This is a genomic window from Micrococcus sp. EYE_212, from assembly GCF_023147585.1.
GTDB lineage: Bacteria > Actinomycetota > Actinomycetes > Actinomycetales > Micrococcaceae > Micrococcus.
This window is the reverse complement of record NZ_JAHXOZ010000011.1, coordinates 57,329-106,710: the sequence shown is the minus strand read 5'-3', so window position 1 is coordinate 106,710 and position 49,382 is coordinate 57,329. Positions and strand designations below refer to the sequence as shown.

45 protein-coding genes and 1 tRNA gene (1 of these 46 cut by a window edge) are annotated in these 49,382 nt (G+C 73.7%); 21 read left to right on the top strand and 25 right to left on the bottom strand.

All coding sequences use genetic code 11. The features are described 5' to 3' along the window. The first annotated feature begins 195 nt into the window (after positions 1–195). Positions 196–1,023 (top strand): hypothetical protein, encoded by an 828-nt coding sequence (locus KZX60_RS08635; RefSeq protein WP_248117432.1) that lies wholly within the window; start codon positions 196–198, stop codon positions 1,021–1,023. A 9-nt stretch (positions 1,024–1,032) separates the two neighbouring features. On the opposite strand, the gene KZX60_RS08630 is transcribed toward KZX60_RS08635, so the two are convergent. Continuing rightward, on the bottom strand, positions 1,033–1,308 hold the full coding sequence (locus tag KZX60_RS08630) for a DUF1540 domain-containing protein (protein WP_020624892.1): 276 nt from the start codon (positions 1,306–1,308) through the stop codon (positions 1,033–1,035). 236 nt (positions 1,309–1,544) lie between these two features. Between KZX60_RS08630 and KZX60_RS08625 the strand changes: the two genes are divergently transcribed. Further along, on the top strand, positions 1,545–3,131 hold the full coding sequence (locus tag KZX60_RS08625) for an alkaline phosphatase D family protein (protein WP_348983747.1): 1,587 nt from the start codon (positions 1,545–1,547) through the stop codon (positions 3,129–3,131). A 48-nt stretch (positions 3,132–3,179) separates the two neighbouring features. Here KZX60_RS08625 and KZX60_RS08620 read toward each other — a convergent pair whose 3' ends face one another. After that, positions 3,180–3,836, bottom strand: coding sequence for a hypothetical protein (locus KZX60_RS08620; RefSeq protein ID WP_248117428.1), 657 nt, complete (start codon positions 3,834–3,836; stop codon positions 3,180–3,182). 676 nt (positions 3,837–4,512) lie between these two features. Here KZX60_RS08620 and KZX60_RS08615 point away from each other — a divergent pair. Then, positions 4,513–5,079, top strand: coding sequence for a hypothetical protein (locus tag KZX60_RS08615; protein ID WP_248117426.1), 567 nt, complete (start codon positions 4,513–4,515; stop codon positions 5,077–5,079). A gap of 187 nt (positions 5,080–5,266) precedes the next feature. Here the strand turns inward: KZX60_RS08615 and KZX60_RS08610 are convergent, their stop codons facing one another. From KZX60_RS08610 to KZX60_RS08595, 4 genes are all read right to left on the bottom strand, one after another. Then, the gene (locus tag KZX60_RS08610) at positions 5,267–6,448 is read right to left on the bottom strand and encodes an FAD/NAD(P)-binding oxidoreductase (RefSeq protein ID WP_248117424.1); all 1,182 of its coding nucleotides are present in this window, start codon (positions 6,446–6,448) and stop codon (positions 5,267–5,269) included. A 5-nt stretch (positions 6,449–6,453) separates the two neighbouring features. Then, the gene (locus tag KZX60_RS08605; RefSeq protein ID WP_248117422.1) at positions 6,454–7,413 is read right to left on the bottom strand and encodes a WcbI family polysaccharide biosynthesis putative acetyltransferase; all 960 of its coding nucleotides are present in this window, start codon (positions 7,411–7,413) and stop codon (positions 6,454–6,456) included. A 97-nt stretch (positions 7,414–7,510) separates the two neighbouring features. Continuing rightward, complete coding sequence (locus tag KZX60_RS08600) at positions 7,511–8,851, bottom strand: glycosyltransferase (protein WP_248117420.1); 1,341 nt, start codon at positions 8,849–8,851, stop codon at positions 7,511–7,513. Continuing rightward, positions 8,848–9,921 (bottom strand): hypothetical protein, encoded by a 1,074-nt coding sequence (locus KZX60_RS08595; RefSeq protein ID WP_248117418.1) that lies wholly within the window; start codon positions 9,919–9,921, stop codon positions 8,848–8,850. The genes KZX60_RS08600 and KZX60_RS08595 overlap by 4 nt, the downstream gene beginning before the upstream one ends. A gap of 178 nt (positions 9,922–10,099) precedes the next feature. Here KZX60_RS08595 and KZX60_RS12015 point away from each other — a divergent pair, with 178 nt between their 5' ends. Beyond that, positions 10,100–12,145: a glycosyltransferase gene (locus KZX60_RS12015; RefSeq protein WP_348983746.1), complete on the top strand. Its 2,046-nt coding sequence runs from the start codon at positions 10,100–10,102 to the stop codon at positions 12,143–12,145. A gap of 13 nt (positions 12,146–12,158) precedes the next feature. On the opposite strand, the gene KZX60_RS08580 is transcribed toward KZX60_RS12015, so the two are convergent. From KZX60_RS08580 to KZX60_RS08550, 7 genes are all read right to left on the bottom strand, one after another. Continuing rightward, positions 12,159–13,286, bottom strand: a complete 1,128-nt coding sequence (locus KZX60_RS08580; RefSeq protein ID WP_248117416.1) for a glycosyltransferase family 4 protein — start codon at positions 13,284–13,286, stop codon at positions 12,159–12,161. Continuing rightward, positions 13,283–14,338, bottom strand: a complete 1,056-nt coding sequence (locus tag KZX60_RS08575; RefSeq protein ID WP_248117414.1) for a glycosyltransferase — start codon at positions 14,336–14,338, stop codon at positions 13,283–13,285. The genes KZX60_RS08580 and KZX60_RS08575 overlap by 4 nt, the downstream gene beginning before the upstream one ends. Positions 14,339–14,570: 232 nt before the next feature. After that, positions 14,571–14,643 (bottom strand) — tRNA-Ala (locus KZX60_RS08570). Next, positions 14,634–15,137, bottom strand: a complete 504-nt coding sequence (locus KZX60_RS08565) for a VanZ family protein (RefSeq protein WP_248117413.1) — start codon at positions 15,135–15,137, stop codon at positions 14,634–14,636. Before KZX60_RS08565 ends, KZX60_RS08570 begins: the two co-directional genes overlap by 10 nt. Before the next feature lie 63 nt (positions 15,138–15,200). Continuing rightward, complete coding sequence (locus KZX60_RS08560) at positions 15,201–15,866, bottom strand: LUD domain-containing protein (protein ID WP_248117411.1); 666 nt, start codon at positions 15,864–15,866, stop codon at positions 15,201–15,203. Beyond that, positions 15,863–17,380, bottom strand: a complete 1,518-nt coding sequence (locus KZX60_RS08555) for a LutB/LldF family L-lactate oxidation iron-sulfur protein (RefSeq protein WP_248117409.1) — start codon at positions 17,378–17,380, stop codon at positions 15,863–15,865. Before KZX60_RS08555 ends, KZX60_RS08560 begins: the two co-directional genes overlap by 4 nt. Next, entirely contained in the window at positions 17,377–18,201 is an 825-nt protein-coding gene (locus KZX60_RS08550; protein WP_248117407.1) for a (Fe-S)-binding protein, read from the bottom strand. Before KZX60_RS08550 ends, KZX60_RS08555 begins: the two co-directional genes overlap by 4 nt. A gap of 287 nt (positions 18,202–18,488) precedes the next feature. Between KZX60_RS08550 and KZX60_RS08545 the strand changes: the two genes are divergently transcribed. Both KZX60_RS08545 and KZX60_RS08540 read left to right on the top strand, forming a co-directional pair. Then, positions 18,489–20,153: an L-lactate permease gene (locus KZX60_RS08545; RefSeq protein WP_248117405.1), complete on the top strand. Its 1,665-nt coding sequence runs from the start codon at positions 18,489–18,491 to the stop codon at positions 20,151–20,153. A 113-nt stretch (positions 20,154–20,266) separates the two neighbouring features. Continuing rightward, a complete protein-coding gene (locus tag KZX60_RS08540; protein ID WP_248117403.1) occupies positions 20,267–20,983 on the top strand; it encodes an FCD domain-containing protein in 717 nt (238 codons plus the stop codon). Positions 20,984–21,017: 34 nt separating this feature from the next. Here the strand turns inward: KZX60_RS08540 and KZX60_RS08535 are convergent, their stop codons facing one another. Both KZX60_RS08535 and KZX60_RS08530 read right to left on the bottom strand, forming a co-directional pair. Continuing rightward, positions 21,018–21,470 carry a DUF456 domain-containing protein gene (locus KZX60_RS08535; RefSeq protein ID WP_248117445.1) on the bottom strand — a complete coding sequence of 151 codons (453 nt, stop codon included), beginning with the start codon at positions 21,468–21,470 and terminating at the stop codon, positions 21,018–21,020. Between the two features lie 106 nt (positions 21,471–21,576). Further along, positions 21,577–22,050 (bottom strand): Lrp/AsnC family transcriptional regulator, encoded by a 474-nt coding sequence (locus KZX60_RS08530; protein WP_248117401.1) that lies wholly within the window; start codon positions 22,048–22,050, stop codon positions 21,577–21,579. Between the two features lie 115 nt (positions 22,051–22,165). Here KZX60_RS08530 and ald point away from each other — a divergent pair, with 115 nt between their 5' ends. Further along, positions 22,166–23,308 carry an alanine dehydrogenase gene (ald, locus tag KZX60_RS08525; protein ID WP_248117399.1) on the top strand — a complete coding sequence of 381 codons (1,143 nt, stop codon included), beginning with the start codon at positions 22,166–22,168 and terminating at the stop codon, positions 23,306–23,308. 82 nt (positions 23,309–23,390) lie between these two features. On the opposite strand, the gene pdxT is transcribed toward ald, so the two are convergent. The 4 genes from pdxT to KZX60_RS08505 all read right to left on the bottom strand — a co-directional run bounded on the left by pdxT (position 23,391) and on the right by KZX60_RS08505 (position 27,371). After that, a complete protein-coding gene (pdxT, locus tag KZX60_RS08520) occupies positions 23,391–24,056 on the bottom strand; it encodes a pyridoxal 5'-phosphate synthase glutaminase subunit PdxT (protein ID WP_248117397.1) in 666 nt (221 codons plus the stop codon). A gap of 39 nt (positions 24,057–24,095) precedes the next feature. Continuing rightward, positions 24,096–25,208, bottom strand: a complete 1,113-nt coding sequence (locus tag KZX60_RS08515; RefSeq protein ID WP_248117395.1) for a hypothetical protein — start codon at positions 25,206–25,208, stop codon at positions 24,096–24,098. 239 nt (positions 25,209–25,447) lie between these two features. Continuing rightward, a complete protein-coding gene (gene pdxS / locus KZX60_RS08510; protein WP_282442730.1) occupies positions 25,448–26,392 on the bottom strand; it encodes a pyridoxal 5'-phosphate synthase lyase subunit PdxS in 945 nt (314 codons plus the stop codon). 133 nt (positions 26,393–26,525) lie between these two features. Beyond that, the gene (locus KZX60_RS08505) at positions 26,526–27,371 is read right to left on the bottom strand and encodes a CoA ester lyase (protein ID WP_248117393.1); all 846 of its coding nucleotides are present in this window, start codon (positions 27,369–27,371) and stop codon (positions 26,526–26,528) included. Between the two features lie 93 nt (positions 27,372–27,464). Between KZX60_RS08505 and KZX60_RS08500 the strand changes: the two genes are divergently transcribed. From KZX60_RS08500 to KZX60_RS08455, 10 genes are all read left to right on the top strand, one after another. Next, positions 27,465–28,568, top strand: a complete 1,104-nt coding sequence (locus KZX60_RS08500; protein WP_248117391.1) for a hypothetical protein — start codon at positions 27,465–27,467, stop codon at positions 28,566–28,568. Positions 28,569–28,635: 67 nt separating this feature from the next. Then, positions 28,636–29,856: a PLP-dependent aminotransferase family protein gene (locus tag KZX60_RS08495; RefSeq protein WP_248117389.1), complete on the top strand. Its 1,221-nt coding sequence runs from the start codon at positions 28,636–28,638 to the stop codon at positions 29,854–29,856. A gap of 53 nt (positions 29,857–29,909) precedes the next feature. Further along, complete coding sequence (locus tag KZX60_RS08490) at positions 29,910–31,529, top strand: fumarylacetoacetate hydrolase family protein (protein ID WP_248117387.1); 1,620 nt, start codon at positions 29,910–29,912, stop codon at positions 31,527–31,529. After that, on the top strand, positions 31,504–32,214 hold the full coding sequence (locus KZX60_RS08485; protein WP_248117385.1) for a GntR family transcriptional regulator: 711 nt from the start codon (positions 31,504–31,506) through the stop codon (positions 32,212–32,214). The genes KZX60_RS08490 and KZX60_RS08485 overlap by 26 nt, the downstream gene beginning before the upstream one ends. Beyond that, complete coding sequence (gene hpaE / locus KZX60_RS08480; RefSeq protein WP_248117383.1) at positions 32,211–33,752, top strand: 5-carboxymethyl-2-hydroxymuconate semialdehyde dehydrogenase; 1,542 nt, start codon at positions 32,211–32,213, stop codon at positions 33,750–33,752. Before KZX60_RS08485 ends, hpaE begins: the two co-directional genes overlap by 4 nt. Positions 33,753–34,050: 298 nt before the next feature. Beyond that, the gene (hpaD, locus tag KZX60_RS08475; protein WP_248117381.1) at positions 34,051–35,217 is read left to right on the top strand and encodes a 3,4-dihydroxyphenylacetate 2,3-dioxygenase; all 1,167 of its coding nucleotides are present in this window, start codon (positions 34,051–34,053) and stop codon (positions 35,215–35,217) included. A gap of 245 nt (positions 35,218–35,462) precedes the next feature. Next, positions 35,463–35,849, top strand: coding sequence for a cupin domain-containing protein (locus KZX60_RS08470; RefSeq protein WP_248117379.1), 387 nt, complete (start codon positions 35,463–35,465; stop codon positions 35,847–35,849). Between the two features lie 91 nt (positions 35,850–35,940). Next, positions 35,941–36,726 carry a 2-oxo-hept-4-ene-1,7-dioate hydratase gene (gene hpaH / locus KZX60_RS08465; protein ID WP_248117377.1) on the top strand — a complete coding sequence of 262 codons (786 nt, stop codon included), beginning with the start codon at positions 35,941–35,943 and terminating at the stop codon, positions 36,724–36,726. A gap of 13 nt (positions 36,727–36,739) precedes the next feature. Further along, a complete protein-coding gene (locus KZX60_RS08460; RefSeq protein WP_282442729.1) occupies positions 36,740–37,591 on the top strand; it encodes an HpcH/HpaI aldolase/citrate lyase family protein in 852 nt (283 codons plus the stop codon). Positions 37,592–37,641: 50 nt separating this feature from the next. After that, entirely contained in the window at positions 37,642–39,153 is a 1,512-nt protein-coding gene (locus KZX60_RS08455) for a protein adenylyltransferase SelO family protein (RefSeq protein ID WP_248117375.1), read from the top strand. A 6-nt stretch (positions 39,154–39,159) separates the two neighbouring features. Here KZX60_RS08455 and KZX60_RS08450 read toward each other — a convergent pair whose 3' ends face one another. The 4 genes from KZX60_RS08450 to KZX60_RS08435 form a co-directional block, all read right to left on the bottom strand. Continuing rightward, on the bottom strand, positions 39,160–40,464 hold the full coding sequence (locus KZX60_RS08450) for an FAD-dependent oxidoreductase (RefSeq protein ID WP_248117373.1): 1,305 nt from the start codon (positions 40,462–40,464) through the stop codon (positions 39,160–39,162). Beyond that, entirely contained in the window at positions 40,461–40,790 is a 330-nt protein-coding gene (locus tag KZX60_RS08445) for a bifunctional 3-phenylpropionate/cinnamic acid dioxygenase ferredoxin subunit (RefSeq protein ID WP_248117440.1), read from the bottom strand. Before KZX60_RS08445 ends, KZX60_RS08450 begins: the two co-directional genes overlap by 4 nt. A gap of 502 nt (positions 40,791–41,292) precedes the next feature. Beyond that, positions 41,293–42,423: a histidinol-phosphate transaminase gene (locus KZX60_RS08440; protein ID WP_248117371.1), complete on the bottom strand. Its 1,131-nt coding sequence runs from the start codon at positions 42,421–42,423 to the stop codon at positions 41,293–41,295. Positions 42,424–42,453: 30 nt separating this feature from the next. After that, the gene (locus KZX60_RS08435; RefSeq protein WP_248117369.1) at positions 42,454–43,224 is read right to left on the bottom strand and encodes an IclR family transcriptional regulator; all 771 of its coding nucleotides are present in this window, start codon (positions 43,222–43,224) and stop codon (positions 42,454–42,456) included. Positions 43,225–43,435: 211 nt separating this feature from the next. Between KZX60_RS08435 and KZX60_RS08430 the strand changes: the two genes are divergently transcribed. Then, complete coding sequence (locus tag KZX60_RS08430; RefSeq protein ID WP_248117367.1) at positions 43,436–45,349, top strand: FAD-dependent monooxygenase; 1,914 nt, start codon at positions 43,436–43,438, stop codon at positions 45,347–45,349. Between the two features lie 10 nt (positions 45,350–45,359). Here the strand turns inward: KZX60_RS08430 and KZX60_RS08425 are convergent, their stop codons facing one another. After that, on the bottom strand, positions 45,360–47,033 hold the full coding sequence (locus KZX60_RS08425; protein WP_248117365.1) for a hypothetical protein: 1,674 nt from the start codon (positions 47,031–47,033) through the stop codon (positions 45,360–45,362). After that, on the bottom strand, positions 47,030–47,482 hold the full coding sequence (locus KZX60_RS08420; protein WP_248117363.1) for a hypothetical protein: 453 nt from the start codon (positions 47,480–47,482) through the stop codon (positions 47,030–47,032). The genes KZX60_RS08425 and KZX60_RS08420 overlap by 4 nt, the downstream gene beginning before the upstream one ends. Positions 47,483–47,704: 222 nt before the next feature. Between KZX60_RS08420 and paaA the strand changes: the two genes are divergently transcribed. The 3 genes in view from paaA to paaC are tightly spaced (at most 3 nt apart) and all read left to right on the top strand, a layout consistent with a single transcriptional unit that may run on beyond the window. Further along, positions 47,705–48,712 carry a 1,2-phenylacetyl-CoA epoxidase subunit PaaA gene (paaA, locus tag KZX60_RS08415; protein ID WP_248117360.1) on the top strand — a complete coding sequence of 336 codons (1,008 nt, stop codon included), beginning with the start codon at positions 47,705–47,707 and terminating at the stop codon, positions 48,710–48,712. A gap of 3 nt (positions 48,713–48,715) precedes the next feature. Further along, positions 48,716–49,018 (top strand): 1,2-phenylacetyl-CoA epoxidase subunit PaaB, encoded by a 303-nt coding sequence (gene paaB / locus KZX60_RS08410; RefSeq protein ID WP_248117358.1) that lies wholly within the window; start codon positions 48,716–48,718, stop codon positions 49,016–49,018. Then, positions 49,015–49,382, top strand: the start of a protein-coding gene (paaC, locus tag KZX60_RS08405) for a 1,2-phenylacetyl-CoA epoxidase subunit PaaC (protein ID WP_248117357.1). 466 nt of this gene lie beyond the right edge of the window; only the first 368 of its 834 coding nucleotides appear in the window; it begins with the start codon at positions 49,015–49,017; its stop codon lies off the right edge, out of view. Before paaB ends, paaC begins: the two co-directional genes overlap by 4 nt.

Here is a 49,382-nt window from a genome sequence, read left to right as displayed (position 1 = left end):
GTCATCGTGATGACTCCATTCGAGGGTGCTGTGAGAGGTTCACTCGAAGGATCACACGGTGGCCGCGTCCACGTCTGAGACGACGTGCCCGACCACCGGGCGCTACACCACTATGCGGGACTCAACTACACTTGCCTTGCGTATCTCACTGAGGTATGCCTTACTGGTTCTCGGACCCCCGCCGGAAGGACCCCCATGGCCCACGCCTCCACGCACCCCGCCCATCCGCTGCCGCCCGTGGCGTCCCGTCGTCTGCTGCTGGCCCAGCGGCTGCTCCGCGGCGAGGGCTCCGTCGAGGTCACGGCCTTCCGCGCCGGCGAGACTCTCACGACGGCCGTGCACGGCGTGAGCGCGGACGGCCGCCTCGTGGTCGCCCACGTCCCCAACCTCCTCGGCTCGCTCGGCGCGTTCCACACGCCCACGCCGTTGGACGTGCGCGTGGACGTCCTGCGCGACGCCCTGGACCTCACACTCCCCACCCGCCTGGCGTCCGTGCATCTGCTCGGCACCCTGCGCTGGTGCCGGGACTCGGCCGAGGTCGCGGAGCTGGGGCTGCGTGGCCGCGTCGCGGACCTCGTGGCCGACGTCGGCCCGCGGGTGCGCGTGGGCGTCGTCGAGACCCAGCGGATCCTGCTGCACGACGTGGACGGCGTCGCCGTGTTCTGCCGCCACACCCTGCCGCTCACGTCGCGCGGGCTCGTCGACCAGGCCGAGCTCGCAGACCTGGCGGACGACGTGCTGGGCACCGCCCCCGAGGTGCTCGCAGACCTGGCCGACGCCGTCGCCCTGGGCCTGCTGCCGGGCGAGAGCACCCCGTTGCAGGTCGGCACCGAATCCTCATCCGAGTCCCCCGCCCACGCCCTCGACGCGGACGAAGCCGGGGTGACCCTGCTGCGCGTCCGCGACGGCGAGACCACCGCGGTACACGTGGCCCTGCCCGGTGCAGGCCGGCTCGACCACAGCCCCCGGCACGCCTGGCGGCGACTGCTGGACGCGATCCCGGCGCGGGTCGCCCACCCCTGAGGGGCGGCGTCAGTCGATCGTGTAGGTGGCGCAGGTGGCCACGTCCGTGACCTCGATGCCCTCGGCGGTGCAGGCGAGGTCGGCGTTGTACGTGCACTCGAGGCGGTGGCACGCACCGACGGTCGAGGCGCCCTCGGTCACCGGGCGGCGGACGTCCAGCTGGACGAAGGTGCCGCAGCCGGGCGTGCGGTCGGAGCCGGCGACGGTGATGGCCAGGGCGTTGCAGGACGTCTCGGCATTGAAGGCGCAGGCACTGGCGGCGCAGGTGCGGACGGCGGTGGTCATGGCGTGATCCTCCCGGTTCGGGCCCGCCCCGGGCCGGGGCGGCGCTATTGGAATCGAGATTACTCCGGCCCACAAATAGCACAAGAGGGGCAAGCCTTAGTCGATAGACGATTAGCGTAAATGAATTTTGCGCAATGTCGTGTGTCGTATGGACCGATGTCGCGCCCGCCGGCCACCCCACCTCGCCGTCACCGCCCGGTCACGTCCACGTCACCCACCCCTGCCACCCTGCACGGGTGACCTCGCACACCGATCCCGCGCACCCGATCGCCCACCCCGTCTCCCGCCGCACCGTCCTCGGCGGGGCGGGCCTCGTCGTCGCCTCCGCGGCACTGCTGTCCACGCCGGCCGGCACTGCCCACGCCGCCACCGGCCCGACCCCCTTCACGCTCGGCGTCGCCTCGGGTGACCCGTGGCCCGACGGGGCCGTGATCTGGACGCGCCTGGCGGTGGACCCGCTGGCGCTCGACGGCTTCGGCGGCATGCCGGACCGGTCGTTCCCGGTGGAGTACCAGGTGGCCAGGGACGAGCGGTTCACGCGCGTCGTGCGCTCGGGCACCGTCGCCACGGACCGCTCCCGCGGGTACGCGGTGCACGTGACCCTGACGGGGCTGCAGCCGGGCCGCGAGTACTTCTACCGGTTCCGCGCGCTGGGGCACCTCTCCCGCACGGGCCGCACCGTCACCGCCCCGGCCTTCGGCTCCTCCCCGGAGCACCTGAGCCTGACCGTGGCCTCCTGCGCGAACTGGGAGCACGGCTACTTCACGGCCTACGCACACATGGCCGCCGAGCGCCCGGACCTGATGGTGCACCTGGGCGACTACTACTACGAGATCATGCCGTACGGGTACCCCGTCTCCTCCGGCGTCCCCCGCGCGCACAAGAACGGGGAGTCGCGCACGCTGGCCCAGTACCGGGCCCGCATGGCGCAGTACAAGACGGACCCGCACCTGCAGGACGCGCACGCGGCGGCGCCGTGGCTGGTGATCTGGGACGACCACGAGCTGGAGAACAACTGGGCGGACGAGAAGCCCGAGCTCTGGGACCCGAACTTCCTGGCCCGCCGCGCCGCCGCCTTCCGCGCCTATTACGAGAACATGCCGCTGCGCGCGTCCTCGGTGCCCCAGGGCATCGACCTGCAGCTCTACCGGCGCATCCAGTGGGGCGACCTCGCCACCTTCCACCTCCTGGACACCCGGCAGTACCGCTCGGACCAGGCCAACCTGGACCTCATCAAGGTGGTGGGGGCCGAGGCGAAGGACCCCCGCCGCTCCATCACGGGTGCGGAGCAGGAGGCGTGGCTGCGGGAGGGGTTCGAGACCTCGACGGCGCGCTGGGACCTCATCACGCAGCAGGTGCCGTTCGTGCAGTACGACCGCAGCGCCGGCCCGCTCGTCTGGGGCGACATGGACTCCTGGGACGGCTACGTGGCGTCCCGCGAGCGCGTGGTGGACGCCTGGGTCGAGGCCGGCGTGCGCAACCCGGTGGTGCTGACCGGCGACATCCACGAGGCGTTCGCCTCCGATGTGAAGCGGGACTTCAACGACCTCTCCTCGGCGCCGGTGGGCGTGGAGCTGATCACCACCTCGATCACCTCCGGCGGCGACGGCTCCGACGCGGCGGCCAAGGCCCTGGAGTGGAACCCGCACATCACGTTCAACAACGACCTGCGCGGGTACCTCCGCCTGGACGTCACGCGGGACCTGCTGGAGGCGCGCTTCCAGGTGCTCGACTACGTGAGTGAGCTCGGCTCCTCGGTGCGCACCCGTGCGGTGTTCGGGGTGGCCGACGGCGAGCATCGCCTGCACACGATCCAGGCGTGAGGCGGGCGGGGCCGGGGCGGGCGGGGACGCGGCACCGCCCGCCCCGGCTCAGCGACCGGTGAAGCGGGTCATCCAGGCGAAGGGCCCACGGGCGCGGTGCGCGTAGAGGGCGAGGGCGACCAGCAGGGCCCCGAGGGTTCCGACGATCAGGTCCGTCATGGTGTCCGTGTTGCCCTTCTGGGTGTGCGCGCCGAGCACCTGGTCCGCAGTGAACTCGGCCACCTCCCAAAGCAGGGCCACGAGCGAGTGCAGCGCCACCACCGTGAGGGCCTCGAGCCCGGGCGGCATGGCCAGGCCGCGGCGGGCGGCCGCGAGACCCAGGACGAGGACGCAGCCCAGCGCGATGGGCACGCCGGAGTAGAAGTGCACCACAGTGTCCCACCAGGGCCAGGCCGCGTACCGGCCGAGGGCGGCGCCCATCCACGGGGCGGCGATCAGCAGAGCCGCGTACATCGCATGCAGGGACGGGGGCAGGCGGACCCGCGCGGCGCGTTCGACGGCGATCGGCACGGGGACCACCATGGCGATCTGCACGCTGAGCACGGCCGCCTCGCGGTCCCCCTGCGCGGCGAGGACGGCGGCGCCGACGAGGAGGACGAGCGCGGCGAGGATCAGGGGCGAGCGCCGCACGAGGGCCCGCTGACGGGAGCCGGGGGCGGGCCGGGGCACGGTGACGCCGGGGGCGGGAGGGACGTCGCGGCTCATGGTGCTGAGGGTAGCCGGGGCGTGGAGGCGGAGGGTGGTGGAGCGGTGGTCAGCGGAACATTCGCAGGACGTCGCCCCGGCCGAAGGTGGTGCGCCGGTAGACGGCGTTGTAGGCGGCCCGCTTCGGGTCCCACAGCCAGCCCATGCCGGGACGGCCCTAGCCAGGAATGAGGGCACGCTTCACGGTGCGCTTGGCGCGCCCGGTGGTGCGAGCCTTGAGCGACTTCATCAGGGACGGCTTGCGGAATCCGATCTTCATGGGGTGAGGCTGATGGGCGGGGTGGATTGACGAGGCGAGGTGATGTCCCGGCGTGACGGAGGCGCTGAACGAGTCCGGCAGGATGAATGCATGTCCTCCTTCACCTGGCTCGCCGTCGATCGGCAGCAACACCGTCAGATGGTGGAGCTGGTGGGCCAGTTCCGGGACGCCTCCACCGCGGACAAGTCCCCCCTACGCTTGCTACTTTGACGGGGTCCGACGCTATGACGGGTCGCTGCGCAGCCCGACCGCTCAGTGCCCGGTGTCCATTCCCACCTCCATCCTGAAGGGATCACTCTGATGAGGTCACCTCGTTCCTCCCTTCCCATCGGTGCAGGCATAGTCGCGGCCGGCCTCCTGCTTGCGGGCTGCAGTGCCCCGGAGGCGGTGGAGGGAGCGCAAGTGCCGTCTCCTGCAATGACTGCCTCGGTTCAGGCCGGGAGGGAGTCAACGGCCCACTCCGCCACACCGGAGACGTCGGCGGAGGAGACTCAAACCCTTCACGCGCGGTACGTCAGCTACAGCACTGCCGAGGACGTTCAGCAGGCGTCGGACTACTCGGTTGTGGGCCGGGTGATCGCATCTCGGGTTGAAGTCTGGGACCTCATGAAGGAGCCTGGCGCGGTGCCGAACCCCAAGGACCCGGAGCCAATGGCCCTTCCCTCAACCGTGTACACCGTGCAGGTCGAAACGGTCGTCAAGGGTGATGTGCAGCCGGGTGAGACCCTGGAGTTCAGCATCTTAGGCGGGGTCAAGGATGGCCAGAAGTTCGAGCTGAGCGGCGCTCCGGTGCTGACCGCGGGGGCCGGAGACCTGTATCTCTTCAACCTTGTAGACGCGGGGTGGTACCCGACGCCGGTCAACCTACAAGAGGGCGTGCTTGCGGTCGAGCAAAATGACGTCCTGCCAGTCACGGGCACAGAGTTGTCGCAGACGGAGCTCGCCGTGCTCGAGGAGTCCGTGTCCGAGGCCCGAGCAGACTGAACCCCGTCGGATCGGCCCACGTGAGGTGCCTCCCCGAGCGGGCGTCCGAGTGAGGGTGCACCAGTCCCATTCAGCGCCCGCTGCGTCCTGACCTCGGAACGAAACCCAGGGCGCTTCAGTCATACGCCCATCCCACCCCGGGCCCGGGATCCTGTCCACACGCCTGGAGCCGGATGCCCCTACAACCTCACACCTTCCCCTTGAGGAGGCGGTTCCAGTAGATCCGCGGCTGGCCGAACCGGTCGAACACGGCCGTGCTCCGGCGGGGCTTCGTCACGTCCACGCCGGGGATGGAGCGGTCCTCGGAGCCGTCCCGGACGTGCTCGTCCAGCACCAGCTCGTCGCGGCTGACCATCACGGGGATCACCGTGTAGCCGTCGTAGCGCTGCAGCTCGCCGCCGTCGTCCGCCGCCTGGATGTTCTGCGCCAGGGCCTTGACCTGCTTGCGCAGGGCGCCGCCGGAAGGCCGCGTCTGCACCGACGCGGCGTCGCCGAGGGCCCACACGTGCGGGTGCCCCCGGTGACGCAGGGTCTCCGGGTCCACGTCCGCGAGCCCGGCGGGGCCGCCGTCGCCCAGGCCCGCCTCCGCGATGAACTCGGGGGCATGCACCACGGGGGTCACGTAGGCGGCGTCCACCCCGTCGATCCGCTCGCCGGTGCTCAGCGTCACCGTGCGAGCCGCGTGGTCCACGGCGGTCACCTCGGCGCCGGCGTGCACGTGGACGCCATAGCGCACCACGGCGTCGGCGAGGGCGTCGTCGATGGTGGGGCGGTCCAGGATGCGGTCGTAAGGCGTCACCAGATGGACGTCGACCTCGCCGAGGATCCCCGCCCGCTCCCACGCCGCGCATGCCAGGAACAGCGCCTTGAGCACGGTGCCGCCGCACGAGGACGGCTCGGCCGGCACGTTCGCCACCACGCGGTCCCCCGCGGCGACGCCCGCCAGGAGCCGACGCGCGGGCTCCACGTACTCGGGCACGTGCGCGCTCGCGGCCCAGCCGGCCCCGTAGGCCGCGCGGAGCCCGTCGATCGCGCTCCACCACGGGGTGAGACCCGGGCACAGCACCAGGTGACGGAAGCCGACGGTGAGTCCGGTCGACGTGGTCGCGGTGCGCGCCGCGGCGTCCACGGCGGCCACGTGGTCCGGGATCCAGTCCACACCGTCCGGGACCACGGCGCGCATCGACCGCTCGAACCCGGCCATGTCCGCCTGGCCGCCCGCGGCGTAGTTGAGCATGGGGCGGTAGCGGTGCACCTGCTGACCGTCGGCGACGGCGATCCGCCCCGCCCCGTCCTTGAGGAGCTTGGCTGCGAGCGAGATGCCCGCGTTGCCGCCGCCGACGATGAGGACGTCGTATGTCGTCGTCATGGCGATCAGCCCGCCAGTCCGAGCAGGCGCAGCTGGTCCGCGTACTTGCGCATCCCGACCTCGACGGCCAGCGGGTTCTGCGCATACCACTCGAGATGCATCTGGCGCATCTGCTCGTCCGGGATGAGCTCCCCGCCCACGCTCCAGTCCTCCGTGGGCTCGGCTTCGAGCTCGAGGGCCTCCACCACCGAGGTGTGCAGCGGCGCGCGGACGCCGCCGAGCAGCACGCGCGTCTCCGGCACGGGCTGGACCTGCACCTCGAAGGGGAACTGCTCCGCCGTGCGCTCGGCGACGCGCGTGAGCACCACATTGGTGGGGTGGTTCACCGTGTAGAAGCCGGTGCCGCGCTCCGCCGCCACGATGTCCGCCATGCCGACGGTGCGCTTGGCCTCCTCGCGGGCACGCAGCGCCTGGACGGACGCCGCCGCGGCCGCGCGCAGGGCCTCGGGGGCCACCTCGCGGCGCTGGCCGGTGGCGGCCTCGGCGAGCACGCGGAGGTCGTGGTAGGGGACGACGGGCGGGTCCTCGCCTGGCCGCTCGGCGGCGCCGGGTGCGAACTTCCAGTTGCGCAGGGTCACCTGCCACGGGAAGCGCGAGGTGTCGTAGACCACCGGGATCCGGACCACCGGGGCATCCTCGGGCAGCTGCGCGATCAGCTGCTCCGTGCCGATCGGCATGCCGCGGTAGTCGTGGGGGATGGGCTGCGTGACGAGGGCGCGGGTGCGGGTCAGCAGGCGCTCGAGGTGCTCCACCTCGTCCGGCTGGATCTCGAAGGCCGGCGGGACGCGCACCGTGTTCAGCCCGGAGTCACCGAGCATGGCCGTGCCCGGCTCGCCGCCGAGCAGCCGCCGGTACGACTCCGCCTGGCAGTTGCCCCACACGAGCAGCAGGTCCCCCTCCGGCAGGTCCTCGAGCCCGTAGAAGTGCCCGTAGTGCCGCAGCCGGCCCTCGTCCCAGTTCGCCACGTGCGTGCCTCCGTCGTCAGATCATGGTGCTCGGAGCGGTCCTGCGGGCTCCGTCCCGCCTCGAGGCTATCGAGACGGCGCGTCCGCCGCCAGCGGTTCAGCCCCAGCCGCCCCACCAGGCCTCGAGGTCCGGCTCGGCCTCCACCGCGCGCCAGCCCAGATCCGCCGCGCGGACCCGCAGCGTCCGCGCCGGCGGGACGGCCCCCTCGCGGTGCTCGCGCCACCGCGCGCGGGAAGAGGTCAGCGTTGCGAGGACGTCGCCCGCCTCGTCGGTCACCTCCACGCGCTCCACGCCGTCCCGCTCCAGCCTCAGCAGCAAGTCCGAGGCGTCCTTCGGCACAGGGCGCGCGCCGGGCTCGGCCGGGCGCACCGGCGCCGCGACGTCGACGCCCCAGTCCGGGGCGGATCTCAGGGCCACGCGGGGGTCACTCGGCCCCGCCGCATCCGGCTCCCCCGCAGGCGCCTCGAGCGCCACGCGCTCGTCGGTCAGGCAGGCCGCGGCGTCGTCGCCCAGCGCCCCGCGCACGAGGAGCCGGGCGCTCGGGAACGCCTGCAGGAGGGCGTCCGCGCCCAGCACGGTGGCGGCGTCGCCGGCGGCCCCCAGCGTCACGGCCGCCCGTGCGGGGCGGTCCTCCCCGCCGAGCCCGAGGCTCAGCCCCCGTGCGGTGGGCGCGGCGATCCTCGGCGCGAGGACGAGGGCCTCGCGGTTCTTCACGCGCCTGGCCTCGGCCGGGTCCTCGCGGCCGCCGAAATCCTCCCCGGCCTGCCACGCGACGGCGCGCGGCTCGTACGCGAACGCTCCCCCGGCCCGCCACAGCCGGTGCGCGAGCTCCCAGTCCTCACCCCCGTAGCCGACGAAGGAGGGGTCGAAGCCGCCCGCGTCCTCGTAGACCTCGCGCGCCACCGTGAGCACCGCCGAGATGATGAACCGGTAGGACGTGGAGTCCGCACGCCGCAGGTCCTCGGAGTCGGCGTAGGCCTGCGCGAGCCACGCGGGCTCCTCCAGGCGCGCCCACTCCGGGACGGACTCCCCCGGCCGCCAGCCACCCGCCTCCAGCAGCCGCGGGTCCAGATGACGACGCCGTCCCACCACCACGGCCAGGCCGCTCGCCGCGGGCGCGGCGCACGCGGCGGTGAGGTAGCCGGGCTCGGGGAGCATGTCGCCGTCGAGGAAGGCCAGCACGGAGCCCTCGGCGGCCTGGACCCCCAGCGCGCGGGCCGCCGAGGCGCGGAAGCCGCGGTCCTCGTGGCGCACCACGGCGGAGGCGAAGGGCAGCTCCGCGGGGAGCGCGGGCGGCTCGGGCGAGCCGTCGTCGGCGATCACCACCTGCAGCCGGGAGGCCGGGTGGTCCTGCGCGGCGAGGGCCGCGAGGAGCCGGTCCAGGTCCGCCTGCGCCCGGTAGTAGGGCACCACCACGGAGACCTCGGGCGCGGTCATGCCCACCCGTGGACCGTGGCCCACACGTCCGCGAGCCGCCGCGCGCACGTCTCGGGGCCGGGCTCGAGGCTCGTGCCGGGCGCCAGCCAGGTGCGGCGGTGGTCCTCCACGGCCTCCGCGATGGCCTCGGCCAGCGCGTAGTCCAGGGGACCGGTGTCCACGCCGGTGACCCGCAGCGTGCCGGGCCGCAGGCGCGCCATCTCCTGGACGTACCGGCCGCTCGGCACGATCGGCCGGCGCCCCACGCCCATCCACGAGCCGAGCGAGCCGGACGCCGAGACGTTGCGGTGCGCGGCCAGCGGGATGCCCGCGGCCAGCAGCGCGACGTCGGAGAGCTCGTCCGGCACGAAGCCCGTGGCGCGGAACTCCAGCCCGCGGTCCCGCGCGCTCTCGCGCAGCTCCCGCACGAGGCGGTCGTGGCCCGCGGAGACCGGGCCGAGCGCGGTCACGCGGCGCGGCGCCCCGCTGCCCGGGCCCCACTGGCGGTGCAGCTCGGCGAGGGCGTCCAGCGCCACGGCGTGGCCCTTGCCCGGGTAGAGGAAGCCGAACACCACCACGTCGTCCTCGAGCCCGGCCAGGTGCTCCGGCAGCTCCGGCCGCGTGTCGGAGAGCATGGCGCGGCGGTCCTCCACGGGCAGCGGCACCACGTGCACGGCCACGTCCACGATGTCGTCCAGCAGCGCCCGCTCGTGCTCCGAGGAGACCACGACGCCGGCCACGTGCCGCGCGATCCGCGCGTAGGCCTCGGCGCGCCGCCGGAAGCGCTCCTCGCCCTCGGCGGCCTGGGGGATGTCGTGCAGGGTGAGCGTCACCGCCGGGGGCAGCACCTCGAGCAGGCAGTCGGCCGCCGCGGCGGGCGAGGGCCCGAACAGCGCGTCCGTCACGTCCAGGTGGACCGCCCGGCCGTCGTCGACGGCGTCCCGGAGGACCCCGGCGAGCCCCAGGAAGTCGGAGGAGTCCGTGGCGTGCAGGGGCTCGACGTCCGCGCCGAGCCCCTGGAGGGTGCGCCGCGTGGCGGCTCCGTGGCGCGTCACGCCGTGCTCGTCGGGACCCACGGTCGCGTACAGCACGCGCCCCCTCGCCTCCGGCTCCATCGTCACTGTTCCTCACGTGGTGGAATGGTGGTCTGCGCGGTGGCGTCGACTCAGGGAGTCGTGCCGGCCCACCGCCCAGGCCAGCCTACGACGTGAGCGGACCCGCGGGGGGACGCAGACACGCCGCTTCCACCGCCGTCCGAAAGCCACCGCCGTGACCCTCACCGTGCAGCACGTGCCCGCCGGGCACCCCTACAGCCGCGCCGTGCGTCCGCTGGACGCCTCCGCGGCCCCGGACGTGGAGTTCTGGCCGGACCCTCCCGTCCCCGGCGCGCCGGAGCACCAGTGGTGGCCGCCCCAGGCGCTCGACGCGCGCTGGCTCGCCGAGCACCGCCCGGACGTGCTGCACGTGCACTTCGGCTTCGAGCACCGCACCCCGGACGAGCTCGCGGCGGCCATGGACGCCCAGCACGCGCACGGCGGGGCCGTGGTGGTCACCGTGCACGACCTCGAGAACCCGCACCTGACGGACCAGACCCTGCACCGGCGGCGCCTGGCCGTGCTCCTGGAGGCCGCCGACGCCGTGTTCACCCTGACCCCCGGCGCGGCCGACGCGGTGGCCCGCGACTACGGGGTGCGGGCCCACGTGGTGCCGCATCCGCACATCGTCCCGCTCGACGCCCTCGCCGAGCTCGCCCCGGCGGACCCCGCCCCCGCCCCGGACGACGCCGGCCCCGCCGCCGGCGAGGACGACGAGGAGGAGCGCGCCGCCGTCGCCCCCGCCCGCCTCCTGGTGCACGCGAAGGACCTGCGCGCCCAGGTGGACCCCGTGGGGTTCCTGCCCACGCTCGCCGCCGCCGTCGGGATGCTGGACGAGCGCGGCCTGGAGACCCACGTGATCGTGGAGGTGCAGGACTCGGTGCGCAGCGAGGCGGACCTGGAGCGCCTGCGGGAGGGCTGCGAGCACCACGGCTTCGAGCTGTGGCAGCACGCCCGCCTGGCCGATCCCGAGCTGCACGCCCTGCTGCGCCGCGTCGCCGTGTCCGTGCTGCCCTACCGCACGGGCACGCACTCGGGCTGGGTGGAGATGTGCCGGGACCTCGGGGTGCCGGTGGCCGTGGCGGACGTCGGGCACATCGCGGACCAGGCGCGCGCGTGGGTCTCCCCGGACACGCTCGCCGCGTTCGACCGGCAGGACGCGGACTCCCTCGCCGACGCCCTCGAGCGGCTCCTCCGCGGCCGGCACCGGCTGCGCCCGGTGCCGGTGGCCGCGCGCGCGCGCCAGCGCCGCCGCGTGGCCGCCACCCACGTGGCCGCCTACCGCGAGGCGTGGGCGCGCCGGCACGGCACCCTGAAGACGGTCTCCGTGCTGGTGATCACCGGCCACCGGGACGCTCACCTGGCCCGCCTCCTCGCGGGCCTGGAGCGCTCGGCGCGCCGCCCTGAGCAGGTGGTGGTCGTGTTCATGGACCAGCCCGACGGGGACGTGCCCGCCACGGGCCTGGACGTCACGGTCGGCCACGTGGCCGGCCGGGGCGGACTGCCGCTCGCGGAGGCCCGCAACGCCGCCGCCGCGCTGGCCACGGGCGAGGTGCTCGTGTTCCTCGACGTGGACTGCATCCCCGCCGCGGACACCGTGGGCACGCTCACCTCGGAGGTGGCCGCGCATCCGGGCTCCGTGGTGATGGGCACGCCGCGCTACCTCGGTGCCGGCTGGACCGCCACGCTGCCGTCCGCGGGCACCCTCGGGGACGCGGGCGGCGAGCCCGGCACCGCGTCCCCGCCCCTCACCGACGGCGCCCTGCGCCGCCTCTCCGTGCCCCACCACGGGCGCGCCCACCTGACGGCCGGCCCCTCGGAGGAGTGGCACCTGGTGTGGACGCTCGTGCTGGCGATCGCGCGGTCCGACCTCGAACGGATCGGCGGCTTCGACGCGGGCTTCTCCGGCTACGGCGCCGAGGACACCGACATCGCCTTCCGCGCCCGCGACGCCGGGCTGCGGCTGCGCTTCAGCCCCGCCGAGGTGTTCCACCAGCACCACGGCGTCTTCTCCCCTCCGGTGAACCACCTCGAGGACATCCTGGTGAACGCGAAGCGGTTCCGTGCCGTGCACGGCCGGTGGGCCATGGAGGGGTGGCTGCGCGCCTTCGCGGAGGCCGGCCTGATCGCGTGGGATCCCGCGGGCGAGCGGCTCGAGCTGCTGCGCCGCCCGGGCCCCGAGGAGCTCGCCGCCGCCCGCCGGGAGGACGCCGCGTACTGAGCCCTCGGCCCGCTCAGGCCAGCGCCGCCTCCACCGCGTCCTCCCAGCGGCGGCGGTACTCCGCCGGATCCACGAGGAGGGCGGCGGCCAGGCGGTCCGCGGCGGACGGGTCCGCGAGGGCCCGCTCCACGGCCCCGGACCAGTCCGCGTCCGGGTCCTCCCACGCGCACCACGGCACGCCCGCGGCGCGCTCGGCGGCCCGGGCGAAGAACAGCTGCTCGGCGAAGGGCCGCGGCTCGGGCGCGAGCACCACGGGGCGGCCGGAGCGGGCCGCGTCCACGCTCGCGTTGTGGCCCGCGGACACCACCACGACGTCGGCCTCGGCCGCCCGCACGGGGACGTCGGGCGCCCAGCCGTGCAGGCGCACGTTCCCCGGCAGGCCGGCCGCGCGCGCGACGTCGGCGGGCTCGCCCGCCCCCGCCTCGCCGTCGGCGGCGGGCCGGGCGGCTGTGGCCTCGACTCCGGCGACGGGCCCGTAGACGTCCCACGTCGCGTGCGGGACCGCGGCGGCGGCCCGGGCGAGGGCGGCCGTGCTCACCCCTCCCCCGCCCGTGCCGGTGATGACACCGACGCGCGGACGGGCCGCGCCCGTCGTCGCCGCCGCGGCGCCGAGGCGGCCCGTGACGTCCGGGACGCCCAGGTGGGTGGTGCGCGCACCGTGGACGGCCTGCCACGCGGGGTCCTCGAGCGTGACCCCGTAGTGGGCGATCAGCCGGTCGGCCTCGGCGTAGACGAGCTCGTGGGCGGGGTCGGTGCGGTCGCCGTGCATGCGCCGGTGGATCACCGGGTAGCCCGCCAGGCGCAGGAACAGGGCGGCCTCCACGGAGACGTCCACGACGCACACGTCCGGCTCCGCCTCCTGCGCGGCGGCGAGCAGGGCGGCGAAGCGCGCGCGGATCACCGGGCCGGCGGGCGTGTGGTGCAGAAGCGAGCGCGCGGGCTGGACGTGCCCGTCCACGAGGTCCGTGGGCAGCGGGACGAGACGGGTCCCAGCGGGGAGCATGTCCCCCGCGGCGGGATGCGCCGTCACCACCGTGACGCTGAACGCCCCTGTTCCCGCGAGGTTGGCCGCGTGCCGGACGTGCCCGGATCCGTGCTGGTGGGCGTAGTAGAGGACGCGCCGCCTGCCCCCGCCGGTCACGAGCGCGGCGCCTCGTGGTCCTCGACGACCTGCTCGAGCAGGTCGAGGTAGCCCTCCACCATGGTGTCCGAGCTGAAGCGGCGGGCCCAGGCCTTCACGCGGCCGCGGTCCTTGCGGCGGGCGTGGCGGATGGAGTCGGTGAGCGTCTCGGCGGAGTGGTGCACGGCGAGGTCGCCGGCCTGCGGGGCCACGATCTCGCCCATCGAGCCGGAGAGCAGCGCCGCCACGGGGACCCCGAGCGCCATGGACTCCACCGTGGCCAGGCCGAACGGCTCGGCCCACAGCGGCGTGGAGAGGTACACCTCGCCGGTGGCCAGCATGTCCGGCAGCGTGGAGTGGTCCAGGTGGCCGTGGTAGACGGTGTCCTCGCCCAGGCGGGGCAGGATCACGTCGTCGTAGTACGCCTGGTCGGAGATCGGCCCGGCGAAGTGCAGCTCCATGCCGGCGCCGCGGGCGGCGTCGATGGCGATGTGCAGGCCCTTCTCCCCCGTGATGCGCGCGGCCCACACGGCGCGGCCCGGCACGGGTGCGGCGTCGCTGACCCACTTCTGCAGCTCGATCCCGTTGGGCACCACGTCCACGCGGGGCAGGCGGTGCTGCCAGGCGATCGCGTTGGACGCGGAGACGGACGCCCAGCGGTGATGCTTCGGGGCGGTCCACCCGGGCTCGTCGAGGACGCGGAGCACGCGGTTCAGCGTGGCCGGGGTGTGGAGCACGGTGAGCATCGGTGCGGAGCGCATGCGCTGCAGCGGCACCGGGGTGAGGGAGTTGTTGAGCACGACGTCGGCGTCCGAGGCCAGCACGGCGTCGCAGGCCGCCTCCATCGCGCGCTCGCGCATGGCGACGGCCTCGTCGCCGTCGCCCATGGCGCCCTCCTTCGCCAGGACCGGGATGAACTCACCCGGCACCTGGGTGCCCTCCCGGCCGTACACGCGGACGTCATGGCCGCGGCGGACGAGGTGCTCCACGGTGAGGGCCGTGTGCATCTCGAGGCCGCCGGCGTACGGCGAACGGATGGGATGGAGCATGTGGGTGAGCACCGCGATGCGCATGGGCGGCCCCCTCTCGGCCCGGTGAGGGGCGACGACGCGCCCGGGAAGGGCGGCTGGCGAACAGACGTACGGGCCGACTGTACTGGCGCGCGGGGCGCGCGGAAAGTACACGAGGGCGGGGTCTGTCAAGGGGTCCGGGAGAGTGATCCGGATCCCCTTCCCGCCGGGCTCGGCCGCGGAACGAGAAAGTCCCGGTCCGCCATCCGTGAGGATCGCGGGCCGGGACGGTCCGTGGAGCTAAGGGGAATTGAACCCCTGACCTTTTCATTGCGAACGAAACGCTCTACCAACTGAGCTATAGCCCCAGGTCATGCCCTCTGCTCGAGGACACCGTAGAAGCATACTCCTGCCGTGCACGATCCTCCAATCGGGTCGCACGGCATCCGCGCCGGCGCCCGCCTCCCGGCACGGCCCGCCGGCGCATCGCCCGCCCGACGGCGGCGCCCAGCGCCACCCCCGTGAGGTCCGCCGCCACGTCCCACGGATCCGCGCTGCGGTGCGGCACGAGGGTCAGCTGGAGGACCTCGGACACGGGCGCGTGGGCGGCGAGCGGCACGAGCCAGCCGGCCGGGAGCCGGGCGGCGGCGATCAGGGCGGCTGGTGCCGCGAAGATCGCCGCGTGGATCGCCTTGTCCAGGCCCGGCATCTCGAACCCGGCGCTCGGCACGGCCTGGCCCGGAAGGTAGAGGACCACGAGCTGGAGGAGGAGGGCGAGCGCCAGCGCGAGGGGCAGCGGGGTCCGACGGCGGCGGTGCGGCTCGGTCGCGGCGGGCTCGGCGTGGGCGGGGACGGGCGGCATCCGCCCACTGTAGGGCGCGGGCCACACCCGTCCCCGCCGTGCCGCCCGCGGCCGGGAGCGCGGTCAGGCCGCGCCGGTGTCCAGGAGGATCACGTCCAGACGTCGCGGGCCGTGGACGCCCTCGACGCGGACGAGCTCGATGTCCGAGGTGGCAGAGGGGCCCGAGATCATCGTGATCACGGCCGTCGGCGGGACGCGCTCGAGCGCCTCCGGGATGAGCTCCACCACCGACTCGACGGGCACGACGCACACATGGTGGTCGGGCACCAGGCTGAGCGCCCGGCGACCCTCGCCGGGGCGGCCGGTGAGGAAGATCGTGCCGGTCTCGGAGCAGGTCACCGTGGAGCCGGTGACGACGGCGTCGAGCCCGTCGAGCGCGCGGACGGTGAGCGGCTCGCCGGCGGCGCCGTCCACGAGGCGCTCGCGCCCCGCGGCGTGGTCGTCGGCGGGCAGCCACGCGGGGTCCAGCCCCGCGGGGGCCACGTAGCGCGCTCCCGCGCCGAGCAGGGCGCCGATCCGGGCACCCACCGTGGTGAGGTCCTCGCGGTGCACGCTCGCCTTGTAGTCCAGCAGGCGGTCCTCCAGCTGATGGAGGACGTCGGTCCGGCTCGCCTCGGAGTGGCGCCGGTAGGTCCGCTCCACGGGGTCCGGCGTCGGCCCGTCCTGCAGGGCCTCGCGGATGCGGCCGAGGATGGCGCTCTTCGCGTCGATGGGCTGGGGGGCGGTCATCGGTTCTCCTCGTCGTGCTCGTGTCCGTGCCTGCGCCACCACGTGCGGAAGGACTCCCGCGGTGGCGCGGGGACGTCGCGCTCGTCCGTCCAGTGGCCCGCGATGCCCGGCAGCCAGCCGAGCTTGCGGTCCGGCCCGGCGGCCAGGCGGCCGGCGGGCAGGCCACGCTCGGCCAGGCCCATGAGGGTCCCCGAGGACATGACCGTCTTCGCGCCGGCCATGAGCACGTCCATCTGCGAGGGGACGGGGACCCGGCTCTCCTCCCTCTTCCGGGCATGCGTGGCCATCACGTCCTCGTCGCGCAGATGGACGAGGATCTCCGGGATGTTGATCGCGACGGGGCAGACGTCATAGCAGGCGCCGCACAGCGAGGACGCGTAGGGCAGGGAGCCGTTCTCGCCCTCCTCGACGCCGGTGAGCTGCGGGGAGAGGATCGCGCCGATCGGGCCCGGGTACACCGAGCCGTAGGCGTGGCCGCCGGTCTGCTCGTACACGGGGCACACGTTCATGCACGCCGAGCAGCGGATGCAGTGCAGGGCGGAGCGTCCCTCGGGATCGGAGAGGACGGCCGAGCGCCCGTTGTCCAGCAGGACCAGGTGGAACTCCTGGGGCCCGTCACCCTCGGTGACGCCCGTCCACATCGAGGTGTAGGGGTTCATGCGCTCTCCGGTCGAGGAGCGCGGAAGCAGCTGCAGGAAGACCTCGAGGTCCTGGAACGTGGGGACGATCTTCTCGATGCCCATCACCGTGATGAGGGTGTCCGGGAGGGTCAGGCACATGCGGCCGTTGCCCTCGGACTCCACCACGGTGAGCGTGCCGCTCTCGGCCACGCCGAAGTTCGCGCCGGAGATCGCCACCGAGGTGGTGAGGAACTTCTCCCGCAGGTGGGCGCGTGCGGTGTTCGCCAGCTCGGACGGATCGTCCGTGAGGCCGGGATCCGCGGTGGGGATCTCCCGGAGGAAGATGTCCCGGACCTCGCCGCGGTTGCGGTGGATCGCCGGGACGAGGATGTGCGAGGGGCGGTCGTGCCCCAGCTGGACGATCAGCTCCGCCAGGTCGGTCTCCGTGGCAGCGACCCCCGCCTTCGCGAGGGCGGCCTCCAGGCCGATCTCCTGCGTGGCCATGGACTTCACCTTGATGACCTCGTCCACGCCCTTCGCCGTGACCAGGTCCGTGATGATGCGATTCGCCTCCTCCGCGTCCCGCGCCCAGTGCACCACGCCGCCGCGCTCCGTCACGTTCCGTTCGAACTGCTCGAGGAGCTCGGGCAGCTCGGCCATGACCCACTGCTTGAGGGCGGAGCCCGCCTGACGCAGCTCCGGCCAGTCCGGCAGCTCGTCCACGACGCGGCCGCGCTTCCCGCGGATCGTGTGGGTGGCGTGGCGGATGTTGGTGCGCATCTGGGCGTTGCCCAGCTCCTCGCGCGCGGAGGCGGGGAAGGGCGTCTCCAGCACGATGTCCCCCTGGCCGTGGACGCGGCGGACGGCGGGCATGCCGAGGCGGGTGCGGGTCATCGGACGGCCTCCTTCGGGATGGACAGCTCGACGGGGCCGGAGACGTCCAGCGGATGCTCCCGGGTGGCCGCGAGGATCTCGGCGAAGTGCAGGGTGGTGACGGGTCCGCCGTCGGGAGCCGTGGTGCCCCGCCGAGACATGGCGCCGCCGAGGTGGAGCAGGCAGGACGCGTCGCCGCCCGTGCAGACGGACGCGCCGGACCGCTCGACGTTCGCGATCTTCTCCTCGGCCATCGCCCCGGACACGTCCGGGTTCTTGAGCGAGAAGGTGCCGCCGAACCCGCAGCACTCCTCGGCGTCCGGCAACTCGCGGAAGTCGATGTCCGCCACCGAGCGCACGAGGTCCTTCTGCCGGTCGCCGAGCCGGAGCAGGCGCATGCCGTGGCAGGACGGGTGGTAGGTCACCGCGTGCGGGAACCACGAGTCGAGCTGGGCGGCCGCGTCGGTGACGCCGAGGACGTCGGTGAGCAGCTGGGAGAGCTCGTAGGTGCGCCCGGCCACCTCGGCGGCGTCGCGGGCGAGGCCCTCGTCCCCCACGCGACGCGCGACCATCGGCTGCTGGTGCCCCAGGGAGGCGACGCACGAGCCGGAGGGCGCGACGGCGACGTCGTACTCCGCGCGCTGGAAGGCGCGCACGTGGTTGCGGACCACGGGGACCGCATCGTCCAGGTAGCCGCTGTTGATGTGCATCTGGCCGCAGCAGCCCTGGCCCGGCGGGAAGACGACCTCGTGGCCGAGTCGTTCGAGGACGCGCACCGTGGCGAGTGCGACGCGCGGGTGCATGGCGTCCACGATGCACGTGGCGAACAGGGCGATCCTCATGAGCGGTCCCTCCGGGTCGGTCGATGTGTTCAGACCATATCAGGGCAGTGACGCGTCGCACAGGCCCACCCGATCCACGCCGACCCGGCCGGCCCCGGCGGGCAGGGTGCGTCCGCCGCAGGACGGGCACGGTCGCCACTGGACTCCCCCCTTGCGCCTGTGATGCACGCCATATAGCGTCTGCGGTCAGACCACAGTGGTCAGACCACAGTGGTCAGTCCACACGGATGCGAGACCTCGCGACCCCGCCCCACCCCGGCCCAGCGCCCCACCCCCAAGGAGAACGCGTGCCCACGTTCACCGCGACGACCGACGCGGTCGCCGGCAGCCTCGGCCTGTCAGCCCTGCTCGGCACCCTTCCGCTGATCACCTTCTTCGCGCTCCTGCTCGCGCTCAAGGCCAAGGCATGGCAGGCCGCCCTGGCCTCCCTGGCGGTGGCCCTGCTGGTGGCTGTGCTGGGATTCGGCATGCCCGCCGGACTGGCGCTCCTCTCCGCGACCCAGGGAGCGGTCTTCGGCCTCCTCCCGATCGTGTGGATCGTGGTGATGGCGCTGTGGTTCTACCAGGTCACGGTGCTCTCGGGCCGCTTCGAGGACATGCGCGCCATCTTCGACTCGGTCGGCGGAGGCGACGTCCGCATCCAGGCCGTCCTGATCGCGTTCTGCTTCGGCGGCATGCTGGAGGCGCTGGCCGGATTCGGCGCCCCGGTGGCCATCACGGCGACCATGCTGCTCGCCCTCGGCCTCCCGCCCCTCAAGGCCGCGACGGTCGTGCTGATCGCCAACACCGCCCCCGTGGCGTTCGGCGCGGTCGGCATCCCGATCACGACGGCCGGCCAGCTCACCGGCATCCCCGCGGCGCACATCGGTGCCGTCGTCGGCCACCAGGCCCCCTTCGTCGCCGTGCTCGTCCCGTTCCTGCTGGTCTTCCTGATCGACGGGGTCCGGGGCGTGCGGGAGACCTGGCCGGCACTGCTCGTGATCGGCGGCGCCTTCTCCGTCGGCATCTGGTGGTCCTCGACGCACTTCTCCTACGAGCTGACCGACGTCGTGGCCTCCCTGCTCGCGATGGCCGCCGCCGTCGTCCTGCTCCGGTTCTGGCGCCCCCAGGGCGCGGCCGCGGCCGGCCAGCGCCTCGGCGTGCGCACTCCGGCACGAACGGAGGCGCTCACCCCGGGCCGCGTGTGGATGGCGGTGCTGCCCTACCTGCTGGTGGTGGCCGTCTTCGGCGTGGCGAAGCTCTGGACGCTGGGGGTGGACGTGCCGAAGCTGCTGGCCTCCAGCAACGTGAAGATCCCGTGGCCCGGCCTGCACGGGAACCTCGTCGACGGGGCCGGCGCGGCCATCTCGTCGACGGTGTACTCGCTGCCGTGGCTGTCCTCTCCCGGAACCCTGCTGCTGATCACCGGCCTGCTGGTCGCCGCCGTCTACGCGGTCCGCGACGGAGGCGGCCGCTACCGCCTCTCCTTCACCGACGCCCTCGCCGAGATCGGCCGGTGCTTCTGGCGCATGCGGTGGTCCGGGCTGACGATCGTCCTGGTGCTCTCCCTCGCCTACGTCATGAACTTCTCCGGCCAGACCCTGGCCATGGGCACGGCCATCGCCGCCGTGGGCGGGGCCTTCGCGTTCTTCTCCCCGGTCCTGGGCTGGCTGGGCACCGCCGTGACCGGCTCGGACACCTCGGCCAACGCGCTCTTCGCCACCCTCCAGCAGACCGCCGCCGAGAACACCGGGCTGGACCCCACGCTCATGGTCGCCGCGAACACCTCGGGCGGCGTCGTCGGCAAGATGATCTCCCCGCAGTCCCTCGCCATCGCCGCCACCGCGGTCGGCATGGAGGGACAGGAGTCCAAGATCTTCCGCACGGTGGTGCCGTGGTCCGTGGGCCTGCTCCTGCTGGTCTGCCTGATCGTGTTCCTTCAGGCGACGGTGCTGCACGGCATGCTCCCGTGACCTCCTGCCGGACCGGCGCCGCCTGAGCGCGCCCGCAGGATCCACTATCCTGCGGGCACGGGTGCGCGGGGCCGCGCTCACCCCCGCCCCGTCCGCCCTGTCCAGGAGTCACCGTGCCCGCCCAGCCCTCGTACACCGTCATCCTCGACTGGCTGGAGGACGAGCTCCGCGGAGGCGGGCTCTCCGTCGGGGACAAGCTCCCGGGAGAGCGCGCCCTGGCCGAGCGCTTCGGGATCTCGCGGACCTCGGTCCGTGAGGCGACGCGCATGCTGGACGCCATGGGCCTGCTGCGGGCCTCGGCCGGCTCCGGCCCGAACGCCGGGACCATCCTGGTCTCCCAGCCCTCCGCGGCCCTCGCCTGGGCACTGCGCATGCACATCGCCACGCGGGCCCTGCCCATGGCGGACGTGGTCACCACGCGCGTCCTCCTCGAGACGGACGCCGCGCGGGCCGCGGCCCGCGCGGCCCAGGGGGCGGACGACGCCGCCCGCGCCGCCGCGCTCGACGACGCGGAGGCCCTCGTGGACCGGATGGACGACGAGGCCCTGCCCGCGGAGCAGTTCCACCGCCTGGACGCCGAGTTCCACGTCCTCCTCGCGTCGCTGGCCCGCAACGTGGTGGTGGAGACCGTCATGTCGTCGCTGCGCGAGGCGACCATCGGGTACGTCCAGGAGACCGTCGCCCTGCTCGACGACTGGCGGGACGTCCGGGCCGGACTCCAGCGGGACCACCGCGCGGTCCTGGCGCACGTCCGCGCTCGGGACGGGGACGCTGCCGCCGACGCCCTGCGCTCGCACATCCTGGGCTTCTACTCCCTCGCCGTTCGGTAGCCGGGCACCGGCGGGGCGTCGTGTGGGGGGGCGGTCAGGTGAGGGCGTGGACGATGATCCCGAAGCCCACCGAGGTGAGCGCGAACATCGCGCAGGTGAACTCCACGAGGATGCCGAGGCCCATCGCCTTGAGGGCGCTGACGGAGCTGGCCAGGGCGGCGCGGCCGTCCTTGAGGCGCGCCCACTGCGAGGCGAACAGGCCCACCGCGAAGCCGATGAACAGGCCGACCACGGGGACGACGAAGAAGCCGATGATCGCCCCGACGACGCCGGCCATGATCGGCCCGCGCGTCACCTTCTCCCGGCGCAGCGAGCGGCCCGTGAGCACGGCGGACGCGCTCAGGCCCGTGATCGCGAGGCCGGCCGCGATGATGCCGAACGTCCAGGAGGCACCGGACCCGAGGATCCAGGCCCATGCGAGGGACGTGACGAGGATGAGGATCGAGCCGGGCAGGATCGGGTAGACCGTGCCGACGACCCCGACCATGATCAGGAGGACGGCGAGGAGGGACACGACGATCGCAAGGGTGGTCACGGGTCCAGTATGGCGGGCCGGGTCCGCGTGCGGGGCGGTGTGAGCGGGCCGGGTCCGCTCAGCCCCGCTGCCAGGGCCACTCGCCGCGCTCGTGCCGGAACACGAGGGAGGTGCGGGTGGAGGCCACGGCCGGATCCGCCGAGAGGTTCTTGAGCACGAACCGGGAGACCTCCTCCGAGTCCGCGACCGCCACGTGGAGGAGGAAGTCCTCCTCGCCGCCGAGGAAGAACACCTGGAGCACGCCGGGCAGCGCGCGCATCTGCTCGAAGAGCTCCTCCATGCGGTGGCGCGCCCCCGGGCGGATGCGCACGGAGATCAGCGCCACCAGGCCGTTCCCCAGGGCGGCCGGGTCCACCTCCACGGTGAAGCCGCGCACGGCGCCGGACGCGCGCAGCGCCTTGAGCCGGGCCAGGCACGTGGACGGCGCCACCCCGAGCTCCTCCGCGAGCGAGGCGTTGGTGCGGCGCGCGTCCTGCCGCAGCAGCTCGAGGAGCCGCCGGTCCACCCGGTCGAGGGACTGCAGATGCTTCATGGTTCGGGCCTCACTGTGAGCTGTGCGACGACGATTCTGTCCAATTCTGCCGTCTTCGCGCACGATCCTTCGGCACCTGGTCCGCAATGCCGTCGGGACGGCTAGATTCGCCGCCATGCTGATCGGAGTGCCCACAGAGGTCAAGAACAACGAGTTCCGCGTCGCCCTCACGCACAGCGGCGTCCTGGAGCTGGTCCGCCGCGGCCACGAGGTCCTGGTGCAGACGGGGGCCGGCGTCGGCTCCGGCATCCCGGACGAGGCCTACGCCGAGGCGGGCGCCCAGCTCGTCGGGAGCGCGGACGAGGTCTGGGAGCGCGCGGAGCTCGTGCTGAAGGTCAAGGAGCCCGTGGCCGAGGAGCACCACCGCCTGCGCCGCAGCCAGGTCCTCTTCACCTACCTGCACCTCGCCGCCGATGCCGAGGGCACCCGCGCCATCCTGGACTCCGGCACCACCGCCATCGCCTACGAGACCGTGACCCGCGGCCGTGCCCTGCCGCTGCTGGCCCCGATGTCCCAGGTGGCCGGGCGCCTCGCACCCACGGCCGGCGCGTACCACCTCACCCAGGCGCAGGGGGGCTCCGGCGTGCTGCTCGGCGGCGTGCCCGGCACCCGCCGCAGCCGCGTGGCCGTGATCGGCGCGGGCGTCGCGGGCGAGAACGCGGCCGTCGTCGCCGCCGGCATGGGCGCGGACGTGACTGTGCTGGACATCAGCCTGGAGCGCCTCGCGCAGCTGGATTCCACCCACAACGGGCGCTTCCGCACGCTGGCCTCGAGTCACCTGTCCATCGCCGAGACCGTGGCGGACGCGGACCTCGTGATCGGCTCCGTGCTCATCCCCGGCGCCGCGGCCCCCAAACTGGTCACCGCAGAGATGGTGGAGGCCATGCGCCCGGGCTCCGTGCTCGTGGACATCGCAATCGACCAGGGCGGCTGCTTCGAGGGGTCGCACGCCACCACGCACCAGCACCCCACGTATCGCGTGGGCGAGCAGGTCTACTACTGCGTGGCCAACATGCCCGGGGCCGTGCCGCAGACCTCCACGGCCGCGCTCACCAACGCGACCCTGCCGTACATCCTGAAGATCGCCGATGCCGGCTGGCGCGCCGCGCTCTCCTCGGACGAGGGCTTCGCCACGGGGCTCAACGCCCATGAGGGCTCCCTCACCCTGCGCTCCGTGGCCGAAGCGCTCGCCGAGCCGCTCGGGCTGGACGCGGAGACGGACGTGCGCGTCACCGCGGACGTGCTCGCCGAGGCCTGATCCGACCGACGACGCGGGGCCCGGACGGTCTGATCCGTCCGGGCCCCGCGTCGTCCGGGCTCACTGCCCGAGAGCGTCCGGCTCAGAGCCCAGCGAGGAACTCCCGGTGGAAGGACCAGTCGCCGGTGACCTCGGGGTGGAAGCTCGTGGCGAGCAGGCGCCCCTGGCGCACGGCCACGGGCAGGCGCGCGTCGTCGTCGAGCCCCAGCCCCGCAGGGTCCACGGACAGGCGCGAGGCCGGCACGCTCGCCAGGACCTCGACGTCGGCGCCGGCGGCCAGGACCGCGGGCGCGCGGATGAACACGGCATGCACCGGGTCCGCCGAGACGGCGGGGATGGCGAGGTCCTCCTCGAACGAGTCCACCTGCGCGCCGAACGCGTTGCGCCGCACCGTGACGTCCAGGACGCCGAGACTGCCCTGGCCCGGGGCCGGGTTCTGGATCCCGTCCGCCAGCATGATGAGGCCGGCGCACGTGCCGTAGGCCGGCAGGCCAGCGCGGAGGACCGCGGCGAGCGTGGCCTTGAGCGCCATGATCCGCGCGAGCCGGTCCATCACGGACGACTCCCCTCCGGGCAGGACGATCCCGTCGAGCCCCTCGAGGTCGGCGGGGCGCCGCACCAGCCGGGTCTGCGCGCCGAGCGCCTCGAGGACGTGCACGTGCTCGCGGACGTCGCCCTGGAGCGCGAACACCCCGACGAGCCTCCCGTTGCTGGAACCCTGGTCGCCGTCCGGCCGCGTCGTCGTCATTCCCCTGATGCTAGCCCGCCCCCTCCCCCGAACGAGGTGTCACGAATCGTTGGTATCCGGGCCGCATTCCAACGATTCGTGACAATTCGTCTGCGCGGAGAGGACAGCGCCGCGGCGGAGGAGAGCGGCGCGCAGGTCGGCCGCCATCCGCTCGAACCCCGACGGCGTCCACACGTCCCCCGCTACCCGCAGACAGGTCCAGTCCGACGCCTCGAGACGGCGCACGCGGCTGATGTCCTCCCGGAACTGGGCGACGTCCGTGCGGTGGTGGTCGCCCTCGTACTCGAGGCACACGCGCGACTCCTCCCACACCAGGTCCGGCATGATCCACGACCCGCCCCGGAGCGTGACCCGCACGTTCATCCGCGGCTCCGGGAAGCCGGCCCCCACCAGCCGCAGCCGCAGCCGGCTCTCCGCGGGCGATCCGCTGCCGTCCCGCAGCAGCGGCAGCGCTGCCCGCATCAGGCGCACCCCGCGCACGTTCCGCCGCTTCCCGACGACGGCGGCCAGTTCCGCTCGCGTGCATCGCGGGTGCTCGCCGGGCTCCTCCCTGGCGGCCGCCCCGTGCGCGGACTGGAGCAGCGACTCCCCCGCCACCACGAGGTCCTCGAGGGCACGCTCCTCCACGAGGGGCGGGACGGACCGCGGGTCACCCCACGGGACGAGCTGTGTGGCCAGGTCAGTCCAGGTCCATGCCGCCGACGTCACGGGGACGCCCGCGAGACGGGTGACGGGGGCGGCCGGGGGAAGCGTGTGGGGACGGACGCCGCGAGGACGGGGGCGGCCGCCGGCATCGATGCGCTTGGACAGATGGAGCGGGGAGAGCGGGTCCAGCGCCGACGGCAGCCAGATCCCCCAGACCCACGCGGCGGTGGCGTGGGTGACCACAGCGTCCCCGGGCGTGAGGTCCGTCAGCGCTCGCAGGTGCCCGATCCGGTCGACGGGACCCGGTCCGATCGCCCGCAGACCCCACGCCGGGGCCGCGAGGTCGGACGCGCGCAGGCGCTGGGCCGTCGCACCGGCGGCCCGCAGAGCGCGGACGGTGGACACCGGTGCCGCGCCGGAGGTGAGCAGGCGCCGGGGCACGGGGGCGTCCTCGTGGTCGGGTGGTGGGGAGACGGCGGGCGGGAGCCGTCGAGGGGGACGGGTCATGCCCCCAGCGTGGCGACCGTCGCGCGCGAGGGGCGGGCCGTCGTCGTCGTCGGTGGACGAGGCGCGCCCGCTTGGCACGTGTGCAGGAGCAGCCCACCCCCACATACCCACCCCCACATACCCACACGCACCCACACACGCACCCGCACACGCAGACGAGGTGTCACGAAGTGTTGGTATCCGCGGCGGATACCAACACTTCGTGACACCTCGTTCGGAGGGAGGGGGGTGGGGTCAGCTCACCAGCCGCGCTCGGCCAGGCGGTGCGGGGCGGGCAGGTCCGCCACGTTGATGCCGACCATGGCCTCGCCCAGGCCGCGGGAGGCCTCGGCGATCGCGGCCGGGTCGTCGAACTGCGCGGTGGCCTTGACGATGGCCTCGGCGCGCTGGGCGGGGTTGCCGGACTTGAAGATGCCGGAGCCCACGAACACGCCGTCGGCGCCCATCTGCATCATCAGGGCCGCGTCCGCCGGGGTGGCCACGCCGCCCGCGGTGAACATGACGACCGGCAGGGTGCCGGTGGAGGCGACCTCGGCCACGAGCTCGTAGGGAGCCTGCAGCTCCTTGGCGGCCACGTACAGCTCGTCCTTGGCCAGGCCCTGCAGCGCCGCGATCTCCTTGCGGATGGTGCGGATGTGCTTCACGGCCTCGGAGACGTCGCCGGTGCCGGCCTCGCCCTTGGAGCGGATCATGGCCGCACCCTCGGTGATGCGGCGCAGCGCCTCGCCGAGGTTGGTGGCACCGCACACGAACGGCACGTCGAAGCCCCACTTGTCGATGTGGTTGACGTAGTCGGCCGGGGAGAGCACCTCGGACTCGTCGATGAAGTCCACCTTGAGGGACTGCAGGACCTGCGCCTCCACGAAGTGGCCGATGCGCGCCTTGGCCATCACGGGGATGGACACGGCCTCGATGATCCCGTCGATCAGGTCCGGGTCCGACATGCGGGCCACGCCGCCCTGGGAGCGGATGTCCGCGGGCACGCGCTCGAGGGCCATCACGGCGACGGCGCCGGCGTCCTCGGCGATGCGCGCCTGCTCGGGGGTGACCACGTCCATGATCACGCCGCCCTTGAGCATGTCCGCCAGGCCGCGCTTGACGCGGGTGGTGCCGGTGCCGCGCGCGCCGTCGTCGGCCGCGGAGGTGGTGGAGGCGGAGAAGCTTGCTGCGGGTGCGTCGCTCATGGGAGTCCTTCGAGGAGGCGGGATGCGGGAGATCCCGCCGCGGCCGGGCCGGGCGGGAAGCGGGGTCAACTCTAGTGGCCCGCGCACGACGGCGGCCACGGCGCCGGCCGCGGCACGTCACGCCGCGTGCCGCTCACGCGTTCCAGAGGCCGTACGAGTCCGCGAGGTCGGCGATCTTCTCCGCGCGCTTCAGGCGCGGCAGGTAGGAGCCGTCGCCCACGGCGGCGCCCGCCCTGTGCTTGTCCAGCAGGTCCTTGGCCCACGAGAGCTCGTCCTCGGACGGAGACAGGGCCCGGTTCACCCAGTCCACCTGGCCGCGGCTGAGCACGAGGCGCCCGGTCATCCCCATCGAGGCGGTCACGGCGCTGGACTCGCGCACGGAGTCCTCGGCGTCGGCGTTCCCCGGCGGGCCGTCGATCGCGCCGGGCAGCCGTCCCACGCGCGAGGCGATCACCATGCGGGAGCGCGCGTAGGCCATGGCCAGCGGGTCCTCGCCCACGCCCACGTCCTTGCGGAAGTCGTTGACGCCGAACGCGAGGCGGAACGTCCCCGGGGCCTTGGCCACCGCCGTGGCGTTCTCGATGCCCAGGGCGGACTCCAGCAGCGCGATCACGGGCGTGCCCGCGCGCAGGCGCATGGCCGTGAACGTGACCTGTTCGGGCTCCTCGGTCTCGGCGAGCACCACGCCGCGCACCCCGCTCAGGCGCGCGAGCGCCTCGAGGTCCCGGGCCCAGTGCTCGGTGGAGGCGGCGGAGATGCGCACCCACGCCGTCATGCCGCCGGAGAGGGCGTCCACCACGTTGGCGCGCGCCGCCTCCTTCTCCTCCTCGGGCACGGCGGCCTCGAGGTCGAGGATCACGGAGTCCGCCTCGGAGGCCAGGGCCGGCGCGAAGTCGTCGGAGCGGGCCGCGTTCACCAGCAGCCAGGAGCGGCTCAGCTTGGCGGGCAGGGCGGCGGCGCGGCGGTTTCTCACGGGCATGCCTCCAGCCTAGCCTCCCGGCAGGACGCGATTCCGGGGAGCGCTCTACCATGAGAGGGCTCACCCGACCCCGCCCCGACACCAGGAGCCCGCATGCGCCATCCCCTCGCCCTGCGGGCCGTCCTGCTGACCGGCCTGGGCATGCTGGCCGCCGTCGCCACCGGGTGCATGGCCGCGCCGTCCGAGCCCGCGGCCTCCTCCGAACCGGCCTCCTCCACCGGGGTGCCCGCCCCGGACGTGGCGGGCTACGCCCCGCTGACCGTCCACCTCGTGGTCCCGGCGGACGCCGCGCCCGAGGGAGTCTCGGGCCGCGCCTTCGGCTGCGGGGACCTGCTGGTCCCGGTGGAGACCTCCCCCGCCGACGCCCCGGACCGCGCCGCCTACGCCCTGGACTTCCTCCTCAGCGACGGACGGGGCTCCCACGGCGACCCGCCGCTCTACAACGAGCTCGTGGAGACGGGCAGCACCCTCGTCTCGACGGGGCATCGCCGCGAGGGCGACACCGAGGTGTTCACGTTCTCCGGCACGCTGAGCACGGAGGGCGAGTGCTCCGCCGCGCGCGTGCGGGCGCAGCTGCAGGAGACGGCCCGCGCCCAGACGGACGCCGCCCACGTGCGCCTCGAGGTGGACGGCCGGGACCTCGACGAGCTCCTCGGCCTCGCCCCGCTCGCCCTCGGCCCGGAGCCCTCGGCCTCCCCCGACGACGACGCGGCGGCCTCCGCCGGCGCCTCGCCGTCACCGACGGAGACGGCGGCGCAGGACGGCTCCGCCGAGCAGGCCTCCTCGTCCGTTCCCCCGGCGACTGCCTCCGCGACGCCGACCGTGGAGGCCTCCCGGACCCCGGAGACCGCGGAGACGGCGCCCTCGGCCGCCGAGACGTCGACGCCGGCCGCGGAGGGGGCTGCCGGGACGGAGGGTGCGGCGGGGACGGAGGAGACGCCGGGAGGCACCGGCGCCGGCGGCCCGGGCTCCACGTCTGAGGGCTCCACCGCGGAGAACTCCTGGGCTCCCTCCTCCAGGTCCTCGTGGGCGTCCACCGCGTCCTCCTCCGCCTCCGTGGCGGATCGGGCCGAGGGCACGTCGCCCGCGGGCGCCGCGGGGGAGGAAGCCGCGTCGACCACCGTCGGCACCCCCGGGGCGGGAGCGGCGGAGGGCGCCGCGACGTCGGGAGCGGCGGAGACCCCCACCACCCCCTGACCGCCCCGGTGAACCGCGTGCCCCTCCCCTGTCCGGCGGGGGGCGGCCCTTGCTAGGGTGCGGACTCGTGCATCCTCGTCGTGAACTCCTCGCCCAGCGCGCCCTCGGCGTGACCCAGTCCGCCGTGCGCGACGTCTTCGACATCGCGATGGACCCGAACCTCGTCTCGCTCGCGGGCGGCAACCCGTGGCTCGCGGACCTCCCGCTCGAGGAGCTCTCCCGGATCGCCGCGGACCTCGTGGCGCAGCACGGCACCGAGTCGCTGCAGTACGGCCCGGGCCAGGGCCTCGAGGAGATGCGCCAGGCGGCGGCCGCCGTCATGGCCGCGGACGGCATCCCGGACGCCGACCCCGAGCTCGTCGTCATCACGCCCGGCTCCCAGGCCGCCATCGACACCGCGTGCCGCACGTTCGCGAACCCGGGCGACGTCGTCGTGGTGGAGGACCCCACCTTCGTGGGCGCGCTGACCACGTTCAACACCTGGGAGCTGGATCCGGTGGCCACCCCCACGGACGAGCAGGGCCTCGTCCCGTCCGAGCTGGATGCCACGCTGACCGCGCTGGCCGCCGAGGGCCGACGCGTGGCCTTCCTCTACACGATCCCCTCGTTCGCCAACCCCTCCGGCGCCCTCCTCCCCGAGGAGCGCCGCGAGGAGGTGGCCGCGGTGTGCGAGAGGCACGGCGTGCTGATCGTGGAGGACAACCCGTACGGGCAGATCGCGTTCGACGGCGACCCGCTCACCCCGATCGCCGCGAGGCACCGGGACAACGTGGTGTACCTGGGCACGATGTCCAAGATCTTCTCCCCGGGCGTGCGCATCGGCTGGGCGCTCGTGCCCTCCGCCCTCAAGCGCGAGTTCTACCTCGGGGCGGAGTCCGCGTTCATCCACGCCTCCACGTACTCGCAGATGCTCTCCACCGCGTTCGTCACGCAGCTGGACTGGCAGGGGCACGTGCGCGCGGTGACGGGCCTCTACAAGGAGCGCGCTGAGGCCCTGGCGTCCGCGGTGCGCGAGCACTGGGACCCGGCCGTGGACGTCATCACCCCACGCGGCGGCTTCTTCCTGTGGGCCACGCTCCCCCAGGGCGTGGACACGCTCGAGCTCATGCACCGCGGCATCGAGGCCGGCGCCGTGTTCGTCCCCGGCGCCGCGTTCACGCCGGTGGACGGGATCCACTCGACCCTGCGCCTGGCCTACCCCTTCGTGGAGTCCGAGAAGCTCGTGGAGGGCGCGCGCCGCCTGGCCCCCGTGGTGAACGAGGCGGTGGCGGCGAACCGCTCCCGCTGAGCCGCGCGCGGAGCCCCTTCCCCGGCCCCGGGTGATCGTATACGATCGCTGGCATGACGCAGAGCACACCCGAGATCTCCGGCCCGCAGCCCTCCGGCACCCCGACCGTCACCGAGCATGACTTCGCGGACCGCGGCTCCCGCCCCGGCAAGGTGGTGGCCCTCCACCTGAACTACCCCTCGCGGATCGCCCAGCGCGGCCGCTCGCCGAAGTTCCCCGGCTACTTCCTCAAGGCCGGCACCTCGATCGCCCGTTCCGGCGACGTCGTCGAGCGCCCCGTCGGCACCGAGCTCCTCGCCTACGAGGGCGAGATCGCACTCGTGATCGGCACCGCGGCCCGCCGCGTCACCCCCGAGCAGGGCTGGCGGCACGTCGCCGGCGTCACCGCCGCGAACGACTGGGGCCTCTACGACCTCCGCCACGCGGACAAGGGCTCCAACGTGAAGAACAAGTCGGGCGACGGCTACACGCCGCTCGGCCCGGCCGTCATCTCCGCGGACGGCCTGGACCCCGAGGCCCTGCGCGTGCGCACCTGGGTCAACGGCGAGCTCGTGCAGGACGACACCACGGAGGGGCTCGTCTTCCCGTTCGGCCAGCTCGTGGCCGACCTCTCCCAGCTCATGACGCTCGAGCCCGGCGACGTCATCCTGACCGGCACCCCCGCCGGCTCCTCCGTGGCCCAGCCGGGCGACGTCGTCGAGGTGGAGGTGGACGCCCCCACCGCCGCGGGCGCCCCGACCACGGGCCGCCTCGTGACCCGCGTGGTCGAGTCCGAGCACGCCATGGCGCCGTTCGGCCACGGCCCGCAGGTGGACGACGCGCAGCGCGAGGAGGCGTGGGGCTCCCGCGAGGCCGCCGGCCTGCCGCCGGCCGCCCAGGACGAGGCCGACGACGCCGCGGGCTCCGGCGCAGTGGACGAGCACGGCCGCTACGTGCCCTCCGCCCCGGTGGCGGACCGCACCCTGCTCACCGACGAGCTGCGCGCCAAGATCAACGAGACGGCGGTGGCCACCCTCACCGCGCAGCTGCAGAAGCGCGGCATCCAGAACGCCACGATCGACGGCCCCCGCCCCGTGCACGCCGGCCAACGCGTGCTGGGCTACGCCAAGACCCTGCGCTACGTGCCCAAGCGCGAGGACCTCGCCACGAAGTTCGGCGCCGGGTTCAACGCCCAGAAGCGCGCGATCGACTCGGTGGAGCAGGACGACGTCGTGGTCATGGAGTCCCGCGGCGAGCACGGCACCGGCACGCTCGGAGACGTCCTCGCCCTGCGCGCCCAGGTCAACGGCGCGAACGCCGTGATCACCGACGGCGGCATGCGCGACTCCGCCGCCGTCGCCGAGGTGGGGCTGCAGGTCTACGCGAATGCCTCGCACCCGGCCACCCTCGCGCGGCGCCACATCCCCTGGGAGGTCGGCGGCACCATCGCGTGCGGCGGCACCACCGTGCAGCCCGGGGACATCATCGTGGGCGACGACGACGGCGTCGTGGTCATCCCCCCGGACCTGCTGGTCGAGGTCGTCGAGGACGCCTACGAGCAGGAGCGGCAGGACGCGTGGGTGTTCGACCAGGTCAAGGCCGGCCACCCCGTGGACGGGCTCTTCCCGCCGAACGCGCAGTGGAAGGCGAAGTACCAGGAGTTCCGCGATGCCCAGCGCCGCGTCGAAGGCTGACCTGGCCTACCAGGCGATCCTGCGCGGGATCCAGGAGCAGCGGTACGGGCCGGGCGACCGGCTGGTGCTCGCCCAGATCGCGGACTGGCTCGGCATGTCCGTGGTGCCGGTCCGCGAGGCGATCCGCCGGCTGCAGTCTGAGTCCCTCGTGGAGTACGAGCGCAACGTGGGCGCCACCGTCGTCGGGATCGACCCGGTGGAGTACCGCGACACGATGGAGACCCTCGCGCTTGTCGAGGGGTTCTCCACCGCGCAGTGCGCCCCGCATGTGACGGCGGCCGAGATCGCCCGGGCGCGCGCCGTGAACGAGCGCATGCGCGCGCTGGCGGACGGCCGGCAGGCGTGGGACCCGGTGGCGTTCACCGCCCTGAACCGGGACTTCCACGCCGTGCTGTTCGAGCACCACCAGAACGCGCACGTGCAGGACCTCGTCCACCGCGGCTGGAACCGCCTGTCCGCGCTGCGCTCGTCCACGTTCGCGTACGTGCCCGGGCGGGCCGCGGCGTCCGTGGCGGAGCACGAGGACCTGCTGCGCCTCATCGAGTCCGGCGCGGACTTCGCCGCCGTCGAGCACGCCGCCCGCACCCACCGGCTCAACACCCTCCACGCCTACCTGGACCACCAGGCAGACCACCCCGAGACCGCCCCCATCCGACTGCCATCCCCGCCCGAGAGGACATCATGAGCGAGACCGCCATCTCCCACCGCAAGCCCAAGGGCCTGCCGGACGTCATCCGCCACTACATCGACGGCGAGTACGTCGACTCCATCGACGGCGACACCTTCGACGTCCTGGACCCCGTCACCAACGAGTCCTACATCCAGGCCGCCTCCGGCAAGTCGGCGGACATCGACCGCGCCGTGGCCGCCGCGAAGGCCGCCTTCGAGCGCGGCGAGTGGTCCCAGGCCCTCCCCCGCGCCCGCTCCCGCGTGCTGCACAGGATCGCCGACATCATGGAGACCCGCGGCGACCAGCTCGCCGAGATGGAGTGCTTCGACACCGGCCTGCCGATCAAGCAGGCCAAGGGCCAGGCCGCCCGCGCCGCGGAGAACTTCCGCTTCTTCGCGGACCTGATCGTGGCCCAGCACGACGACGCCTTCAAGGTGCCCGGCCGCCAGGCCAACTACGTGAACCGCAAGCCGATCGGCGTCGCGGGCCTCATCACGCCGTGGAACACCCCGTTCATGCTCGAGTCCTGGAAGCTCGCCCCGGCCCTGGCCACCGGCAACTCCGTGGTGCTCAAGCCGGCCGAGTTCACCCCGCTCTCGGCCTCCCTGTGGGGCGGCATCTTCGAGGAGGCCGGCCTGCCCCAGGGCGTCTTCAACATGGTGCACGGCTTCGGCGAGGAGGGGTTCGCGGGCGACCCGCTCGTGAAGCACCCGGACGTCCCGCTGATCTCCTTCACCGGCGAGTCCCGCACCGGCCAGATCATCTTCGGCAACGCGGCCCCGTACCTGAAGGGCCTGTCCATGGAGCTCGGCGGCAAGTCCCCGGCCGTCGTCTTCGCGGACGCGGACCTGGACACCGCCATCGATGCGACGATCTTCGGCGTGTTCTCCCTCAACGGCGAGCGCTGCACCGCCGGCTCCCGCATCCTCGTGCAGCGCGACGTCTACGACGAGTTCGTGGAGCGCTACGCGAAGCAGGCTGCCAACGTGAAGGTCGGCCTGCCCTCCGACCCCACCACCGAGGTCGGCGCGCTCGTGCACCCCGAGCACTACGAGAAGGTCATGTCCTACGTGGAGATCGGCAAGGGCGAGGCCCGCCTCGTGGCCGGCGGCGGCCGCCCGGAGGAGTTCCCGGAGGGCAACTTCGTGCAGCCCACCGTGTTCGCGGACGTAGCCCCGGACGCCCGGATCTTCCAGGAGGAGATCTTCGGCCCGGTCGTGGCGATCACCCCGTTCGACACGGACGAGGAGGCCCTCGAGCTGGCCAACAACACCAAGTACGGCCTGGCCGCCTACATCTGGACCAACGACCTCAAGCGCGCCCACAACTTCGCGCAGGACGTCGAGGCCGGCATGGTGTGGCTGAACTCGAACAACGTGCGCGACCTGCGCACGCCGTTCGGCGGCGTGAAGGCCTCGGGCCTCGGCCACGAGGGCGGCTACCGCTCGATCGACTTCTACACCGATCAGCAGGCCGTGCACATCAACCTCGGCGAGGTGCACAACCCCGTGTTCGGCAAGCAGGAGCAGGCCGCCTCGAAGATGGACGGCTGACGCGCCGGGCCTCCTCCGCCGTCGTTCGCGAAGCGGGGCCCCACCTCCGCTTCCCCTCGCGGAACGGGAGGCTGAGGCCCTCTGCCCACCGACGGCGCCCGCACCCTCCTCGTGAAGGCATGGGCGCCGTCGTCGTGCCGGGGGCGCATCCGTTGCGGCACGGACGCAGGGGTGGGCGGGAATGCCCGTCCCGCCCTTCCCCCCGGGCCGCGTGATCGTATACGATCGAGTCAGTGACCGTGTCCCAGGCCACAGCGGGGCGTCACCGCCGACACCCCACCTCAGCGAAGGAGCATCGATGACCAACCTCGAGAGCCGCCAGAAGACCTCGTCCGGCTTCTACGTGACCAAGGAAGCCCCCATCACCCCGGAGAACCCCCTCCCCACCCCGACGTCCGAGGCGCCGGACATCCTGCGCTGCGCGTCCATGGAGCTCGTGGTCACGGACCTGGAGCGCTCCCGCAGCTTCTACGTGGACGTGCTGGGCCTCGTGGTGACCGAGGAGGACGACGAGGTCATCTACCTCCGCTCCATGGAGGAGTTCATCCACCACAACCTGGTGCTGCGCAAGGGCGAGATCGCCGCCGTCGCCGCGTTCTCCTACCGCGTGCGCAACCCCGAAGACCTGGACAAGGCCGTGGCCTTCTACGAGGAGCTCGGCTGCCGCGTGGAGCGCAACAAGGACGGCTTCGTGAAGGGCGTCGGCGACTCCGTGCGCGTCGAGGACCCGCTGGGCTTCCCCTACGAGTTCTTCTACGAGACCGAGCACGTGGAGCGCCTGGCCTGGCGCTACGACCTCTACACCCCCGGCGCGCTGGTGCGCCTGGACCACTTCAACCAGGTGACCCCGGACGTGCCCCGCGCCGCGAAGTTCATGCAGGACCTCGGCTTCCGCGTCACCGAGGACATCCAGGACGAGCAGGGCACCGTGTACGCCGCGTGGATGCGCCGCAAGCCCACCGTGCACGACACCGCCATGACCGGCGGCGACGGGCCCCGCATGCACCACGTCTGCTTCGCCACGCACGAGAAGCACAACATCCTCTCGATCTGCGACAAGCTCGGCGCGCTGCGCATGTCCGACCACATCGAGCGCGGCCCCGGCCGCCACGGCGTCTCGAATGCGTTCTACCTGTACCTGCGCGATCCGGACGGCCACCGCGTCGAGGTCTACACCCAGGACTACTACACCGGCGACCCGGACAACCCGGTCGTCACGTGGGACGTGCACGACAACCAGCGCCGCGACTGGTGGGGCACCCCGGTCGTGCCGTCGTGGTACACGGACGCCTCCCTCGTGCTCGACCTCGACGGCAACCCGCAGCCCGTCGTCGCCCGCACGGACGAGTCCGAGATGGCCGTGACCATCGGCGCCGACGGCTTCTCCTACACCCGCGAGACCGAGGGCGAGGAGTCCATGCCCGAGTGGAAGCAGGGCGAGTACAAGCTGGGCAACCAGCTCTGATCCGCTGTGCCGGACCGCCGGTGCGCGACACCACCGCTGTGCCGGACCGCCGGCGCATCAGCTGGGCGCAGTACTGCCAGGTAACCCCCCGGGTTACCTGGCAGTACTGCGCCCAGCTCATCCAGTGCCTGTGCCGCGGGAGGCCTGTGTCGCGGGAGGCCTGTGCCGCGGGGAACCTGGGGGGCCTGGGGGCGGGGGGCGGGGACCGCAGACATGGCGGACGACACCCGGACTAGCCTGGCGGCATGGACGAGACGAACGCGCCGACCCCTGAGGCGCCCCGCGTGCTGGCCGACGTCGCCGCGCTGATGGACGGGCTGGCCGCGGCGGAGCCCGGCGCGGCCTGGCGTCTCGAGGACGACCCGCGCGACCTGGACGTGAACCTCGTGCGGCTGCCCGCAGGCGGGCGCAACGAGCCGTTCGAGGGCCCCGGGCTGGATATCCTGGTGCACGTCGTCGCCGGCTCGGGCGTGCTCCACACCGACGGCGGCGACGTTCCCATCCGCGCCGGCCAGCTGCTGTGGCTGCCGAAGAGCTCCCGCCGCGGCTTCACCGCTGGAGACGAGGGCCTCGCCTGGCTGACGGCGCACCGGCGGAAGCAGGGGCTCGCGATCGGACACCGGCCGGGCTGAGGCCCGCACCGCCGTCGTGAGCGGGCCCACACCCGGGCGGATCGCAACGTATACGATTGGCGCAGCCCGCCGTCGCACCCCGAGGAGCACCATGCTGGACCATGAGACGCACGTGAAGATCGCCGACGAGCTCTTCGAGGCCGGCCGCACCGGCACCCCCGTGCCCCTGCTGACCGCCCGCCACGCGGGCATGGAGATCGAGGACTCCTACGCTGTGCAGCGCATCTGGGCGGAGCGCCGCGTGGAGGCGGGGCACCGCGTCGTCGGGCACAAGATCGGCCTGACCTCCAAGGCCATGCAGGCCGCCACCGGGATCACCGAGCCGGACTACGGCGTGATCTTCGACGACCAGGTGTTCGAGTCCGGCCACGAGTACGAGACCGCGCGCATCACCAACCCCCGCATCGAGATGGAGCTCGCCTTCGTGCTCAAGGAGGAGCTGCGCGGCCCGAACGTGACCCTCTTCGACGTGCTGCGCGCCACCGAATACGTGGTGCCCGCGCTCGAGGTCCTCGACGCCCACGTGGAGCTGCAGGGCCGGACCATCGTGGACACCATCGCGGACAACGCCGCGCTCGGCTCCATGGTGCTCGGCGGCCGCCCCGTGGCCCCCGACGCCGTGGACCTGCGCTGGGTGGCCGGGACGCTCTCCCGCAACCAGACCATCGAGGAGACCGGCGTGGCCGCGGGCGTGCTGAACCACCCGGGCAACGGCGTGCACTGGCTGGCCAACCGCCTGGCCGAGCACGGCGACGCGCTCGCCGCCGGGGAGATCGTGCTCGCCGGCTCCTTCACCCGCCCGATGCACGTCAGCGCCGGGGACACCGTCACCGCCGACTACGGGCCGCTCGGCACCGTCACCTGCCGGTTCGCCTGAGAGGACCCCCGCCATGCCCGTGCGCCACCACCCCCAGCCCCTCGTGAGGGACCTGTTCACCGCGGAGGCCCGCGCCGCTCGCGGCGGCCGCCCCGCCGCCGGCATGTTCCTCAGCTCCGGGGACTGCACGGCCGCGGAGATCTGTGCCGGCGCGGGCATGGACTACCTCCTGATCGACGGCGAGCACGCCCCGCTCTCGCTCGAGACCGTCCTCGCGCAGCTGCGCACGATCGCCGGGTACAGGGTGCCCGTCATGACGCGCGTGCCCGCCCTCGACGTGGTGCTGGTGAAGCAGTTCCTGGACCTCGGCGCCCAGACCCTGCTCGTGCCGATGGTGGACGACGCCGAGCAGGCTGCCGAGGCCGTGCGCGCTGTGCGGTATCCGCCGCAGGGGGTGCGCGGCGTCGGGTCGGCGCTGGCGCGGTCGGGGCGCTGGAACCGGATCGAGGGGTACCTGCCGCAGGCGGCGGACCACGTCAGCCTGTTCGTGCAGATCGAGACGGCGGCCGGCGTCGAGAATGCCCGGGCCATCGCGGAGGTCGACGGCGTGGACGGTGTGTTCGTGGGCCCCTCCGACCTGTCCGCGTCGATGGGGCTGCTCGGTCAGCAGGCCCACCCGGACGTGGTGGCGGCTGTGGAGTCGGTGATCACCGAGGTGAAGGCCGCCGGGAAGATCGTCGGCGTCAACGCGTTCGTCACGGTCCAGGCGCAGGCCTACGCGGCCGCCGGGGCGGACTTCGTCAACGTGGGGGCCGACGTCGCCCTGCTGGCCCGTGCCGCCGAGGCCCTCGCCGAGACCTGGTGCCCCGCCCCGGAGGCCGGCGATCCAGGCGAGGGCGAGGGCACGCCCCGCGCGTCGTACTGACAGGCGCTCTGACCGGGCCGGACCCCCGGTCACCGTGCCACCCTGGATCCATGCCCACCCCCGGTTCGAAGACCCCGCGCCTCACCCACCGCTTCGCCGACACGTTCCCCGAGCTCGCCCTGCCGTGGGAGGCCCAGGAGACGCCCGCGCCCCAGCTGGCCCTGCTCAACAACGAGCTCGCCGAGCTGCTGGGCATGGACGCGGAGTGGCTCGCCACCGACGACGGCGTCCGGTTCCTCACCGGCGAGCAGCCCGGCCCGGACGCCCGCCCGGTCGCGCAGGCGTACGCGGGGCACCAGTTCGGCGGCTACTCGCCGCGGCTCGGCGACGGCCGCGCCCTGCTGCTCGGTGAGATCGCCCCGATCCTTCCGGGCGCCGACTCCCCCGCCGCAGCCCGCGCCCTGCGCGACCTCCATCTGAAGGGTTCCGGCCGCACCCCCTTCGCGCGCGGCAACGCGGACGGCCAGGCCGTCCTCGGCCCCATGCTGCGCGAGTACGTCGTGGCCGAGGCGATGCACGCCCTCGGCGTGCCGACCACGCGCGCGCTCGCCGTCGTCGCCACGGGCGCCCAGGTGCTGCGCGAGGACCTGCTGCCCGGCGCCGTGCTCGCGCGCGTCGCCGCCTCCCACCTGCGGGTGGGCACGTTCCAGTATGCGGCGGCGCTCCCGGACGCGGAGGCCTCGAAGGACCTGCTGCGCCGGCTCGTGGACGAGGCCGTCGCCCGCCACCACCCGCACGCCGCCGACGCCGAGAACCCGGCGCTCGCGCTCTACGAGGCGGCGGTCGGCGCGCAGGCCGAGCTCGTGGCGCGCTGGATGCTCGTGGGGTTCGTGCACGGCGTGATGAACACGGACAACGTGACGCTCTCGGGCGAGACGATCGACTACGGCCCGTGCGCCTTCATCGACGCGTTCGACCCCGGCGCCACGTTCTCCTCGATCGACGTGCAGCACCGCTACGCCTTCGGCAACCAGGGCCCCATCGCGGCGTGGAACCTCGCCCGGCTCGGCGAGACGCTGCTCCCCCTGCTCGACGACGACCCGAACCGGGCCGTCGAGCTCGCCCAGGAGGCCCTCGCGGGGTTCCAGCCCCGCCACCTCGCCGCGTGGCGCGCCGGCCTGCGGGAGAAGCTGGGGCTGAGCACGGACGTGCCGGACGAGACCGTCACCGAGCTGACCGACCGGCTCTTCGTGCAGCTGACCGAGGCGAGCACGGACTGGACCTCGTTCTGGGTCCGCCTGGCGGACATGGCCGAGGCCGATGCGGAGGCCGATCGCCTCATCCCGGGCGCCCGCACCCCCGACGAGGTGGCCGCGTGGCTGCGCGACTGGCGGGCCCTGAGCCCGGACGCCGCGGCAATGCGCCGCGTGAACCCGGTCTACATCCCGCGCAACCACCTGCTGGACGCCGCGCTCACGGCGGCCGAGGACGGGGACCTCGCGCCCGTGCGCGAGCTGCTCGAGGCGGTCACGGACCCGTTCGCCCCACGCCCCGGCTTCGAACGGTACGCGCAGCCGGCCGCGGTGGGCGGCGCCCCGTTCGTCACCTACTGCGGGACCTGAGCGCCGTCACCCGCGCGCGAGAGACCTCACGGGCACCGCCGGATCCGCCAGGGCCTCCGGGTCCACCAGGATTGCGCGGTCGATGATCCGCCGCGCCGCCTTCACGGCCATCGGATCGTCCACGGACGCGGCCCCGCGCATCGTGCCGTCCGCGGCGAGCGCGAAGCTCGCCACCGTCCGGCCCCGCACCTCGCGGTGGACGTGCCGGCCGCCGTCGGGAAGCGCCATGTCCCCCACGGCCTCGACGTGCGCGCCGTGCCGGTCCGACCAGAACCACGGCGCGCCGGGCGCGGCCGGCTCCTCGCCCATCAGGGCCGCCGCGGCCGCGACGCCCGCCTGCATGGCCGGCTCCCAGTGCCGCGACGCCGGCCAGGCCGAGTCCCGCAGCCGCGCGACGTCGCCGACGGCGAGGATCCCCGGCACGGACGTCCGGCCCGCGGCGTCCACCAGCACGCCGTCCGCGGTCTCGATCCCGGCCTTCTCGGCGAGTGCGGTCTCCGGGACGGTGCCCGTGGCCAGCACGACGACGTCGGCGTCCACGGTGCGGCCGTCCTCGAGATGGACGCGGTGGGCGGTGGGGAGTCCGCCGCCGGGATCGTCCACCGCCTCGTCCGCGTGCTCGATCCGCGCGACGCGCCCGACCTCCAGCTCGACCCCGTTCTCGGCGTGCATGCGGTGCAGGCGCGCGGTGATCGCCGGTCCGACGGCGGTCAGTGAGGGCGTCCCGGTGCTCGTCACGAGCGTGACGTCGGCGAAGGCGGCGCGGGCCGACGACGCGGCCTCGGCGCCCGTGAAGCCTCCGCCGATCACCGCCACGCGCGCCCCGAAGTGCAGCCGGGCCACGAGTGCGTCCGCGTCGGCGCGGGTGCGCAGGGTGATCAGCCGCGCATCGTCGGCGCCGGGCACCGCCAGCGGGCGCACCCGACCGCCCGTCGCGAGGACCACGACGTCCGCCTCCCGGGACTCCCCCGTGTTCAGCCGCACGCGGTGCCGCGCGTCCGCGCCGCCGGGCTCGAGCGCCTCAGCCCGCGCGGTCACGACCTCCACCCCGTGCTCGGCGAACCACGACGGCGGGGCGAGGAGCAGCCGGGGCCCGTCCGTCTCCCCGGTCAGGTAGTCCTTGGACAGCGGCGGTCGGTCGTAGGGCAGGCCCTCGGGGTCCGCGATCGTCAGCGCGCCCGCGAAACCGCGACGGCGCAGCTCGCGCACCAGGGAGAACCCGGCCAGCCCGCCGCCGAGCACGAGCACGGAGGCGGAAGCCCCGCCGGGAGCCCCGCCGTCGTCCGCCACAGGCACGAGGCCCGCGCTCATTCGCCCGGCGTCAGGTAGAGCTGGCCGTCCCGCGCCTCCACCGCATGCGTGCCGACCGGCCTCGTGGCCGGCAGGCACAGCGCCTCGCCGGACCTGAGGCAGAACTCGGCGGAGTGCAGCGGGCACTCGACCTTCGTCCCCTCGAGCCACCCCTCGGCCAGGGATGCGTCCTCGTGGGTGCAGGTGTCGTCGATCGCGTAGAACGCGCCGTCCTCGGCGTGGAACACCGCGACGTCGTCGCGCGTGCCCGCCGTCTGCGCCGGGATCACGCGGGACTCGCCCTCCGGGATGTCCGCCGCCGCGCCGATGTGGATGGGCTCCGCCATGTGCTGCCTCCGTGCTCCGCCGGCCCACGCCGGCTCCTTCAGGGTCTGCACGCCACGGTATCGCGCGGGCGTCAGAGGACCTCGACGGCGCGCACCGTCCCGTCCGCGCAGCGCCTCGAGCGGGGCGGGGGCGGCGGCCATGTCCTCGTCCGAGCGGACGGGGACGTTCAGGAGCACCCAGAGCAGCGCCGTCGTGACCAGGATGATCGAGGTGACCTTGCGCAGGCGGCCCTTCGCCGAGGCCCACATGGAGGTGAGCACGGTGCGGGCACGCGCATCGCGATCAGCAGCACGTAGACCGGCAGGCTCGGCCGGTCACGTCGCGCTCGCGCAGCGCGCGGGTCACGGGGAGAAGGAGGGCCATGGGGTCCTCGCCTGGGGTGCCGTGCCCCGGACCGGCGGTCCGGGACGCTCGGTGCCGTCACCGGAATGACGTCTGACGGGCGTGAGCAACGGGGGGCCTTACTCCCCTCGGCGGCGACGCGCACCTCCCCCGATCGACTCAGGACCGGAACGCGCGCGCCACCTCGAGGAACCGGTCGTTCGCCTCGACCTCGCCGATGGTCACGCGGACGCCCTCGCCCGCGAACGCGCGGACGGAGAGCGCCTTGGCCTGGGCTGCCTCGGCGAACGCGGCGGTCTGATCACCCAGCGGCAGCCACACGAAGTTGGCCTGGGTCTCGGGCACGTCCCAGCCGGCCTCCTGCAGCACGGCGACGACGCGCTCGCGCTCGTCCACCACGGTCTGCACGTGGCCGAGGACCTCGTCCAGGTGCTCGAGCGAGGCGACGGCGGCCTGCTCGGCGAGCGTGGAGACGGCGAAGGGCACGGCCACCGTGCGCAGCGCGGAGGTGATCTCCGGGTGGGACACGGAGTAGCCGACACGGAGGTTGGCCAGGCCGTGGGCCTTGGAGAAGGTGCGCAGCACCACCACGTTGCGGTGCTTCCGGTACATCTCCAGGCCCTTGACGGCGTCCTCGTCCCGGATGAACTCCACGTAGGCCTCGTCGATCACCACGAGGATGTGGGAGGGCACCTTCGCCAGGAAGTCCTCCACCTCGGCCGTGGTGAGCACCGGGCCGGTGGGGTTGTTCGGGGTGCACAGCAGGATCACGCGCGTGCGGTCCGTGATGGCGTCCAGCATGGCCGGCAGGTCGTGTCGGTGGTCCGCGGTGAGCGGCACCATGACGTCCTTCGCGCCGGCGCTGCGGGCCACGATCGGGTAGGCCTCGAAGGAGCGCCACGCGAAGATCACCTCGTCCGGCTCGGTGCCCTCCCCCTCGCCCGCGAAGGCGGTGATGATCTGGGACAGCGCGCCCAGCGAGCCGGCGCCGGTGACGATGTCCTCGGCCGGGACGTCCAGGCGGGGGGCCAGCTTCTCACGCAGCTCCGTGGCGAGCGGGTCCGGGTAGCGGCACAGCAGGCTCGGGGCGCCCTCGACGCCGGTCACGATCTCGTGCACGCGCTCCACGACGCCCGGCACCGGGGCGAACGGGTTCTCGTTCGAGGAGAGCTTGTACGGAGTGAGGCCGGGGACGGCCACGGGCGGCTTGCCGGCCGCGTACGGCGGCAGCTTGCCGACCTTGGCGTGGGCACGGACGACGGCGGGGCTGGGCTGAGCGGAGTCGGTCATGTGGCACAGGATACGGCGGTGACGAGGCACTCAGCCGTCGCCGAGGGCGGCCGCCACCCGCTGAGCGGCGGCGGACAGGCGGGCCCCGATCGCCTCGAGGTCCTCCGCCCGGGTCGCGAAGACGACGGCGAGCGCCGCCGGGAACTGGCCCCGCACCGCGAGCGGCACGGCCACCGAGGACACGCCGGTGATCACCTCGTCGCGGCTTGAGGCCCAGCCGCGCGCGCGGGCGCCGGCGACCTCCGGACGTTCGGCGCCGTCGTCGTGCGGGCCCACCCCCTGCCCGCCCTCGGCGCGGCGGGCGCGCTGCGCGGCCCACTCCGCCTCCGGCATGGCGGCCGCGAGGGCGATGCCCGGCGCGCCGACCCCCAGCGGGTGGCGCGTGCCCGGCCGCTGGGTCACGAGGTTGCCGCGCGGGGGCTCCACCGTGGCGAGGGTGAGGCAGTCCGCGCCGTCCCAGACCACGAGGAAGGCGGTCATGTGGAGGTCGGCCGAGACGGAGGTGAGCTCGGGCAGGGCCGCGGCGCGCAGGTCCGGCTCCACCCGGCCCGCAAGCACCGCGAGGCCCGGGGCGACGAGGACGCGGCCGGCGTCGTCCCGGCGCAGGAGGCCGTGCTCCTCGAAGGTGCGGAGCATGCGGTAGGCCACCGAGCGGTGGACGCCGAGGCCCTCGGCGAGCTCGGCGATGGTGGGCGGCGTGGGCGCCTCGGCCACGGCCTCGAGCATCGTGAGCGCACGGGAGAGGGTCTGCGACGGCGCCTCGGCGCGCACGGGGCGGGAGCGGGACGTCTCGGGGGGCATCGTGCGCTCCTTCGCTCAACGGGGCCGGGCGGAACGGGGTGGATGGACCGCGCGGGGGCACACCGGACGGCGTGTGGGCGCCCCCACGCGGGGTTGTGAAGCCGGTCACGCCCGCGTACAGTCTGCCACAGGCGTGTTCCCTCTGGGAACGACGCGTTCTCTGAGCGAACAGGCGCCGGGTGCCATCCTCGGCCGCAGCGAAAGGTCTCCCATGCTGTTCCACCACCACGGCTACGTCTCCACCGATCCCCGCGTCCAGCCCGCCGCCGGCACGGGCCTCACCCGCCCCGCCGAGCTGCCGGACGAGATGGACGTGCTGATCGTCGGCACGGGCCCCGCCGGCATGATCGCCGCGGCCCAGCTCGCGATGTTCCCGGACGTCCACGCCCGCATCATCGAGCGCCGCCCGCACCGCCTCGAGATCGGCCAGGCCGACGGCATCCAGGCCCGCTCCGTGGAGACCTTCCAGGCGTTCGGATTCGCGAACCAGATCATCGACGAGGCCTTCGACCTCACCTCGATGGCCTTCTGGAACCCGGACCCCGAGGACCCGGCGGACATCGTCCGCACCCAGCTCGCCGAGGACGACCCGGAGGGCGTCTCCGAGTTCCCGCACCTGATCGTGAACCAGGCGCGCATCCTGGACTGGTTCGCCGAGTTCATGATGAACGCCCCGGCCCGCATGGCCCCCGACTACGGCTGGGCCTTCGAGTCCCTCGACGACTCCGGCACCGGCGCGCACCCCGTCTCCGTGACCCTGCGCCGCACGGTGGACGCCGAGGGCAACGCCCTGGAGAACCCGGAGGACGGCGAGCTGCGCACCGTGCGCGCGACGTACGTGGTGGGCGCGGACGGCGCCGGCTCGCGCGTGCGCAAGGCGATCGGCCACTCCCTCTCCGGCGACGCCGCCAACCACGCGTGGGGCGTCATGGACGTCCTCGCGGACACCGACTTCCCGGACATCCGCACGAAGTGCTCGATCCACTCGCAGGCCGGCTCGATCCTCCACATCCCCCGCGAGGGCGGGCACCTGTTCCGCATGTACGTGGACCTGGGCGTGGTGCCGGAGGGCGACGGCCACACCATCCGCAAGACCCCGCTCGAGGAGGTCATCAAGCGCGCCCAGGCGATCCTCCACCCCTACCGCCTGGATGTGAAGGAGACCGCCTGGCACTCGGTGTACGAGGTCGGCCACCGTCTGACCTCGGGCTTCGACAACCGCGAGCGCGTGGGCCAGCCCACCGTGTTCCTGCTCGGCGACGCCTGCCACACCCACTCCGCGAAGGCCGGCCAGGGCATGAACGTGTCCATGCAGGACGGCTGGAACCTGGGCTGGAAGCTCGGCCACGTCCTCTCCGGCCGCGCACCCCAGGAGCTGCTCGCCACCTACGCGGACGAGCGCAAGGACATCGCCAAGAACCTGATCGACTTCGACAAGGAGTGGTCCACGCTCATGGCGAAGCCCGTCTCCGAGCTGGGTGATCCGAACTACGTGGCGGAGTTCTACACGAAGACCGCTGAGTTCCCCGCGGGCTTCATGACCCAGTACCAGCCGTCCATGCTGACCTCGGGGACCGCGCACCAGGACCTGGCATCCGGCTTCCCTGTGGGCAAGCGCTTCAAGTCCGCCCTCGTGGAGCGCTCGTGCGACACCAACGTGAAGCACCTGGGCCACCTGCACCGCGCGGACGGCCGCTGGCGCGTCTACGTGTTCGCGGACTCCGCGTCCCCCCGCTCAGCGGACTCGCAGGCGGCCGCCTGGGCCCGGGCGATCGCGGAGGACCCGCAGTCCTTCCGCAACCGCTTCACCCCGGCCGGCGCGCCCGAGGACACCGTGTTCGACGTCAAGGTCGTGTACCAGCAGCAGCAGTCCGAGTTCGACTGGACCGACGCGCCCGCCGTGTTCGTGCCGACCACGGGCCCGCTCGGCCTGCGCGACCTGAACAACGTGTTCGCCACGTGCCGGCCCAAGCACGGCGAGGACGTCTTCGAGGCGCGCGGCATCAGCCGCGACGGCGCCGTCGTGGTCGTCCGCCCGGACCACTACGTGTCCGGCGTCTTCCCGCTGGACGCCCCCGCGATGGTGAACGAGTTCTTCGCGGGCGTGCTGTCCGACCGGGCCTGACCCGACCGGCTCAGCGGCTGCGCGGCGTGCGGGCGATCTCCTCGGGCGCCTGGCTGATCACCCCCACCCGACGCCGCGCGTCGGCGCCCTCGACGCCCCGCCGCAGGCGCACCGTCCGGCTGGAGAGCACGGCGCCCGTGGCCAGCCCGGCGAGCGCGGCGTGCACGCCGGCCACCTCGGCGCGAGCGGCGGGGTCGGCGGCCTCGAAGTCCTCGATCATGCGGGTGTAGTCCCCGAGCGCGTGGGCACGGTCCAGGTCAGTCGCGACGGCCTCCGCATCCTGCCCCAGTCGCGAGGCGAGCCCGGGCAGGTCGTGGGGGTCCAGCCGGTCCGGCCCCAGCCGCTCGAGCCCGTCCTCCCATCCCGCCTCGGACGAGGTCCCCGGGGCGAGCAGCGCGGGTGCCTCGTCCGGCCCCTCGGGGTGGAAGGTGACGGTGGCCCGCTGCAGGCCGAGGGGGTTCGGGCCGCCGTCGGCCGCGGTGTAGAGGTCACGGTCCGTGGCGAACTCGAGGATCGGCACACCGGCCGGCGCGGACTGGTTCCCGTTCGGCGCACCCACGGTCATGACGCCGCGCACCGAGTAGGCCTGGGAGAATCCGGGATCGTCCGCCAGGTTGACCGCGTGCACGCCGCCCTGGCTGTACCCGGCCAGCAGGAGGTCGGCGCCCGTCGGCACGCCCGCCGCCGCGAGGGCCTGCGCGATGCCGGCCGCCGTCCGGCGGGAGTCGTTCCCCAGCGCGTCGAGGTTGCCCCCACCGTCCGCCCAGTTGTCCGAGCGATGCTGCGGCAGCAGCCCCTCCTGGGTGCCCGGCAGGCCCACGAGCCACACGTCCGCGCCGTCCGCGCCGCGGATCCGGGTGACGGTCACCGCGCCCTCGCCGTCGCTGTGCCGCGGGATGAGGTGCGCGACCTCGGACAGGTGGCCGGTGAGACGCCGGGGCGCCTCGAGGTGGTCCACAGGCTCCCCGGCGACCTCGAGGGGATCGGCGTTCGTGGGGTCCAGGAGCGGGTAGACCTCGGCGATGAGCCGCCACGCGGCCGCGGGCGTGAGGCGCAGGCTGGGGTCGATGTCCCCCAGGCGGTCCGCCGCCCACTCGAGCTCACCGCCCAGCTCCCCCACGGCGCACTGCCCCGCCACCCAGTCCCGCACGGGCCCGCCGAATCCACCGATGGCCGCGATGCCCTCGTCCACCGTCGTCCCCACGGGGAGGCCGAGCAGCTGGGCCAGGAGCGCCTCCCCCACGACCTCCGTGCCCGCACGCACGAGGAACTCCGCCTCCTCGACGGACAGGCCGTCCGCCGCCCGCGCCTCGAGCGCGGCTCCCAGCACGGCCGCCCGCGGGTCCTCCGCGTCCATGACGCCGGCCGCCCCCTGCTCGGCCCGGCGGTACGCCTCCGCAGCCTGCCGCAGGTCCTCCCGGTTGCGGGCGAGCGCGTCCGTCAGGCCCTGGAGACGGCGGGCGCCCTCGCGCAGCGCCTCCCGCAGGCGGGCCGCCGCGCCCGGGCCGGAGGCGGCCCGGTCCACGAGGGACGCCGCGTGCTCGGCGTGGAACACCAGGACGCGGGTGACGTCCGCGGCCTCGCGGAACCGCTCGGCGGCCGCGTCGATGCCGTCCAGGTCCGCGTAGACGGATCCCGGACCACCCTGGGTGCTGAAGCGGACCACGTCTCCCACGCCGCTCACACCCCCGCCACGCTCAGCAGTGCGGCCCGGGCGGACTCCTCCACCCGGCGGATGCGCTGCTCGGCGGCGAGCCGGGCGTCCTCAGCCTCCCGCTCGGCCGCGGCGAGCAGGGCCAGCCACTCCTCGGCGGAGGAGACGAGCGCCCCCGCCTCGGCCAGCAGCGCCTCGGCCCGGGCCAGGTGCTCCCGCGCCGCGCTCGACCGCCACTCCACCTCGAGGGTCGCGCGGATGATCCCCTGCGCCGCCAGGAGCTCCCGGAGCAGCCCCCGGAGGGGATCCCACGCCGCGCGCAGCACCGTAGCGGCCCCCAGCGCGTCCTCGAGATCGTCCTGCGCGCCGCTGAAGCGGCCGGCGAGGGACGCGACGACGTCGTCCAGGCCCACGGCGCGCAGCAGCGGGACCGGGGAGGGAGGGAGGAGGGGCGCGGAGATCAGCTCGGCGACGGGCATGGCCCCACGGTAGGGAGGGCGCCCGGCCACGTTCCCCGGGCGAGGGGCCGGCCGGGGACGGGGGCCCGTGCGTCGTGACCTGTGCAGGAGGAGCCGGCGGGCGGGGGTGTTGACCCACCTCACACCCTCCCCTATCCTGAACGAACGGTCAGTAATTCGATCCGCCGCGCGCGGACCCCGGGCACGGACCATCAGCCCGCACTCTCACGTGAGGTGAACCCCATGACGCAGACCAGCTCGACCACCCCCCTGGCCTCCGTCCCGTCCCCCGAGGATGCGGCCGGCCAGGAGAACTTCGATCGCCTGATCGCGGAGGACTCGCGCATCGAGCCCCGCGACTGGATGCCCGAGGCGTACCGCAGGTCCCTGACCCGCCAGGTCTCCCAGCACGCGCACTCCGAGATCATCGGCATGCAGCCGGAGGCCAACTGGATCACGCGCGCCCCCTCGCTCAAGCGCAAGGCCATCCTCATGGCCAAGGTGCAGGACGAGGCCGGCCACGGCCTGTACCTGTACTCGGCCGCCGAGACCCTCGGCACCCCGCGCGACGTGCTCAACCAGCAGCTGATCACCGGCCGCGCCAAGTACTCCTCGATCTTCAACTACCCGGCCCGCACGTGGGCGGACATGGGCGCGATCGGCTGGCTCGTGGACGGCGCCGCGATCTGCAACCAGGTGCCGCTGTGCCGCGCCTCCTACGGCCCGTACGGCCGCGCGATGGTGCGCATCTGCAAGGAGGAGTCGTTCCACCAGCGCCAGGGCTGGGAGATCCTCTTCGAGCTCTCGAACGGCACCCCGGAGCAGAAGCAGATGGCCCAGGACGCGGTGGACCGCACCTACGGCCCTGCCCTGCAGATGTTCGGCCCGCCGGACGCCGACTCCCCGAACTCCCAGCAGTCGATGGCGTGGAAGGTCAAGCGCTTCTCCAACGACGACCTGCGCCAGCGCTTCGTGGACATGATCGTCCCGCAGGCCGAGGCCCTCGGGCTGACCCTGCCGGACCCGGACCTGAAGTGGAACGAGGAGCGCGGCCACTACGACTACGGCCAGCTGGACTGGGAGGAGTTCAACGCCGTGATCAAGGGCAACGGCCCCATGAACACGCAGCGCCTGGCCCGCCGCATCCAGGCCCACGAGGACGGCGCCTGGGTCCGCGAGGCCGCCGCCGCCTACGCCCGCCGCCAGGCCGAGCAGCACGCCGCGGCCGACACCCAGCTGATCGGAGCCTGATCCATGACCGAGAACACCTCCGCCTCGAACGAGTGGCCCCTCTGGGAGGTCTTCGTCCGCGCGAACCGCGGCCTCTCCCACGTGCACGCGGGCTCGCTGCACGCCCCGGACGCCACCATGGCGCTGCGCAACGGCCGTGACCTCTACACGCGCCGCAACGAGGGCACCTCCGTGTGGGTCGTCCCCGCGGACGCGATCGCGGCCTCGGACCCGGACTCCAAGGGCGGCTTCTTCGAGTCCGCCCAGGGCAAGTCCTACCGCCACGCCACCTACTACCAGAAGTCCGAGGGGGTGCCCCACCTGTGAGCTTCGCGACCAACGACTCCGCCACGAAGCACTCCGCCGGCGTCGCCATCACCGCGGAGGAGATCTCCTCCGGTGAGCAGAAGGCCTCGGACGAGGTGGCCCGCTACGCCGTGTACCTGGGCGACGACTCGCTCATGCTCGGCCAGCGCCTCTCCTGGTGGATCTCCCGCGCCCCGGAGCTCGAGGAGGACATCGCCCTCGGCAACATCGCCCTGGACCTCGTCGGCCATGCCCGCTTCCTCCTCTCCTACGCCGGCACGGCGTGGGGGAAGAGCGAGGACGACCTGGCCTACTTCCGCGACGAGGAGGAGTTCCGCTCCGTCCGCCTCGTGGAGGCCGAGAACGGCGACTTCGCCAAGACCAT

Coding starts and splice junctions, on each gene's coding strand:
- KZX60_RS08600 (WP_248117420.1), bottom strand. CDS start 8,851: ATGACCGCGCCCGAGGTCTCCGTGGTGGTGCCCTACTACCGGGCGCAG.
- ald (WP_248117399.1), top strand. CDS start 22,166: ATGCTGATCGGAGTGCCCACAGAGGTCAAGAACAACGAGTTCCGCGTC.
- KZX60_RS08630 (WP_020624892.1), bottom strand. CDS start 1,308: ATGACCACCGCCGTCCGCACCTGCGCCGCCAGTGCCTGCGCCTTCAAT.
- KZX60_RS08440 (WP_248117371.1), bottom strand. CDS start 42,423: ATGACCGACTCCGCTCAGCCCAGCCCCGCCGTCGTCCGTGCCCACGCC.
- KZX60_RS08470 (WP_248117379.1), top strand. CDS start 35,463: ATGGACGAGACGAACGCGCCGACCCCTGAGGCGCCCCGCGTGCTGGCC.
- KZX60_RS08460 (WP_282442729.1), top strand. CDS start 36,740: ATGCCCGTGCGCCACCACCCCCAGCCCCTCGTGAGGGACCTGTTCACC.
- KZX60_RS08430 (WP_248117367.1), top strand. CDS start 43,436: ATGCTGTTCCACCACCACGGCTACGTCTCCACCGATCCCCGCGTCCAG.
- KZX60_RS08620 (WP_248117428.1), bottom strand. CDS start 3,836: ATGAGCCGCGACGTCCCTCCCGCCCCCGGCGTCACCGTGCCCCGGCCC.
- KZX60_RS08485 (WP_248117385.1), top strand. CDS start 31,504: ATGCCCAGCGCCGCGTCGAAGGCTGACCTGGCCTACCAGGCGATCCTG.
- KZX60_RS08575 (WP_248117414.1), bottom strand. CDS start 14,338: ATGCGCATCGCGGTGCTCACCCACATGCTCCATCCCATCCGTTCGCCG.
- KZX60_RS08535 (WP_248117445.1), bottom strand. CDS start 21,470: ATGGTCGGGGTCGTCGGCACGGTCTACCCGATCCTGCCCGGCTCGATC.
- KZX60_RS08445 (WP_248117440.1), bottom strand. CDS start 40,790: ATGGCGGAGCCCATCCACATCGGCGCGGCGGCGGACATCCCGGAGGGC.
- KZX60_RS08550 (WP_248117407.1), bottom strand. CDS start 18,201: ATGAGGATCGCCCTGTTCGCCACGTGCATCGTGGACGCCATGCACCCG.
- hpaD (WP_248117381.1), top strand. CDS start 34,051: ATGACCAACCTCGAGAGCCGCCAGAAGACCTCGTCCGGCTTCTACGTG.
- KZX60_RS08555 (WP_248117409.1), bottom strand. CDS start 17,380: ATGACCCGCACCCGCCTCGGCATGCCCGCCGTCCGCCGCGTCCACGGC.
- KZX60_RS08450 (WP_248117373.1), bottom strand. CDS start 40,464: ATGAGCGCGGGCCTCGTGCCTGTGGCGGACGACGGCGGGGCTCCCGGC.
- KZX60_RS08560 (WP_248117411.1), bottom strand. CDS start 15,866: ATGACCGCCCCCCAGCCCATCGACGCGAAGAGCGCCATCCTCGGCCGC.
- KZX60_RS08490 (WP_248117387.1), top strand. CDS start 29,910: ATGACGCAGAGCACACCCGAGATCTCCGGCCCGCAGCCCTCCGGCACC.
- KZX60_RS08530 (WP_248117401.1), bottom strand. CDS start 22,050: ATGAAGCATCTGCAGTCCCTCGACCGGGTGGACCGGCGGCTCCTCGAG.
- hpaE (WP_248117383.1), top strand. CDS start 32,211: ATGAGCGAGACCGCCATCTCCCACCGCAAGCCCAAGGGCCTGCCGGAC.
- pdxS (WP_282442730.1), bottom strand. CDS start 26,392: ATGAGCGACGCACCCGCAGCAAGCTTCTCCGCCTCCACCACCTCCGCG.
- paaB (WP_248117358.1), top strand. CDS start 48,716: ATGACCGAGAACACCTCCGCCTCGAACGAGTGGCCCCTCTGGGAGGTC.
- KZX60_RS08635 (WP_248117432.1), top strand. CDS start 196: ATGGCCCACGCCTCCACGCACCCCGCCCATCCGCTGCCGCCCGTGGCG.
- KZX60_RS08500 (WP_248117391.1), top strand. CDS start 27,465: ATGCGCCATCCCCTCGCCCTGCGGGCCGTCCTGCTGACCGGCCTGGGC.
- KZX60_RS08435 (WP_248117369.1), bottom strand. CDS start 43,224: ATGCCCCCCGAGACGTCCCGCTCCCGCCCCGTGCGCGCCGAGGCGCCG.
- paaA (WP_248117360.1), top strand. CDS start 47,705: ATGACGCAGACCAGCTCGACCACCCCCCTGGCCTCCGTCCCGTCCCCC.
- hpaH (WP_248117377.1), top strand. CDS start 35,941: ATGCTGGACCATGAGACGCACGTGAAGATCGCCGACGAGCTCTTCGAG.
- pdxT (WP_248117397.1), bottom strand. CDS start 24,056: ATGACGACGACGCGGCCGGACGGCGACCAGGGTTCCAGCAACGGGAGG.
- KZX60_RS08610 (WP_248117424.1), bottom strand. CDS start 6,448: ATGACGACGACATACGACGTCCTCATCGTCGGCGGCGGCAACGCGGGC.
- KZX60_RS08565 (WP_248117413.1), bottom strand. CDS start 15,137: ATGCCGCCCGTCCCCGCCCACGCCGAGCCCGCCGCGACCGAGCCGCAC.
- KZX60_RS08615 (WP_248117426.1), top strand. CDS start 4,513: ATGACTGCCTCGGTTCAGGCCGGGAGGGAGTCAACGGCCCACTCCGCC.
- KZX60_RS08515 (WP_248117395.1), bottom strand. CDS start 25,208: ATGACCCGTCCCCCTCGACGGCTCCCGCCCGCCGTCTCCCCACCACCC.
- KZX60_RS08455 (WP_248117375.1), top strand. CDS start 37,642: ATGCCCACCCCCGGTTCGAAGACCCCGCGCCTCACCCACCGCTTCGCC.
- KZX60_RS08420 (WP_248117363.1), bottom strand. CDS start 47,482: ATGCCCGTCGCCGAGCTGATCTCCGCGCCCCTCCTCCCTCCCTCCCCG.
- KZX60_RS08505 (WP_248117393.1), bottom strand. CDS start 27,371: ATGCCCGTGAGAAACCGCCGCGCCGCCGCCCTGCCCGCCAAGCTGAGC.